This window comes from Streptomyces sp. NPDC093109 (assembly GCF_040701725.1).
In the GTDB taxonomy this organism is placed as follows: Bacteria; Actinomycetota; Actinomycetes; order Streptomycetales; family Streptomycetaceae; genus Streptomyces.
Map to the genome: position 1 here is coordinate 112,625 of NZ_JBFBEZ010000003.1, position 56,918 is coordinate 169,542.

Consider the following 56,918-nt stretch of genomic DNA (forward strand, 5'->3'; position numbering starts at 1 on the left):
GGTTCGTTCAGGCTCCACCGGCGGCTGGGCGCGGGCGGGATGGGCGTCGTCTATCTGGGCTCGGACCGGCGCGGCCAGCGGGTCGCGCTGAAGGTGATCCGGCCCGATCTCGCCGAGGACCAGGAGTTCCGGTCGCGGTTCGCCCGCGAGGTCTCGGCGGCGCGGCGGATCAGGGGCGGCTGTACGGCCCGGCTGGTGGCCGCCGATCTCGACGCCGAGCGGCCCTGGTTCGCCACCCAGTACGTGCCGGGGCCTTCGCTGCACGACAAGGTCAACGAGGAGGGGCCGCTCTCGGCCGCCGAGGTCGCCTCGGTCGGCGCGGCGCTCTCCGAGGGGCTGGTGGCCGTGCACGAGGCGGGGGTCGTCCACCGCGATCTCAAGCCGTCGAACATCCTCCTCTCCCCCAAGGGCCCGCGCATCATCGACTTCGGTATCGCCTGGGCGACCGGCGCGAGCACGCTGACGCATGTCGGCACGGCCGTGGGTTCGCCGGGATTCCTCGCCCCCGAGCAGGTACGGGGGGCGGCGGTCACGCCCGCCACCGACGTGTTCTCGCTGGGCGCCACCCTGGCGTACGCGGCGACCGCCGATTCGCCCTTCGGGCACGGCAGTTCCGAGGTCATGCTCTACCGGGTGGTGCACGAGGAGGCGCATCTGCACGGGGTGCCCGACGCGCTGGCGCCGCTGGTGCGCGCCTGCCTCGCCAAGGATCCGGAGGAACGTCCCAGCACGCTCCAGCTCTCGATGCGGCTCAAGGAGATCGCGGCGCGGGAGGTGCAGGGGCTCATCGACAGCCGGCCGCCCGCGCAGCGGAGCCGCGGCGGGCAGGAGCTGCCGACCGGCCGGCTCACCGAGCGGTACACGGAGCGCGACGCGGAGCGGACTGTGCCGGCTTCAGGGCATGGCCCCGGGCAGGGGCAGGGTCCCGGGTCCGGTGGCGGGTCCCCGGCCGGTGCCGGCTCTGCGCCGGGGAACCGTACGGCGGGCGGCTCCGCGTCCCGCTCCGGCCGCTCGCGCGGCGCCGGGGCTCCGTCCCGTACCACCGGCGCACGCCCGCAGCGCCCCCGCGACACGTCCCGCGGTACCGGCGGCGGCGCGCGGAAGCAGGGCGCGCGCACGACCTCGTCGAAGCTGCGGCCCGCGAACCCCCGGCTGCTGCGGCAGCGGCTGATCGTCTTCGTCGTGGTGACGCTCATCGTCGCGCTGGGCATCGCCGCCGCGCAGCAGCTCTGAGGAAACCTCGCCGCGCGCCGGGGCTTGGTCCGCCGGCACAGTCCGCCGTGATTCTCCGGTCCACCGGAACATTGCCGTCCGCCGGCCGCCTCCGTAGCTTCGGACGTGTACCGAGCCGAGGAGTGACCGGACGTGCGTGACAACCCCGACTACGCCCTCACCGACGAGGACGAGATCAAGCGCGTGATCACGGCCGCGCCGTGGGCGACCATGATCAGCCACACCGAGGACGGACTCGTCGCCTCGCACTACCCCTTCCTGCTCGACCCGGCGGCGGACGGGATCGTCCTGCTGAGCCATGTGGGGCGGCCCGACGAACTCCTGCACGGGCTCGGCGAGCGGGAGCTGCTCGTGGTCTTCTACGGACCGAGCGGCTATGTCTCGCCGAGCTGGTACGGGATCTCCCCGGCGGTGCCGACCTGGAACTACACGACCGTGCACGCCTACGGGGTCCCCGAGATTCTGTCGGCCGAGGACAACCTCCGCGTCCTCGAGGATCTCGTCGACCACTTCGAGGAGCCGCTGCCCCACCCGTTCCGGATGCGGCTGTCGGCCGAGAACGAGGAGTACGCGGAGCGCATCGCGCACGGGACTGCCGGCTTCCGGCTCCGGGTCACCCGGGTCGTCGCGAAGAACAAGATGAGCCAGGACAAGCCGCGCGCGGTGGTGGACCGCGTCGTCGAGCAGCTGAGCCGGCCCGGTCCTTACGCGAACGCCGAGCTGGCTTCGCGGATGCTCGCGAGCCGCCCGCGCGAGACGTAGTCCGGGCGGCGGTCCCGCGCGGGCGGGCGGTCAGCGCCGCGCCGTGATGAGCCGTACCCGGCAGGCCAGTTCGACCGCGAAGCGCACATCGGGCTCGGCCAGGTCGAGGCCGAGGGTCTGCTCGATACGCCGGATCCGGTAGTTGACGGCGTTCGGGTGCAGATTGAGCTGCTCCGCCGCGCGGGCCAGGGAGTTGCGGTGGCCGAGGTACGCGAGCAGGGTCCGCATGGCGATCGTGGCGCGCTCGGGACCCAGCGCGTCGAGCGGCGCCAGGGTGTCGTCGAGCAGCGAGCGGCTGAGCGGTGACGCGTAGAAGTCCAGCAGCACCCGGCGCAGTCCGGTGACGTCCGTGGTCTCGATGCTCCCCGCCCGGCCTCCCGCGACGGCGGCCTCGGCCGCGATCCGCGCCTCCGCGGCGGACTGCCGCAGCCCGGCCGCGCCGCTCTGCGGTGTTCCGAGGCCGACGGTGAAGGTCCACTCGTCGCCCGCGACCGAGCGCGCGTGGGCCAGCACGGACTCCATGACATCGCGCAGGCGTCGCTGGTGGTCCGGGGCGCCCGGCTCCTCGGACGAGACCATCACGATGTCGCCGTGGAACATGGCGAGGTGCCACACCTCCTCGCGCCGCTCGACGAGTTGCAGCGCGTGCAGTTCGACGGAGGACGCCAGTACGGCGGGGGGCCGCTGCCCGGTGTCGCGGCCGTGCGTGGGCGAGAGCCAGGCGACGGCGTGGGAGAGCTGCACCGGCAGGCCCGCACGGGTCGCCTCGACGCCGAGGCCGTCGATCCGTGACGACTCCGCGAAGATCAGTTCGACGATCAGGTCGGCCCGGGAGCGGACCGGTCCGAACCGGTCCTGCAACTCCCGTTGCAGGGTGCGGGAGAGCACGGCGGCGATCACCGGCAGCGCGATCGCGACGGACGCGTCGGCGCGGTCGGCCGTCAGCCGGCCGACCGGCACCTCCCCCGCACAGACCGCGTCGGGCTCGGACCAGGCCACGGCCGGGTCCCGCGTCAGCGTGAGCCGTACGCCGAGGGCCGCGCCGGCCTCGGCGATGACGGCGTCCACGGACGGGCTCTGGGTCCCCGCCGCGACGGCGGTGGCCCGCGCGATGGCGTACTCCGCGCGGGACAGGGCCTCCTCGGCCCCGCCCCGGATCGTCCGGTCCAGATGCACGGCGAGCTCCGCGGGCGTGGCCGTGCTCATCAGCACCGGCAGGCCGCCGCGGTCGGCGAGCGCGCGGGAGGTCTCGGCCAGCGGGAAGTCACCGACGAACACAAGACCGGCGCACCGTGCGGCGAGGGCGCGCCGGATGGCGATGTCGACCTGGTACGGGCGCGGTACGCCGTGGTCCGGGGTCGCCACGATCACCAGCCTGGCGGGGGCGAGGGAGGTGAGATCCGCTATCGCGGCGACCTCCACGCCGGACACCGCGGCGCCGTCCGGAGAGCCCGCCACGCGGCGGATCCCCAGCCGCTCCCCCTGTGTGACCACGTCCGTCACCGTGACTTGGTTCATCGGAACAGTCTGGCACGAATCATTGGGCCGGCAGCACATTGTTACCTTCCATTCCCGCTGCCTAATCTCGGGACATGCCCGATCAAGACCTGCATTCCGACAGAGAGAGCGTGGCCGTGCGCCTGATCGCCCGATCCGATGTCGCCGCACTCGCGGCCGGCGCCGCCGTCTTCGGCACGGGGGGTGGAGGCGCCGTGCATACCGTGCAGCTGGCCGTGGAAGCGGCGATCGACGCGTACGGACCCGTCGAGGTCGTACCGGTCGAGGAACTCACCGACGAGGACGCGGTGATCGTGATGTCGGCGATGGGCGCTCCGTCCGTCGGTATCGAGATGCTCACCGCCGCGGGTCAGCCGGAGACGATCGTCCGTGAGGTCGAACGGCTCACGGGCCGACGGGTGACGGCGGTGATGGCCGCGGAGATCGGCGGCAGCAACGGGGTCGCCCCCGTCGGCTGGGCCGCGCGGCTGGGGCTCAAGGTGCTCGACGCGGACGGGATGGGACGCGCCTTCCCCGAGGGCACGATGATCTCGATGAACGTCGCGGGGCTGCCGAGCGAGTTCGCCGTCCTGAGCGATGTCGTCGGCAATGTCTCCGTGCTGCGGACGATCAACCTCGCGTGGCTGGAGCGGCACGCCCGGGCGCTCTGCGTGGCGAGCGGGGCGATCTCGCTCGGCGCCCATTACGTACTGACCGCGAAGACCGCTCCCGGCGCGGTCGTCGAGGGGACGGTGAGCCGGGCGGTCCAGGTCGGCCGCCGGCTGCTCGGCGCGGCCGAGCCCGTCGCCGAGCTGGTGGACGAGCTGGGGGCGGCGCTCGTCGTCACCGGCAAGATCATCGATGTCGAGCGGCGTACCGAGGGCGGGTTCACGCTCGGGTCGGTGACGGTCGAAGGGGTCGGCACCGACCGCGGCCGACTGGTCCGGGTGGAGATCCAGAACGAGAACCTCGTGATCCTGGAGGACGGCGAGGTGACCGCCAGCGTGCCGGACCTGATCACCGTCGTCGACTCGGAGACCGGGGAGGCCATTTCGACCGAGCTGCTCCGCTTCGGCCAGCGTGTCGGGGTGGTGGCCTGGGCGTGCGATCCGCTGTGGCGGACGGAGCGGGGGCTGGAGCTCGCCGGTCCGCATGCGTTCGGATACGACCTGGAGTACGTCCCGTTCGGCGCCGCCGACGACACCGCCTCCGTAACCTCCGCCGCCACCACCGTGACCGCCACCGCCGTCGAAGGAGCCTCCCGATGAACTCCGTGCACGGCGATCTCGCCGTCGGGATCGATGTCGGCGGCACCAACACCGACGCCGTGGTCCTCGACCCGTCGGGCGCTGTCCTCGCCTGGACGAAGAGCCCCACCACACGGGATGTCACCGGAGGTATCCGGTCGAGTCTCGCGGCGGTGCTCGACGAACTGGGTCCTGCCAGGGCCGCGGTCTCCCGGGTGATGCTCGGTACGACGCACGCCACCAACGCGATCGTACGGCGCCGTGATCTCGGCCGGGTCGCGGTCGTCAGGCTCGGGGCCCCGGCCGCCACCGAGTACCCGCCGCTCACCGGCTGGCCCGCGGATCTCCGCGACACCATCCTCGCGGGCGCGGTGCACGCCGGCGGCGGGCATCTCGTCGACGGCTATCCCATCGCCGAGCTGGACCGGGATGCCGTCCGCCGGCTGCTCGACCGCCTCGCGGGCCGCTTCGACGCGGTCGCGGTCTGCGGCATCTTCAGCCCGTCCTTCCCGGAACAGGAGCTGGAGGTGCAGGCGCTCGTCCAGGACCACGCGGGGCTCGACGTGCCGGTCTCGCTCAGCAGCGAGATCGGAGCGCTCGGTCTCCTGGAGCGCGAGAACGCGACCGTGCTCAACGCCGCCCTCTACCGGGTCGCGCGGGACATCACCACCGCTCTCACGACCGCGGTGGTCGAGCAGGGACTTGAGGCGGCCACGTTCTTCGCGCAGAACGACGGTACGTTCATGGCCGTCGAGTACGCGGCACGGTACCCGGTGCTCACGATCGGATCCGGACCGGCCAACTCGATCCGGGGCGCCGCTTCCCTCTCCGGTGCCGGGAACGCGATCGTGATCGATGTCGGCGGCACCACCAGCGATCTCGGCGTCCTGGTCGAGCGCTTCCCCCGCGAGTCGACGATGCCCCGCGAGATCGGCGGGGTGCGGACGAACTTCCGTATGCCGGACATCCTGAGCCTGGGTATCGGCGGCGGAACCATGGTCGACATGGCGGCGGGTGTGCCGCTGGGCGACTCGGTCGGCTACCGCATCGCGGAGGAGGCGCTGCTGTTCGGGGGCTCGACCCCCACACTCACCGACGCGGCGGCCACCCGGTCCGCCGTCGTCACGGGCCGCACGCTGCCCGCGCTCGGCCGGTCGGAACGGGCGGGGCTCGCGGGCGCGCTCACCGTGGCCCACCAGCGGATCGAGTCGGCCGTCGAGCGGATGTCCCTCGGCCGTACGGGGCTGCCTCTCGTCGTCGTAGGCGGCGGCGGATTCCTCGTCCCCGACCGGGTTCTCGGTGCCAGTGAGGTCATCAGGCCCGAGCGCGGCAATGTCGCCAACGCGGTCGGCGCGGCGATCGCCCTCGCGGGAGGCCGCGCGGACCGGCTGTGCGAGTTCCCCGACCGTACGGCCGCCATCGAGGAGGCGAGCCGCGCGGCGGCCGAGAAGGCCATCCAGGCGGGGGCGGACCCCGCCCGCGTCACGATCGTCGACGTACTGGAGACACCGGTCTCCTATGCCACGCGGCCCACGCTCAAGGTGTCGGTCAAGGCGGCCGGCCCCCTCGCGCCGACCGGGCGCGTACCGGCCGCCGCCCCGAAGAGCCCGAGCCACGAAGGATCGAGCATGAGATGAAGGAACTCGGATGAAGCCAACGAGCACCACCCAGCAGTACGTGAAGGCGACGGCGGTCTCGGTCGCCGGCATCCTGGCCGCGACGGGGCTGGCCGCGTGCGGCTCCCCGTCCGGGGCCGGGAAGAAGGACGCGCGCGAGGTCTCCGGAGGGACGTTCGTCTCGACGGTCTCCGCCGACCCCGGCAGCCTCGACCCGATGACCGGCGTGTCCCTCGCGGCCCGCGCGATGGTGGCGAACGCGTATGAGTCGCTCGTCCATGTCACCCCGAAGGGGGACTTCAAGCCCTGGCTGGCCACGGAGTGGACCGTGAGCGCCACGGAGATCTCGTACACGCTGCACGAGGGCATCACCTGCTCCGACGGCACGGAGTTCACCGCGCGGACCGCGGCGAACAACATCAACTACCAGGCGACACCGGCCAACGGGACCTTCTACTACGGCTCCCAGATCAACAAGGGCATCCACGCCACGGCCGACGGCAACACCCTCACCATCACGAGCAGGACGAACGACCCGTTCCTGCTCGCCAACACGGGGACCGTCGAGATGGTGTGCCAGAAGGGCGTCGACCGCCCCGCCGGCCTCAAGGACACCACCAACGGTACGGGCCTGTTCGCGCTGACCTCCTCGACCGCGGGGTCCACGTACACCTACACCAAGCGGGACGACTACGACTGGGGCCCGAACGGCGTCACGAGCGCCACGAAGGGGCTGCCGGACAAGCTGGAGATACGGGTCGTCACCGACGAGTCGACCGCGGCCAACCTGCTGCTCTCCGGGGACATCAACGCCGCGGTCATCACCGGCTCCGACCGCAAACGGCTCGACGCCACGGGGCTCGCCACGGTCGGCGCGCGCAACCCGGTCGGCGAGATGCTGTTCAACGAGCGCTCCGACCGCCCGACGTCCGATCCGCTGGTGCGCAAGGCCCTGGTCCTGGCGCTGAACCGGGACGAGATCGGCGATGTCCTGAGCAACGGCGCGGCGCGGAAGTCGACGTCGCTCGTCGTGAAGAGCCCGTTCCTCTGTGTCGCGGGCGGACCGAAGTGGACGCTGCCGGCCACCGATCCCGGCAAGGCCGCCGCGCTGCTCGACCGGGCCGGGTGGAAGCCCGGCGCCGGCGGGAAGCGCTACAAGGACGGCAAGCCGCTGACCGTCAAGTTCATCTACGACGCCGCGATGTCGACCCAGGCCCCGGCCGCGGAGCTGGTGCAGCAGGCGTGGGACAAGCTCGGCATCACGACCAGGCTCGCGGCCAATGACGCCAACGCGTGGTCGGAGCAGCTGTTCCAGACGTTCGACTGGGACACCGGTTTCGTCCAGATCGCCCCGGCGAACCCGGTGACGGTGGCCGGCTTCTTCGCCGGCGCGACGCCGGACAGGGGAGGCAACAACTTCATGTTCGTCGACAACCCCCAGTACGAGGCCCTCAGGAAACAGGCCTCCGCCGCCCCGGACTCCGACGCGGCGTGCGCGCTCTACCAGCGGGCCGAGGCGGAACTCGTGAACCGTACGGACGTGTTCCCGCTCGCGGACAACGAACTGCCCACCTATCTCTCCGGCGCGCGGGCCGAACAGACCACCTATCTCGTGCCCACGACCATCCGGATGCTGGGCTGAGGCATGACGATCTCCTCGACCGCGCGCCCGGTACGGAGACCGGCTCCCCTGCCGCCCCGCGCGCGGTTCGTGCTCACCAGGGTCGCCCGGGCGCTGGTCTCGCTCGTCATCGTCGTCGTCGCCACGTTCCTGATCCTGCCTCTCGTGCCGGGGGATCCGGTCCGGGCGGCCCTCGGGCCCAGCGCGACACCGGAGCTCGTCGCCCGCACCCGGGCGGAGCTGGGGCTGGACAGACCTCAGCTCCAGCAGTTCACCGACTACGTGTCGGGGCTGTTCCGCGGTGAGTTCGGGGTCTCGCTCCAGTCCCACCGGCCGGTCGCCGCCACGCTCACCGAGCGCTTTCCCACGACGCTCGCCCTGGCGTGCCTCGCCTTCCTCGTCGCTCTGGTCGGGGCGGTGCCCCTCGGGGTCGCGACGGCCGTGTCGGCGTGGAGCGGGCGGCGCCGACGGCTCGGTGCCGGGGTCTCCTGGCTGCTCGGCGCGCTGATCGCCATCCCGAACTTCCTTCTCGCCGTGGGATTCATCGCCCTGTTCGCCATCACCCTGAAGCTGCTTCCCGCGGCCGGGTGGGGCAGCCCGCCCGAGGCCGTCCTGCCGGTGCTGGCCCTCGCCGTCGGGCCGCTCGCGTATCTGGCCCGGATCGTGCATGTCGAGATGCTCGCGGTCCTCGGCACCCCGTACATGACGACCGCCCGCGCCAAGCGGCTGCCCGCCCGGCTGCTCCATCTCCGGCACGCGCTGCCGAACATGATCACCGCGTCGCTCACGGCCGGGGGCCTCGTCCTGACCGGGCTGGTGGCGAGCACGGTGATCATCGAGACCGTGTTCGCGATCCCCGGGCTCGGATCGACCATCGTCTCGTCCATCACCTCCAAGGACTATCCGATGATCCAAGGGGTCGTTCTTGTGTACGCGGTCATGGTCCTCGGGCTCAATCTGCTCGTCGACCTGATCATCGCCACCGTGGACCCCCGCTCATCGATCACGAAGGGCTGACGCACCATGCGGTCCGGCATCCGCCACAAGCTGCGTACTCCGCAGGGCATCACGATCGTCGCCGTGACGCTCGTACTCGTGCTCGTCACCGTCCTCGCACCGCTGGTGTGGGGGCACACCGCCACCACGGTGTCGGTGGCCCACCGGAGTGAGGGGCCCAGCGCGGCCCACCCGTTCGGCACGGACAGCCTGGGCCGCGATCTGCTGGCCCGGGTCCTGGTCGCGACCCGGCTGTCGGTGCTGCTCGCGCTCGGGGCGACGGCGCTCTCGGTCGTGGGCGGGGCGGTCCTCGGTGTGGTGGCGACCGTACTGCCGCGCCCGCTGCGCTGGGCGCTGACCTCGCTCATCGACATCCTGCTGTCGTTCCCCTGGCTGCTGCTCACGCTGTTCTTCTCGGTGATCTGGGGCGCGGGTGCCACGGCGGCCATGCTCGCGGTGGGCTTCGCGGGCGTCCCCACCTTCGCCCGGCTGACCTACACACTGGCCTCGTCGGTGAGCGAGCGGGACTTCGTACGGGCGGCCCGGATCGTCGGAGTGGGGCCGGCGGGCATCGTGGGCCGCCATGTCCTGCCCAACATCCTGCCCCCGCTGCTCGTCAACGCGGCGGCGCTGGCGTCGGGGACGCTGGTCTCCTTCGCGGGGCTGTCGTTCCTGGGACTGGGCGTCCAGGCGCCGGCCTTCGACTGGGGAAGTCTGCTGCGCCAGGGCGTCGCGGACATCTATGTGAACCCGATGGCGGCGCTCGGCCCCGGCATCGCGATCGTCCTCACCGGCTTCGTCCTCAACTCCGTCGGGCTGCTGGCGGGCGAGGCCGCTTCCCGGACGGCCGTCGCACACCGTACGTCCCCTCCGCACCCGGCGGCGGAGAGGCCGGCGCACCAGCCGGCCGAGCAGGCCGCGATCGCCGAGATCGAGGAGCTGCGCGTGAGCTTCCCCGACCGGTCGGGCCAACTCGTCGAGCGCGTACGAGGAGTCACGCTCGCCGTCCGGCCGGGCGAGACCGTCGGTATCGTCGGGGCCTCGGGATCCGGCAAGTCCGTGACGGCCATGGCCCTCGCCGGCCTCCTCGGTACAGAGGCGCGGATCGACGCCACGGCGCTGCGGTTCGCGGGCATCGACATGACCGCGAAACCGACGGCCGCCGAGCGCCACCGGCTCGGCCTGGAGCTGGCGATGGTCTTCCAGGATCCACTCACCTCGCTCAATCCGTCCCTCACTGTCCGGCGGCAGCTCACCGAGGCGGTCGAGGCGCACGAGGGCGTCCCGCGGGCGGAGTCACGGCGCCGCGCCCGGCAGGCGCTCGCCTCCGTCGGGATCGAGGACCCGGACCGGTGTCTGCGCCAGTACCCGCATCAGCTGTCCGGCGGCATGCGGCAGCGGGCCATGATCGCGGCGGGGCTCATGGGGCAGCCGCGCCTGCTCATCGCCGACGAACCCACGACCGCCCTCGATGTGACGATCCAGCGTCAGGTGCTGCGCGTGCTCCGAGCGGCGCAGCGCGAGACGGGCAGCGCCATCCTGCTGATCTCGCACGACATCGCCCTCGTGAGCGGCTTCTGCGACCGCCTCGTGATCATGAAGGACGGGGAGATCGTCGAGGAGCTGCCGGCCGCGCGGCTCGACGAGGCGAGCCATCCGTACACCCGCGCGCTCATCGCCTGCGTACCGCACATGACGACCGACCGCTCCCGACCGCTGCCGGTCATCGGCGAAGCGGGCACCGCTGTGGAGGAAGTGGAGGAACCGGTATGACCACCCTCGAATTCGCGGACGTGTCCGTGCGCTACGGTCACGGCGCCGGCGCGCACCTCGCCGTCCGGGACATCGACCTCACCGTCGCCTCGGGCCGGGTCCACGGCCTGGTAGGGGAGTCGGGCTCGGGCAAGTCGACCCTCGCCGCCACGGCGGTGGGCCTCGTACGGCCCGCGACCGGTGCGATACGGCTGGACGGCGCCGATATCGTCGGCGGCTCCGCGGCCGCGCGCCGGGCGCGGCGGCGCGTACAGCTGGTGTTCCAGGACCCGTACGCGGCGCTGGACCCGAGAATGCCGGTCGGGGCGTCGATCGCCGAGGCCACCCGCGCCACGGGACGGCGCTGGTCACGGAGCGAGCGGAGCCGGCGGGTCGGTGAGCTGCTGGCCATGGTCCACATCGGCCCGGACCGGGCCGGGGACCTTCCCTCGGCGTTCTCGGGCGGGCAGCGTCAGCGCATCACGATCGCCCGGGCGCTCGCGGCGGAACCTGACGTCATCATCGCGGACGAGATCACCTCGGCCCTCGATGTCTCGGTGCAGGGCGTCGTGCTCAATCTGCTGCGCGAACTCCAGGCCGAACTGGCGCTGACCATCCTCTTCATCTCGCACAACCTGGCCGTGGTGCGCTATGTGTGCGACACGGTGAGCGTGATGCGCGACGGCCGGATCGTCGAGTCCGGCGCCACCGAGAGCGTGCTGTCGGCGCCGCGGGACCCCTACACCCGCGAACTGCTGGCCGCGATCCCGGTGCTCGGCGAGCCGTTCGACGGAGGTACGACGCGATGAACACGCCCCCCGCGGAGCTTCTCCTGCGCGGCGCCCTGCTCCCCGGAGCCGAAGCGCCCAGCGATGTACTCATCAGCGCCGGCCGCGTCACCGCGATCGGCCCGGCCGGCACGGTACGGCACGACGGGGCCGCCGAAGTACGGCTGGACGGGCGGTGGCTGCGGCCCGCGCTCTGGGACGAACACGTCCACTTCACCCAGTGGGTGATCCGCCGCGGCCGGCTCGACCTGTCCGCGACGGCGAGCGCGGCCGAGGTGCTCGCGCTCGTACGGTCCGGGGCAGCGCCCACCGGGAGCCGGGACACGGGCGTCACCGTCGGGTACGGGTTCCGCGACGCGCTCTGGCCCGACGCCCCCTCGCTCGCCTCCCTCGACGCGGCGGCACCCGCCCGTCCCACCGTGCTGATCAGCGGCGATCTGCACTGCGGATGGCTCAACTCGGCGGCGGCCACGCTGCTCGGGGTCACGGTGGACTCCTCGGGGCTGCTCCGGGAGGCGCCGTGGATCGAGGCCCTCGACCGGCTCGACCACGACACCGCTCCCGCCCTCGCCACCTACCGGGAAGCGGCGCGGGACGCGGCCGGCCGTGGGGTCGTCGGCATCGTCGACTTCGAGAACGCCGACAACGTACGGGACTGGCCCGCCCGGGTCGCCGCCGGTGTGACCTCGCTCCGCGTCGAGGCATCGGTCTGGCCCGGCCGCCTCTCGGCGGCGATCGAGCAGGGGTACCGCACGGGAGTGCCCCTCGACGAACAGGGACTCGTCACCGTCGGCCGGCTCAAGATCGTCGTGGACGGATCCCTCAACACCAGGACCGCCCTGTGCTGGGACCCGTACCCCGGCACGGACCCCACCGCCCCGCACCGCTGCGGAGTGCGGAGCGTCGCGCCGCACGAACTCGGCGACCTGCTGGGCACGGCGGACCGGGCGGGAATCGCCGTGGCCGTCCACGCGATCGGCGACCGCGCGAACAGCCAGGTGATCGACGCGTTCGAGCAGCTGGGAATCACCGGGGTCATCGAGCACGCGCAGTTCGTCGCGGCGCGGGACTTCGCGCGCTTCGGCCGGCTCGGCATCGTCGCCAGCGTCCAGCCCGAGCACGCGATGGACGACCGCGATGTCGCCGACCGCTACTGGCACGGCCGCACCGACCGCGCGTTCGCCTTCCGTTCGCTGTACGACGCCGGCGCGACGCTGCGCCTCGGATCGGACGCGCCCGTCGCACCGCTCGACCCGTGGCACGCGATCTCCGCCGCCGTCACCAGGTCACGCGACGACCGGCGGAGCTGGCACCCGGAACAGCGCCTGCCCCGGTCCGTCGCCCTCGCCGCGAGTGCACGCGGGCGCACGCGCGTGGCCGTCGGCGACCCGGCGGACCTCATCGTGCTCGACCAGGACCCCACCGCGATCCCCGTAGAACGCCTCCGCGACACCGTGGTCACGGGCACCCTCCTCGGCGGCCGGTGGACCTGGAACGCGCTGGAGGGATGACGGGGCGGACGCGGGTCAGCCGAGCCCGGCGGGCCGTGGGCGCGTCGCGTAGAAGGCCACGGCCGAGGCCGCCGCCACATTGAGCGAGTCGACACCGGCGTCCATCGGGATACGGACATGCTCGTCGGCGGCGGCCAGCACCCCGGGGGTGAGACCGGCCCCCTCCGTACCGAAGACCAGGGCGAGCTTCCCCTCGTCCCGCGCGGCCCGCCCGGCCAGCTCGTCCAGGGTGATCGCCCGGTCGCTCAGACAGAGCGCGGCGACCGTGAAGCCCTCGGAACGGAGGATCCCGATGTCTTCGGGCCAGGACGCGAAACGCGTCCACGGCACCTGGAACACCGCGCCCATCGAGACCTTCACGGACCGCCGGTAGAACGGATCGGCGCAGCGCGGCGAGAGAAGGACCGCGTCGACGCCCAGAGCGGCGGCGTTCCTGAAGGCGGCCCCCAGGTTCGCGTGGTCGACGATGTCCTCGAACACCGCGACACGCCGCGCACGCCGCGCACGCCGCGCCGGGCGCAGCACCTCGGCCACCGCGGGCAGCGGCTCGCGCGCCATCGAGGCGAGGGCGCCGCGGTGCACGTGGTAACCCGTGACCCGCTCCGCCAGCTCTGGGTCGACCACGAAGACCGGCGCGCTCGCCGCGTCGATGACATCCCGCAGCGGGCCGACCCACTTCGCCGAGAGCAGCATCGACCGCATCGCGTAACCCGCCTGCTCCGCCCGGCGGATGACCTTCTCCCCCTCGGCGATGAACAGCCCCTCGGCGGGTTCGCGACGGCGGCGCAGCTCGACGTCGGTCAGACCGGTGTAGTCGCGCAGGCGCGGGTCCTCGGGGTCGTCGACGGTGATGAGTTCGGCCACGGGTTGATCTGCCTCGCCGTTCGGGGGAATGTTGGGTGTGGGGGGGCTGTGGGCCTAGCGGCCGTCGCCCAGCGCTACTACCTCGCCGATCACGATGACCGCCGGCGGCCGTACCCCCTCCGCCCGTACCACCTCCGCGACCGTCGCGAGCGTCGCGTCCACCCGGCGCTGCGCCGCCGTCGTCCCCTCCTGGATCAGCGCGACCGGCGTCCCCGGCGCCTTGCCGTGCTCGACCAGCGCCCGCGCGATCGCGCCGATCTTGTCCACCCCCATCAGCACGACGAGCGTGCCGCGCAGCCGGGCGAGCGCCGCCCAGTCGACGAGCGAACGTTCGTCGTCCGGCGCGACATGGCCGCTGACCACGGTGAACTCATGCGCCACCCCCCGGTGCGTGACCGGGATCCCGACGGCACCCGGCACACTGATCGAGCTGGAGATCCCCGGCACGACCGTGCACGCGATCCCCGCCGCCGCGAGCGCGTGCGCCTCCTCCATCCCCCGCCCGAACACGAACGGGTCCCCGCCCTTGAGCCGGACCACGGCCTTGCCCGCCCTGGCGTGCTCGATCAGCGCCTCGTTGATCGCCTCCTGCGCCATGGCCCGGCCGTACGGGATCTTCGCCGCGTCGATCACCTCGACGTGCGGCGGCAGTTCGTCGAGCAGATCGCGCGGGCCGAGCCGGTCCGCGATGACCACGTCCGCCTCGGCGAGGAGCCTGCGGCCGCGGACCGTGATCAGATCCGGGTCGCCGGGGCCGCCGCCGACGAGGGCGACGACGGGGGTCTCGCCGGTACGGGTGCCTGCGCGGCGCCGCGGCGCCGCGAGCGTGCCGTCCCGCAGGCCCTCCACGACGGCGTCCCGCACCGCGGCGGAGCGGCGCGGGTCCCTGCCGGTCAGCACGGCGACGGTGACGCCGTCGCTGCGGCCCGTCGCCGGGGTCCACGCCGTGGCGGCCTCCGCGTCGTCGCTCCGTACGCACCAGACCCTGGCGCGCTCGGCCTCGGCGGAGGCGGTGCGGTTGGCGTCGGGGTCGCTGGACGCGACGAGCACGTACCACGCGCCGTCGAGGTCGCCCTCCTCGTAACGCCGCCGCTCCCAGCGGATCTCACCGGCCGTCGCCATGGCCTCGACGGAGGGCTTCGCGGACGGCGACACCAGCACGATGTCGGCACCGGCCGCGATGAGCGCGGGCAGCCTGCGCTGCGCGACCTGACCCCCGCCGACGACAACGACGCGCCGCCCGGCCAGGCGGAGCCCTACGGGGTAGGCGGGGTGCGGGTCACGCGGGGGCGCGGTCTGGACGTGCTCGGCCATGTCGGCGGGGGCTCCTCGGGGGCGGGGTGGTGTTGAGGTCACTTTACGGTGGGCTTGCGCCTCCCGACGGGGTCGCCTCCCGGCTAGGGGGCCGTGGGTCTTGGGCTGGTGCGGGGTCCGGGCCGGTTGGTCCCGTGCCGGGGGCCGGGGCACTCCGGAGGCGCATCCCCGGATGCACGATTTACGCCGCGTGCGGGCCGGTTCTTCGACCGCGGGTGCGTACAGCGGCACAAATCGCGCTTTACATCCGGGGACGTCACCTCCTGCGACCCCGGCCCCCTCCGGTCGGTGGACGGCTCGCGCACAAACCACCCGGCCCGGCCGGGGCGGGTGGGTCCGTGACGGGCCGGTGAAGGGGGCACCGCAGGGGGTATGTGTCCGGACGTAAAGCGCGATTTGTGCCGCTGAGCGAGACCCGCGGGTACGGTCCGGCCCGCACGCGGCGTAAATCGTGCAGTCCGGGCATGTGCCCCCGGAGGGGACCCCGGCAACAACCCGCAGGTGCGAACCGGGCCGAGCCCAAGACGGACCCCGGCCCCCGACCAGCACCCGCAGGTACCCACCGGGCTGAGCCCGTGACGGACCCTTGGCCCCGGCCAGCACCCGCAGGTACGAACCGGGCCGAGCCCAAGACGGGCCACGGCCCCTCGCCGGGAGGCGACCCCGCCCCCGGAGGGGCACCCGGCGACAACCCGCACGTGTGCGCCGGGCCGAGCCCAAAACGCCCAAGCCCCCGGCCAGCACCCGCACGTGTGCGCCGGGCCCCGCCCAAGACAAACCACGGCCCCCAACCGGGAGGTTCTACTTCTCCGTTACGCCCGCCGAATCGAACGTCGCCACCTCGTGCATCGCCCGTGCCGCGCTCTGGATCACCGGGAGTGCCAGCAGCGCGCCCGTGCCCTCGCCCAGGCGCAGGTCCAGGTCGACCAGGGGGCGGAGGCCGAGTTTGTTGAGGGCTGCCACGTGGCCGGGTTCGGCGCTGCGGTGGCCCGCGATGCAGGCGGCGAGGGCCTCGGGGGCGATCGCGCGGGCGACCAGCGCCGCCGCGCCCGCGCTCACGCCGTCCAGCAGGACCGGCGTACGCATGGACGCGCCGCCTAGGAGGAAGCCGACCAGCGCGGCGTGCTCCAGGCCGCCGACCGCGGCGAGGACGCCGATCGGGTCGGCCGGGTCCGGCCGGTGGAGTTCGAGGCCGCGGCGGACGACGTCGACCTTGCGTGCGTGCATCTCGTCGTTGATGCCGGTTCCGCGGCCGGTGACCTCCGCCGGGTCCTGGCCGGTGTAGACGCAGATCAGCGCGGCGGACACGGTGGTGTTGGCGATGCCCATCTCGCCGGTGAGCAGCGCCTTGTTGCCGGCGGTCACCAGATCGCGTGCGGTCTCGATGCCGACTTCGATCGCGGCGAGTACCTCTTCGCGGGTCAGGGCGGGGCCCGTCGTGAAGTCGGCGGTGCCGGCGCGGACCTTGCGCGGCAGCAGTCCGGCCGACGCCGGGAGGTCGCCCGCGACGCCCACGTCGACGACGCAGACCTCCGCGCCCACCTGGTTCGCGAACGCGTTGCACACCGCGCCGCCGCCGAGGAAGTTGGCGACCATTTGGGCGGTGACTTCCTGGGGCCACGGGGTGACGCCCTGGGCGTGTACGCCGTGGTCGCCGGCGAAGATCGCGACGGCCGCGGGCTCGGGAATGGGCGGCGGGCATGTCCGGGACAAGCCGCTGAGCTGCGCGGAGATGATCTCCAGCATGCCGAGCGCACCAGCGGGTTTCGTCATGCGCTTCTGCCGCTCCCACGCCTCCCCCAGCGCCTTGGCGTCCAGCGGGCGGATTCCGGCGACGGTCTCGTTGAGCAGGTCGTGCGGGTCCTCGCCCGGCAGGGCGCGGCGGCCGTACGTCTCCTCGTGGACGACCCAGGACAGCGGGCGGCGCTTGGACCAGCCCGCCTGCATCAGTTCGGGGTCCTCGGGGAATTCGTCGACGTAGCCGATGCACAGGTACGCCACGACGTCGAGGTGCTCGGGCAGTCCCAGCGCGCGGACCATCTCGCGCTCGTCGAAGAAGCTGACCCAGCCGACGCCGAGGCCTTCTGCGCGGGCCGCGAGCCAGAGGTTCTCGACGGCGAGTGCGGAGGAGTACGGGGCCATCTGCGGCTGGGTGTGCCGGCCGAGGGTGTGCCGGCCGCCGCGCGTCGGGTCGGCGGTCACGACGATGTTCACCGGCGTGTCGACGATGGCCTCGATCTTCAGTTCCTTGAACTGCTTGGCCCGCCCCTTGGGCAGCGACTTGGCGTACGCCTCGCGCTGCCGCTGCGCCAGTTCGTGCATGGACCGCCGGGTCTCGGCGGACCGGATGACGACGAAGTCCCAGGGCTGCGAGTGGCCCACGCTGGGGGCGGTGTGCGCGGCCTCCAGGACGCGCAGCAGCACCTCGTGCGGGATCGGGTCGGGGCGGAAGCCGTTACGGATGTCCCGGCGCTCGCGCATCACGCGGAGCACGGCCTCGCGGTCGGCGTCGTCGTAGGCGGGCGCGGCGGCCGGGCGGGGCGCGGGGGCCTCTGCCGCTGCTTCTGTTTCCGCCCCTGCCTCTGCCTCTGCCTCTGCTGCTGGTTCGGGCTCGGGCTGCGGTTCCGGGTCCGGCTCTGCCTCGGCAGTGGGCTCGGGCTGCGGGGCGGGCGCGGGTTCCGCGAGCTCCACGGCTTCCTGGGCGGGCTCGGGTTCCGGGGCGGTGGACTGCTCCGGCTCGGGCGCTGCTTCCTGCACGGGCTCAGGCTCGGGAGCGGGCTCAGGTACGGGTTCGGGCTCGGGTGCCGGTTCCGCCGCTGCTACGGGCTGCTCCGGCTCGGGCTCGGGCGCCGCTACCGGCTCGGGCTCGGGCTCGGCAGCCGCCTCCGGGGCGGGTACGGCCTCGGCCTCGGGTTCCGGGACGGGCTCGGGCTCCGGGACGGGGGCCGGCTCCGGCTCGGGCTCAGGGGCCGGCTCGGGTTCCGGCTCGGGTGCCGGGGTCTCCTGTACGGGGTCCGGCGTCGGCTCCTGCGCCTGGACGGGCTCCGCGGGCGCGGCTTCCGGCTCGGGGGCGGGTTCCGGTTCCGGCTCAGGTTCCGGCGCCGGCTCCGGCGTCAACTCGGGCTCCGGGGCAGCCGTTTCCGCCGGGGCTTCCTGTACCGGCTCGGGTACGGGTTCCGGCTCCGGCTCCGGGGGTGCCACCCGTACCGCCTGGGTCGGTGCGTCCGCCGGGCCCCGGTCGGCCAGTGAGCGCACCACGCCGCCCGTCGGGTCGGGCAGCGGCGGGCCTAGGTGCAGGGGCCTGCGGGCCGGGGCCGCGGCCTGGGGGGCCGCCTGGGCCGGCGCCGGGGGCGGGACGCGTACGCCGCTGAGGTCCACGGAACCGGTGTCCCGGCCGCCGGCCTCGTGCGCGTCCTGCTGTTCCGCGACGGGCTCGGGGGCCGCCTCGGGGGCGGGGTCGGGCACGGGCTCGGGCGCCGCCGCGGGTGCCTCGGCCTGCGCCTGGAACGCCTGCGGCGCCTCGTACATCTCCGGCGCCTGTTCCGCCGGCTGTTCTATGGGCGGTGCCTGCGGCACCGGCGCTTCCGCCACGGGCTGTTCGGGGACCGCGTACCCCTCCGGGGGCGAGTAGGCCGCCGGTGCCGCGTAGCCCTCCGGGACCGGTGCGTAGCCCTCGGGGGTGGCGTAGCCGGCGGGCGCGGCGTAGGCGGGTGCCTCGGCGGGGACGACCTGGGGGTCGTTCCAGCCGCCCTGCGCGCTCGGCATCAGCAGGATGTCCTCGTGCTCGGTCGTGGGCTCGGAGGCGTCGAGGTAGGTGTACGCGCCGGCGGCCGGGATGCCCGGCTGCTCCACCATGCCTGCGTTCTCCGGCAGTCCCTCGCCCGGGACCTGGCCGGTGTCAGTCATGCGTACCCCTCGCCCATGTGGTTGTGCTCCTTCGGCCCTTCGACCGGGGCGCCCGCTCCGCGACGCTTCCGGCGCCCGTCATCAACAACGAGCGTGGGCGCCGCGCGGCACGCATGACGGCCTGCTGTGGGCCGCGCCCCGTCGCGCGTCCCCCCGGTTTCCGCCGTACCACATCAGCGGCCAAAACGGGCCCCTTTTCCGGACATTGACGAACGAAGCGACGAACGCCCGGCTGAGGTACAACGACGGGCCAGCCTACCTCGCGCGGCCCGGCGGCGGGGTCAGGGGCCGCTCTCCGGTCGTCTGCCCGAGACCAGGAAGACCACGGAGCGCTCGCGTTCTGACCACGCGCCGGTGTCCAGCGCGACGGACTGGAGCAGGGCGCACTCCACGTCGTAACCGCCTTCCGCGAGGGCTCTGCCGACGGCCTCCGCCTCGTCCCTGGTGGCCGCGTGGGTGACGATGCGTTCGGGCCGGCGGTCGGCGCAGGCGATGACGACGTCGATGCCGCCGCCGCCGATCCGTACGACGTCGGGCTCGGGCAGCCGCTCCAGTACGTGCGGCGCCCGGCCCTGGACCACCTGGAGCTGGACCCCGGCGCGGCGGGCGGCGGCGGCGGTGCTGGCGCAGGCGCCCGGTTCTTCGTCGACGGCGATGACGGCCGCGCCGAAGCGGGCGGCCTCGGCGGCGAGGGCGCCGCTGCCGGAGCCGATGTCCCAGATCAGGTCGCCGGTCCTGGCGCCGATCCGGGCGAGCTGGGCGGCGCGCAGCCAGGTGGACTCGCCCTCGTCGAGGGCGATGCCGTACTCCTCGGTGGGCAGGGCCCAGCCGCGCGCGGCCGGCGGGTAGCCGGGGTCGCGGCCCGCGATCCAGCCGCCGGCCGGGGAGACGACGGTGCCGACGCCGCCGACGACGATGACCACGTTGGGGTCGCGCCAGACGTGGTCGGCGACCTTGTCGGAGGTGAGGACGGTGACCTTCTCGCGCTCGGTGCCGAGCTCCTGGCAGATGACGAAGGTGCGGTGGACCCCGTCGAGGAGCAGCGCGAGTTCGGCGGGTCCCGCGCCCGGGGAGGTGAGGACGGCGACCTTGGTGTGCGCGCGGCACACGTTGACGACGCGGCGGAGCGTGCGGCGGTGGGCGACGACGACCTGGGCGTCGTCCCAGGCCATGCCGGCCCGGGCGAAGGCGCTGGCCACGGCGGAGACCGCGGGGACGACTTCGACCTCCAGGCCGTGCTCGGGGGCGCGCAGGGTCCGTACGACGCCGAAGAAGCCGGGGTCGCCGTCGGCGAGGACGACGGCGCTGCCGCGGTGGCCTGCGATACGGCGGGCGGCGAGGCCGATCGAACCGAGGCGGACGCGTTCGGCGTCGGCGGGTACGCCGGCGAGGGCCAGGTGGTGCGCGGCTCCGGCCACCAGGGTGGCCCCCGCGAGCGCGGACCTGGCGGCGTCGCCGAGGGGTGAGCCGTCCCAGCCGATCACCGTGACGCGGTCGGCCATGGTTGTCGGTCTCCTGGAGTCGCGGGCGGGTCGTCGCTGGTGACAGTACCCGGCAACGGGCGAGTAAGTCCGACTCGTCCAGGCCGGCGCGGGTCAGTTCCAGTCGGTGAAGGAGGCGTAGCCGCCCGCGTCGGCCATCTGTTCGGCGACGCCTTCGAGGTCCTCGGGCAGCAGGCTCCAGACGATGAGGTCGGTGCGGATGTCGGTCCAGCCGCCGTCCTCGGTCTGGGTGCGCGCTATCCAGGCGTTGCGCAGGACGCCCTCGCTGATGCAGCCGATCTTCTGGGCGACCTGCTGGGAGGCGGTGTTGTCGGCGGCGGTGCGCACTTCGATGCGCTCGAACTTCTGGTCGCGGAAGAGCCATTGGGCGACGGCGAGCGCGGATTCGGTGGCGTAGCCCTCGCCGCGGGCCCAGGGGGCGGTGACGTAGGCGGCCTCGGTGGCGAGCGCGTGCCAGTTGGTGTTGCGCAGCCGGACGACGCCGACGAGGCGCTGGGTGAGGAACTCGGTGACGGCCCAGGCGATTCCGTGGCCGTTCAGGCGCTCGGCGGGGGCGATGGTGCTGACCCATGCCTCGGCGTCGCGCTGGGTGTACGGGTGGGGCACGGGGGTCCAGGCGGTGACCATCTCGTCGTTCATCATCTCGATGTGCGCCGGGATGTCGGCCTCTTCGAAGGGGCGCAGCACCAACCGCTCCGTACTGATGGAGATGTTGGGGAAGGTGCCAGCCATGCGCCGCTCCGTAACCTCGGGATCATTCGGGCCCTACGTGGTTCCTTCGGGCCTGCTGAACTGCCCAGCATGGCAGCAAGGCGCGAGGGGCCGCGCCACGGGGTCCGCCCAGGGTGAGGGTGCGGACCCCGTACGGTGACAAAGGCGGTCAGCCCGTGCGATCAGCCCGAAGTGACCGGCAGGACCGAGCCCTTGTACCTGTCCTGGATGAACTTCGTGACCTCGGGCGAGGCGAGGAGCTTCACGAGTTTCCCGACGCGCGGGTCGTTCTCGTCGCCCTTCTTGACGGCGAGGACGTTCGCGTAGGGGTTGTTCTTCGGGGACTCCAGGAGGATGGCGTTCTTGGCGGGGCTGAACCCGGCGTCCTGGGCGTAGTTGTTGTTGATGACCGCGGCGTCCACGTCGTCGAGGGAGCGCGGGAGCTGGGCGGGTTCCAGCTCCTTGAACGTGAGCTTCTTCGGGTTGGCCGTGATGTCCGCGGGGGACGCGGTCGTTCCCGCGCCGTCCTTGAGCGTGATGAGGCCCTTGGCGGCGAGGAGTTTGAGTGCGCGTCCCTCGTTGGTGGTCTCGTTGGGTACGGCGACGGTGGCTCCGTCGGCGAGCTCGGCGATGTCGGTGATCTTCTTGGAGTACACGCCCATGGGCGGCAGGTACGCCTGGGCCACCGGGACCAGGTCGGTGCCCTTGGAGCTGTTGAACTCGTCGAGGAAGGGCTTGTTCTGGTACAGGTTCGCGTCGAGCGAGCCCTCCTGGAGCGCGGTGTTCGGGAGGACGTAGTCCGTGAACTCCTTGATCTCCAGCTTGAGTCCCGCCTTCTCGGCGAGGTCCTTCTTGATGTACGAGAGGACCTCGCCGGCCGGCACGGCGGTGGCACCGACGGTGAGGGTGTCGCTGTCACCGCCGCCGGAGCCGGAGCCCGAACCGCAGGCGGTCAGACCGAGGCCGAGGGCCAGGGCGGCGGCTGCCGCCGGGATGACGGGCTTGCGCATGGTGGGCCTTTCTCCGGGACCGGCGGGGTGTGTCAGAAGGACGGGAGGACGGAGCCCGCGTACTTGTCCTCGATGAACTTCTTGACCTCGGGCGAGGTGAGGAGCTTCGCGAGCTTCTCGACGCGCGGGTCCTTCTCGTTGCCCTCCTTGACGGCCAGGAAGTTGCCGTAGGGGTTGTCCTTCGGGGACTCCAGGACGAGGGCGTCCTTGGCGGGCTTGAGGTCCGCGGAGATGGCGTAGTTGCCGTTGATGACCGCGGCGTCCACGTCGTCCAGGGAGCGCGGGGTCTGGGCCGCCTCCAGCTCCTTGAACTTGAGGTTCTTGTCGTTCTTCGCGATGTCCTTGATGGTCGCGTCGTTGCCCGCGCCGTCCTTGAGGGTGATGATCCCGTTGGCGGCGAGGAGCTTGAGCGCGCGCGCCTCGTTGACCGTGTCGTTCGGGACGGCGATCGTGGCGCCGCTCTTGAGCTCGTCGACCTTCTTGATCTTGCTGGAGTAGAGGCCGAGCGGCTCCAGGTGCACCGTGACGACGGGCACGATGTGGGTGCCGTTCTTCTTGTTGAAGTCGTCGAGGTACGGCTGGTTCTGGAAGTAGTTGGCGCCGACGGACCCGTCCTCGGTCGCGGTGTTCGGGAGGACGTAGTCGGTGAACTCCTTGACCTCCAGGTCGAGTCCCGCCTTCTTCGCCAGGTTCTCCTTGACGAAGTTGAGGATCTCGGCGTGCGGGGTGGGGCTCGCGGCGACGATGAGCGGCTTGCTGGTGTCGGCGGCGGAGCCGGAGTCCTTGTCCGAGCCGCAGGCGGTGAGACCGAAGGTCAGGGCCCCGGCGGCGAGGACGGCGGTGGTGATCTTGACAGTATTACGCACGAAAAGTGCCTTTCCTGAGGATGTGTCGGCCCCGCACTCGGCAGGACCCGGCGCGGCGCGCCGTCGTGGAAGGTGTGAGGGAGAGGGTGGGAGGGGGCGAGGGGTGGTGGTCAGGCCGCCTTGCCGGCGTCCGCCGTCGCGGGTTCCCCGGCCTTGACCGGCCGGAGCTTCGGCGCCGTCCCGGAGTGTCCGCCGCGCCGGCGCAGCCTGCGGGCCGTGTGGTCCCCGGCGAACTGGATGACGGAGATGACCACGGCGAGGATCGCCACGGTGATCCACATCATTCCGGTCTCGAACCGCTGGTAGCCGTAGCGGATGGCGATGTCGCCGAGCCCGCCCGCGCCGACCGTGCCCGCCATCGCCGAGTAGCCGATGAGGGCGACGACGGTGGTGGTCGCGGAGGAGATGAGCGAGGGCAGCGATTCCGGTACGAGGACCTTGCGGACGATGGTCCAGGTGCTGCCGCCCATCGACTGCACGGCCTCGACGAGCCCGCCGTCCACCTCGTGGACAGCCGTCTCGACAAGGCGCGCGAAGAACGGGATGGCACCGACGGCGAGGGGGACGATGGCGGCCTCGCGGCCGATCGTCGTCCCGGTGATCAGCCGGGTGAAGCCCATCAGCGCGACCATCAGGATGATGAACGGCATCGAGCGGGCGACGTTCACGATCTGCCCGACGACCCTGTTCGCCACCACGTTCTGGAGCAGTCCGCCGCGGTCGGTGAGGACGAGCAGGATGCCGAGCGGCAGTCCGCCGACGACCGCGATGACGGTGGACCAGCCGACCATGTAGAGCGTGTCCCAACACGCCTGCGTGAGCAGGGGCTCCATCTCGGACCAGGTCACTTGGCACCGTCCTTCACCGGTTCGGGCGACTGGCCCGGGACATCGATCTGCAGGCCCTGTTCGCGCAGGAATCCGATCGGTACGACGTTCTCCTCGAAGCGGCCGGGCAGTTCGATGCGCATCCGGCCGATCTGCTTGCCGCCGACGGTGTCCATCGCGGCGCCCAGGATCGAGATGTCGATGTTGTAGACGCGTGCGAGCTGCGAGATCACGGGCTGGGTCGCCGCGTCGCCGTGGAAGGTCACATCGACGACGGTGCGGTCGTCGCCGGTGGCCTCCCCGCTGACCGGGAAGAGCGCGGCGGCCAGCGCGGAGCCGGGCGTGGCGAGCACTTCGGCGACCGTGCCCGACTCGACGATGCGGCCCTTCTCCATGAGCGCCGCCGAGTCGCAGATGGTCTTGACGACTTCCATCTCGTGCGTGATGAGCAGCACGGTCAGGCCCAGCTGCTGGTTGAGGTCGCGCAGCAGCTGGAGGATCGAGCGGGTGGTCTCGGGGTCGAGGGCGCTGGTCGCCTCGTCGGAGAGGAGCACCTTGGGGTCGCCGGCCAGGGCGCGGGCGATACCGACGCGCTGCTTCTGGCCGCCGGAGAGCTGGGCGGGGTAGGACCCGGCCTTGTCGGCGAGGCCGACCAGGTCGAGCAGTTCGAGGGCGCGGCGGGAGCGCTCCTGGCCGGAGACGCCGAGGATCTCCAGCGGGAGTTCGATGTTGCCCTTGACCGTGCGGGAGGAGAGCAGGTTGAAGTGCTGGAAGACCATGCCGATCGTGCTGCGCGCCCGGCGCAGCTCCTTGCCGGCCCGGCGGCCCCGGCCGGCGAGGGCGGTGAGGTCCTGGCCCGCCACGGTCACGGTGCCCGAGGTGGGGCGTTCGAGGAGGTTGACGCAGCGGATGAGGGAGGATTTCCCGGCGCCGCTCTGTCCCACGACGCCGAAGACCTCGCCCTCGCGGACATGCAGGTCGACGCCGTCGAGGGCGACGACCTCACGGCCGCCCGCCTGGGCGGACCGGTAGACCTTTGTCAGGCCCGTAGTGGTGATCACAGGGTTTCCGTCACTGTCGAGTGCGCGGCGAGGGGTGTGCCGGGCACGGGGCATTCGTCAGGGCCACGTCGCACGCTGACGCGGTGGGTGACCGCGGGCAGCGGGGTGCGCGGTTCTGGCCGGTTCGCGGGGCGGCCGGGCGCGGAGCGCGGCCGGGCTCCGGCGCGTACGGGCCGACGCGACCGCTCGGGGCGGCGTCGGTCGCTCGCTTCGGGGCGCGAGGCTCAGGCGGGGGCCCTCAGTGGGCGCACATTCGACACAGACAACGAGCACCGGGCGCGGTGATCGCCTCGGTCGCGGGGGCGCGGTAGCTCGTCGTGGTCATGCCGGTAAGTAAAACAGACATCAGGACCGCCATTCGAGGGCTGTCCGTATACCGGGACGATTCGTCGCGCCATATGGACAGCCGTCGAGGCGCGCCGGCCCGGGGCGGTGCGGTCAGCGGGCCGCCCGGATCTCCACTCCCCCGGCGGTGACCTGCACCGACAGGGCGGAGAGATCGGGAACGACGAGGTCGGCGAGGAGTTCGGCGCGCTCGTGCGTTGTGGTCAAGGCCACGGTCTTCATACCGGCCGCGCGCGCGGAGGCCAGCCCCGCCGGGGCGTCCTCGAAGACCACACAGCGGGCCGGGTCCACGCCGAGCCGCGCGGCCCCGAGCAGATAGGGCTCCGGGTCGGGCTTGCCGCGGGTGATGTCGTCGGCGGTGACCAGCGTCTTGGGCCGGATACCGGCCTCGGCGAGCCGCGCGTCGGCCAGCCGCCGGCCCGCGGAGGTGACCACGGCCCAGCGCTCGGCGGGCAGGGCGGCGAGCAGCTCGGCGGTGCCGGGCAGCAGCTCGACGCCGCCGGGGACGTCGTCGACCTCCAGCTGCTCGATCCGGGCCACGGCCGCCGCGACCTCGGCGGCGGGCAGCAGGTCGGCGGCTATCTCGGCGGCGGGGCGGCCGTGCAGCCCGACCCGGGCGAAGTCCTCGGCCGTGACGCCGTACTCCCGCGCCCAGCGGGTCCAGCAGCGGGTCACCGAGGCCAGGGAGGAGACAAGGGTTCCGTCGTTGTCGAACAGCAGGGCTTCGGCGTGGATCGTCATGTGCACCGACCTTACGGGGACGGGCCGACGGGCCGGGTTCTGGGTCCGGCGGTCCGGGCCCGGCAGAAAACGCGCGGACGGGACCTAATACCCTCGGGGGCATGCTTGTCGCCCTGACGGTCGCGCTCTCCGTGGCCGCGCTCGCCCTCGCCGCCTGGTGCGGTCACGCCGCCTACCGCGACCAGGCCACCAAGGACTGGCACTTCATCGGGATGGCCGTGGTGACGCTGCTGGCGCTCGGCCAGCTGGTGGTCGGGATCGTGGCGCTGGCGCGGGGCGAACAGGCGCACGACGGCTCGGTGATCTTCGTCTCGTATCTGCTCGGCGCCCTGCTCGCGGTGCCCGCGGCGGGCTTTCTGTCGCTCTCGGAGCGGACCCGCTGGGGCTCGGTCACGGTGGCGGCGGGGGCGGTCGTCCTGGCCGTCCTCGAAGTCCGGCTCCACGACATCTGGAAGGGCTGACCCATGGCGACGGAGCTGCCCGGATCCACGGACTCCGGCCCGGCCGCGCGGTCCGCGGATGCCCGGCTGATCAAGGGGCCCGGCCTGCTGCTGGTCTGGCTGTACGGCGTGATGTCGGTCGGCGCGGTCTCCCGGTCGGCATACCAGATCGCCACCGAGTTCGACCGCGCGCCGCTGGCCTACACGCTCTCCGCGGTCGCGGCCGTCGTCTACGTGTTCATCACGTACACGGTCGTCCGGGGCGGCGAGACCGCGCGCCGGATCGCGCTGGCGTGCTGCGCCGCCGAGCTGGTGGGGGTGGTGAGCGTCGGGACCTGGACGCTGGTGGAGCCCTCGGCGTTCTCCGACGCGACCGTCTGGTCGACGTACGGGATGGACTATCTCTTCATCCCGGTGCTGCTGCCCGTCACCGGCATCCTGTGGCTGCGGCGGCGGGCCGCGCCGGCCGGGACGTGACGTGTCCGGTGGCGGAATCCCCGGCGCCGCGCCCGCTCGCCGCGTGGCGCTCCATGACGCGGGGATCCCGCCCGCACCTCAGGCGCTGGCGGCGTAGGCCCCGGCGCCGGCCTCCTTCTCCAGGGTGACGAGCCGCAGCCGCGCCCCCGTCTCCTCGGTCGCCACGGGCGCGTAACCGCGGCTGCGGTAGAGCCGGAGGTTGCCCTCGCTGCGGTGGCCGGTGAAGAGCTGGAAGCGCACCGCGGCCGGATCGCCCGCGAACTGTGCCTCTATGGCGTCGAGAAGCCGCCCGCCGAGGCCGTGCCGGCGGAGCCGGGGATGGACGATGAGTTTGGCGATCCGGGCGGTGCCGGCCGCGTCGACCGAGCCGCGCACCGAGGCCACCACCTCGTCACCGAGGCGCGCCACCAGGGCGTGCCCGCGGTCGAGTTCGGCCCGTAGGTCGTCGAGGGTCTGGGTCAGCGGCTCGATGGTGTAGTCGCCGTACAGCTCTGCCTCGTTCTGATAGCACAGGTACTGGAGCTTGAGAATCTGTTCCGCGTCCTGCGCACTCGCCGCTGAGATGGTCACGCTCATGCCCATGTGTGCATGCCTCCCGCTCACTTGTCCGCCGATTGTCTAACGCTCCTTTCCCCAGGGTTCAGGAGCCGCAACCTCGGCCGCGAGCATTCTGCGGAGGCATCCCAGACATCTGGAGCGCAACGGCCCCAAACTGCCCTGTGACATACCCAACTCGCCCGCTATCTCCCGGTAGGTGGGGTCCCTCGGGGAGAGCATCGCGGTCAGGACCAGCGGACAGCGGCCGGGGGTGCGGTCGACCGCCGCGCGCAGGGCCCGCCGCCGGTCGGTGCGGAGCGCGGCGCGTTCGGGGTCGGACTCGGGGCCGGCGGCGGGTTCGTCGCGTCGGCACAGCAGCCGCTCCCGGGTGGCGGTCCGCCGGGCGCGGCGCGCCTCGGCCCGTACGACGTCCCGTACCCAGCGCGCGGGGTCGCCCGGCGCACCCGCGGCGGCCGGGCGCTCCAGCAGCCGCAGCCAGACGCCCTGTTCGAGGTCGCCGGGCTCGATCCCGGCCGACGGGGCCTCGGCCGCCGCCTCCGCCCGTACGAGCGGAAGCAGCGCGCGCACGAGCTCGGGCACTCCGGGCGCGGCCGGTACGGTCTCCGGCTGCCGGGCCGGGTGGGACGGTCGGGGCGGGGTGGCTCGTACTGACGTCATGCCCGGCGGGACGACACGGACCGCCGGGCGGTTGCTCCCCGGCCGGACAGTCACCCGACCGGGGCACCCGCGCTCAGCGGCTGACGAAGTCCGCGCGGGCCAGCAGCGCCGTGTCCGGCTGGTCGGCGAAGATGCCGTCGATGCCCTGTTCGAAGTACGCGCGGAACGCGCCGAAGGCGTCGCCGAACGCGTTCGGGTCCGTACCGCGCCGGAAGTCGGCGGGCAGGAAGGCGTTCTCGTTGCGCAGGGTGTACGGGTGGAGGAGGAGCTTCCGCGCGTGCGCGTCCCGGACCAGCGTGGTGGGCGTGGTGAGCCGGCCTGCCGCGTCCTTCGGGATGATCAGGTCGAGCGTGGGGCCGATGCCCTGCGCGAAGGACGCGATCCACTTGAGGCCCTCGGGCGTGACGAGGTCGGCGACCGTGCGCGGGTCGCCGCCGGTGAGGAGGTCCCAGGGCCGGCTGCCGGCGCCGCCGAGCAGCACGACGCGCGGCGCGGAGACCAGCTGGGCCATCCGCCGCATGCTGGTCGGCTCGAAGGACTGGAGGAAGATCGCGGAGTCGGCGCGGTCGCGTCCGTACCGGCGCAGCAGCTTGGCGAAGGGCTCCTCAAGGCCGAGGCCGAGGGAGCGGAAGTAGGTGGGGTGCTTGGTCTCGGTGTAGAGCCAGACGCGGCGGCCCAGGCGGCGGCCCTGCTCGTCCGCCCAGCGCAGCACCTCCTCGAAGGTGGGGATGGTCCAGCGGCCGTCGTAGAGGGTGTTGTGCGGGCGGTTGCCGGGGATGCGCTCCGTGGCGCGGAGGGTCTTCAGCTCGGCGAGGGTGAAGTCCTCGGTGAACCAGCCGGTGAGGGCGGTGCCGTCGATGGTCTTGGTGGTCCTGCGGCCGGCGAACTCGGGGTGGTCCGCGACATCCGTGGTGGCGGTGATGTCGTTCTCGTGCCGGCAGACGAGGTGGCCGTCCTTGGTGGGCACGAGGTCCTGCTCGATGATGTGCGCGCCGAGGTCGAGGGCGAGCTGGTACGAGCCGAGGGTGTGCTCCGGGCGGTAGCCGCTGGCGCCGCGGTGGCCGATGACCGTCGGGACGGGCAGATCCCGGCCCACCGGGCCGCCGTTGCCGCGGCCGGCGGCGGGAGCGGCGGCGGGAACGGCCGCGGGAGCGGTCTGCGCCGCGCGCGCCGTGGCGGCCGGCAGCGCCAGTGCGGCGGCCGGGCCGAGCACCGCCGCTCCGAGAACGGTCCGCCGGCCGGGCGTGTTCCGCGCACCCTGTGTCATGAACTCTCCTTGGTCTCGTGCTCGGTTGACATCGCGTGATCCCTTGAACGGGGCCCGAGCGTAGGCGGCCCCGCCGTCCGTCCGGGGGACCTCCGACGAACGCGGCGGTAACACAGGTCAACAGCGCGTATCCACTCCGTGAACCGGATGTGCGCCGGCCCCGGGCCGCGAGTACCGTACTCACCTGCGTGGTTTTACTAGGCCATCCAACAATCGCCCCATCGCACGGAGGACCCGTTGTCCCGCTTCGCGCTCATCAAGGCAGTGCTCGGACCGGTCATGCGCCTGATGTTCCGCACCCGGGTGGAGGGCGCCGAGAACATCCCCGGGGACGGTCCGGTGATCCTCGCCGGGAACCATCTGACGTTCATCGACTCGATGATCCTGCCGCTCGTCTGCAACCGTCAGGTGTTCTTCATCGGCAAGGACGAGTACGTCACGGGCAAGGGGCTCAAGGGCCGGTTCATGGCCTGGTTCTTCACCGGTGTCGGCATGATCCCGGTGGACCGCGACGGCGGCCGGGGCGGGGTCGCGGCGCTGATGACGGGCCGCCGGGTGCTGGAGCAGGGGAACATCTTCGGGATCTACCCGGAGGGCACCCGCTCCCCCGACGGCCGGCTCTACCGCGGCCGTACGGGCATCGCGCGGCTGACGCTGATGACGGGCGCGCCGGTGGTGCCGTTCGCGATGATCGGTACGGACAAGCTCCAGCCGAGCGGTTCCGGCATGCCGCGCTTCGGCAAGGTGACGGTGCGGTTCGGCAAGCCGATGGAGTTCTCCCGCTACGAGGGCATGGACCGGGACCGGTATGTGCTGCGCGCGGTGACGGACTCGGTGATGACCGAGGTGATGGGGCTGTCGGGGCAGGAGTACGTGGACATGTACGCCACGAAGGCGAAGGCGGCGTAGCGCCCGGGGGCGCCCCCGGGCGTACTCCGGGGGCGCCAAGCCTCAGTGCGGGCCGCCCTCGCTCTCCTCCAGCCGCTGGCCGCGCAGCAGGAACCACGCCGCGACCGCCGTGGCCAGCAGGACCACCGCGCCGATGCCCGAGGCCAGCCGCAGCCCGTCGACGAACGCGCCCTGGGCCGCCGCCAGCAGTTCGGCGCCGGTCCGTCCGGGGAGTCCGGCCGCCACGTCGACCGCGCCGCCGAGGGATTCGTGCGCGGCCGAGGCCACGTCCGCCGGGACGCCGGGCGGGGTGGCGAAGTCCCGGTAGACGCCGGTGACGATCGAGCCGAGCAGCGCGATCCCGAGGGCCGCGCCGAGTTCGTACGCCGTCTCCGAGACCGCCGAGGCGGCGCCGGCCTGTTCCTTGGGGACGCTGGAGAGGATCACATCGGCGGTGACGGTGAAGGAGAACCCCGCGCCGACCCCGACGACCAGCAGCACCGCGCCCAGCAGCGGATAGCCGGTCTGCTGGCTGATCCCGGTCAGCACGGCGAGGGACACCCCGATCGCCCCGAGACCGCCGGCCACCACGGCCCGTACGGAGAACCGGCGCGCGGCCCGCCCGGCGAGCAGCCCGGTCACCACCGCGCCGACCGCGGCGGGCAGTTCGGCGAGCCCGGCCTCCAACGGTCCCCGGCCCTGGACCAGTTGGAGATACTGCGACAGGAAGAAGACCAGTCCGGACAGGCCGAGGATGGTCAGCAGGTCCGCCAGGACCGCGCCGGAGAAGCCCCGGTGGTGGAAGAGCCGCACGTCGAGCAGCGGGGACGGCAGGGTGAGCTGGCGCCGTACGAACCAGTACAGCGCGCCCGCGCCCAGCAGCCCCGTCACGGCGACGTCCCAGCGCACGCCGTGCGCGGCGGCCTCCTTGATCGCGTACACCACCCCGACGATCCCGATCAGCGAGAGCAGTACGCTGACGATGTCCCAGGGGCCGGGGGCGGGGTCCTTCGACTCGGGCAGGGTCTTGAATCCGACGATCACCAGGACCGCCATCACGGGCAGGTTGATCAGGAAGACCGAGCCCCACCAGAAGTGCTCCAGCAGGAACCCGCCGACGACCGGGCCGACCGCCGCGCCCGCCGAGGCCGTCGCGCCCCAGATCCCGATGGCGAGGCTGCGCTCCCTGGGGTCGTGGAAGAGGTTGCGGATCAGCGCGAGGGTGGCGGGCATCAGGGTCGCGCCCGCGACCCCCAGCAGCGCCCTGGCCACGATCATCATCTCGGCGCTGGTCGCGTAGGCGTTGAGCACGGAGAGCCCGCCGAACGCGACCGCGCCCGTCAGCAGCAGCTTCTTGCGGCCGATCCGGTCGCCGAGGCTGCCCATGGAGACCAGGAGTCCGGCGATGACGAAGGAGTAGATGTCGCCGATCCACAGCAGCTGGGTGCCCGACGGCTTGAGGTCCTCGCTGAGGAACGGGGTCGCCAGGCCCAGGACCGTGGCGTCCACGGCCACCAGCAGCACGGCGAGCACCAGCACGGACAGCGCGAGCCACCGCCCGGGGCGGGGGCTCTGCTCGCTCTCCGCCGCCGCCCGGTAGGTGCTGGTCATCTCTTCACACTCCGGTGTACGCCGCCGAGCAGCAACTCGACGATCATGTGCTGGAAGTCCTTGCGGGCGACCCGGCCGTCCTGGATGGACCAGGAGGCGGAGCTGATGAGCCCGTAGAGGGCGTCGGTGAGCCAGACATGGCTGAGGTCGATCCGGAAGACGCCCTCCTCCTGGCCGCGCTGGAAGAGCGCGGAGAAGCGGGCGTCGATCCGGGCCCAGCCGTCGTAGACCTCGCCCTCGAAGAGCTGGTTCTCGGTGAGCAGGAAACTGAGCAGCCCGGCGGCGGGCTCCACGCACGCGACGAGCCGCCGCAGCGCCTCGTCCGCCGTGCCCTCGTCGAGCCGGGCGGCGTCCAGCGCCGTCTCCATCTCCTGGATGCCGAGCCTCTCCAGCGCCCGGATGAGCGCGTCCCGCCCGGCGAAATGCCGGTGCAGCGTCGCCCGCCCCATCCCGGCGGCCCGCGCGACCTCGTCCATCGTCGCGGTGGGCCTGCGGGTGAGCAGCGCGGCGGCGGTGCGCAACATCTGTTCACGGTCGACTGTCATGAGTCGACCATAACCCGAATGAGACATCAATGTCTCACCCCATACGAGAACTCCTCGGGAGCCCCGGTGAAACCCCTTCTCCTCCTCGACGTCGACGGCCCGCTCAATCCGTACGGGGCCCTGTCGTCGGCGCGCCCGCCGGCCGGCTACGCGCGGCACCGGATGCGGCCTTCGGCCTGGACCGAGGACCGGCCGCTGCCCGTACTCCTCAACCCGGAGCACGGTGCCCGGCTGCGCGCGCTCGCCGGCCTGTACGACCTGGTCTGGGCCACCACCTGGGAGGCGGACGCCAACGTGTGGATCGGGCCGCGGCTCGGGCTGCCGGAGCTGCCGTACATCGCCTGGCCCCCGATACGCGAAAAGGCCCCTCGCGGGACCTTCTGGAAGACGCGGTACGTCCTGGAGTACGCGGCCGGGCGGCCGTTCGCGTGGGCCGACGACGAGATCACCGCGTACGACCGCGAGTGGGTCGCCCAACGGCATCTCGCCGCCGCCCACTTGGTGCGGGTCGATCCCGGGACCGGGCTGCTCCCGGGGGACTTCGACGCGCTCGCGCGGTGGGCGGCGGCGCTGTAGCCGGCCGGGGGTGTCCTACTTCTTGGCGTCGGCCCAGGCGTGCTGTATCACCAGGTCGGCCTTGACCTCGGAGAGCTGGACGGCGACGGCGGAGGGGGCGGTGCCGCCCCGGCCGTTGCGGGAGGCCAGGGAGCCGGGGACGTTGAGGACCGAGCGGACGTCCGGGGTGAGGTGCTCGGAGATCTTCGCGAACTGCGCGTCCGTCAGCTCGTTCAGCTCGATGCCGAGCGCCTCGCACTCCTTGACGCACTCGCCCGCGACCTCGTGCGCGACCCGGAACGGCACACCCTGCCGTACCAGCCACTCGGCGATGTCCGTGGCGAGCGAGAAGCCGGCCGGGGCCAGCGCCTCCATGCGCTCGCGGTGGACGGTGAGGGTCGCCATCATGCCGGTGAAGGCGGGCAGCAGGACCTCCAGCTGGTCGCAGGAGTCGAAGACCGGCTCCTTGTCCTCCTGGAGGTCGCGGTTGTACGCGAGCGGCAGCGCCTTCAGCGTGGCCAGCAGCCCGGTCAGATTGCCGATCAGCCGGCCGGACTTGCCGCGCGCCAGCTCCGCGATGTCCGGGTTCTTCTTCTGCGGCATGATCGACGAGCCGGTGGAGAACGCGTCGTGGAGGGTGACGAAGGAGAACTCCTTCGTGTTCCAGAGGATGATCTCCTCCGCGATCCGCGACAGGTTGACGCCGATCATCGCCGTGATGAAGGCGAACTCCGCGACGAAGTCACGCGAGGCCGTGCCGTCGATGGAGTTGCCCACCGAGCCGCGCTCGAAGCCGAGGTCCGCGGCGACCGCCTCGGGGTCCAGACCCAGCGAGGACCCGGCCAGCGCACCGGAGCCGTACGGCGAGACCGCGGTGCGCTTGTCCCACTGCCGCAACCGCTCCGCGTCCCGGGACAGCGACTGGACGTGCGCCAGCGTGTGGTGGGCGAAGAGCACGGGCTGCGCGTGCTGGAGGTGGGTGCGGCCCGGCATGGCGACGTCCCCGTGCGCCTCCGCGAGGCCGACCAGCGCGTCCTGGAGGTCGGCGATCAGGCCGCCGATGATCCGGGCGTGGTCGCGCAGGTACATCCGGAAGAGCGTGGCGACCTGGTCGTTGCGGGACCGGCCGGCCCGCAGCTTGCCGCCGAGGTCGGCGCCGAGCCGCTCCAGCAGCCCGCGCTCCAGCGCCGTGTGGACGTCCTCGTCGGCGACCGTACCCACGAAGGAGCCGTCGGCGACGTCCGCCTCCAGCTGGTCGAGCCCGGCCACCATGCGGGTCAGTTCGTCGGCGGTGAGCAGCCCCGCCTTGTGCAGCACCCGCGCGTGCGCGCGGGAGCCGGCGATGTCGTACGGCGCGAGCCGCCAGTCGAAGTGGACCGAGGCCGAGAGGGCCGCCAGCGCGTCCGACGGGCCGTCGGCGAACCGGCCGCCCCACAGCCGGACATCACCGTTGTTGCTGCTCACTGCTGCTCCTTGGAGAGGTCGGAGAGGTCGGGACAGACGTCCGCCTCCCCGCCGTGCGGGACGGGGAGGCGGACTGTCGAACGAGTGGGGATCAGCTGAGGTCACGCCGGGCGGCGATCTTCGCGGAGAGGCCGAAGATCTCGATGAATCCCTGCGCCTTGGACTGGTCGAAGGTGTCGCCCGAGTCGTAGGTGGCGAGGTTGAAGTCGTACAGCGACTGGTCGGACTTCCGGCCGGTGACGACGGCGCGGCCACCGTGCAGGGTCATCCGGATGTCACCGGTGACGTGCTGGTTGGCCTCGTTGATGAAGCCGTCCAGGGCCCGCTTGAGCGGCGAGAACCACAGGCCGTCGTAGACGATCTCGCCCCAGCGCTGCTCGACCTGCCGCTTGTAGCGGGCCAGCTCGCGCTCGACGGTGACGTTCTCCAGCTCCTGGTGCGCGGTGATCAGCGCGATGGCGCCGGGCGCCTCGTAGATCTCCCGGGACTTGATGCCGACGAGCCGGTCCTCGACCATGTCGATCCGGCCGATGCCCTGGGCGCCGGCCCGCTCGTTGAGCTGCTGGATCGCCTGGAGGACGGTGACGGGCCTGCCGTCGATGGCGACCGGGACGCCCGCCTCGAAGGAGATGACGACCTCGTCGGCCTCACGCGGGGTGGCGGGGTTGGAGGTGTACTCGTACACGTCCTCGATCGGGGCGTTCCAGATGTCCTCCAGGAAGCCCGTCTCGACAGCGCGCCCGAAGACGTTCTGGTCGATGGAGTACGGGGACTTCTTGGTGGTCGCGATCGGGAGGTTCTTCTCCTCGCAGAAGGCGATCGCCTTGTCTCGGGTCATCGCGTAGTCACGGACCGGGGCGATGCACTTCAGGTCGGGGCCGAGCGCGGTGATGCCGGCCTCGAAGCGCACCTGGTCGTTGCCCTTGCCGGTGCAGCCGTGGGCGACCGTGCCGGCGCCGTGCTTCTGCGCGGCGGCGACGAGGTGCTTGACGATCGTCGGCCGGGAGAGGGCGGAGACCAGCGGGTAACGGTCCATGTAGAGGGCGTTGGCCTTGATCGCGGGGAGGCAGTACTCCTCGGCGAACTCGTCCTTGGCGTCCGCGACCTCGGCCTCGACCGCACCGCAGGCGAGCGCGCGCTTGCGGATGACGTCCAGGTCCTCGCCGCCCTGGCCGACGTCCACGGCAACGGCGATGACCTCGGCGCCCGTCTCCTCGGCGATCCAGCCGATGGCGACGGAGGTGTCCAGGCCGCCCGAATAGGCGAGTACGACGCGCTCGGTCACGGGTTTCTCCTTACGATGCATTCGCTGATGAGCATAACTATGCACCGCTCCGTATGATTCGTCAATCCGGTACCGGATGTTGATCTTCCAAGAGATGTTTAAGAGATGTTCGTGAATCGTTGAACGCGGAGCCCGGCAGCCTCGTACCCCTCACCGAACGCAGGCGCCGCGTTGTTCGTCACCCGAGGAGCGCCGTCCGGTCACCACCGGGCGGCTCCTCTCCCACCTTCTTGATCCGAGTGAGGTTTCCGCATGTCCAGGGGTCTTGCGAAGTACAACAAGCGCCGTGTCCTCATCGCGGGCGGTGCGGCGGCGGTCGTCCTGTCCGGAGCGGTGATCGCGACCAACGCGATGGCCGGCGAGGAGTCCAACGGGACGAAGGCGACGCTCGGCACGGTGAACTGCCCCGCGGTCGCGCCGGCCCTGCCCGCGATCCCGGCCTCGGCCCAGGCCGAGATCGACCGCAACCTCGTTCTCCTGGAGACGCAGATCGCCGAGGCGAACCAGCGCCTCGCCACCTCCGTCGGGCAGGGCGGCCCCAACTTCGCCCAGAACGCGATCGTCGGCCCGCTGAAGGACAAGCGCGTCGCCACCATCAACCGCATGGCCACCGCCATCGGCCGCACCGCCGCCAAGCCCGAACTGGCCGTCGACGCCCTCGCCACCTGCACCCTGAACGCCGGAGGCACGGCCAACCAGCCGGCCGCGGGCGCCTCGACACCCGCCGCGGGCAACGCCGGCAACGGCAACGCGGGCAACACCGGGAACAGCACGAACGCGGGCGCGGCCGGTACGGTCAACTGCCCCGCCGTCGCCCCGAGCCTGCCCGCGATCCCCGCCTCCGCGCAGGCCGAGATCGACCAGAACCTCACCCTCCTCAACACCCAGATCTCCGAGGCCAACCAGCGCCTGATCAACACGGTCGGCCAGGGCGGCCCGAACTTCATCCAGAACGCGATCCTCGGCCCGCTGAAGGACAAGCGCGTCGCGACCATCAACCGCATGGCCACCGCCATCGGCCGCGCCGCCGCCAAGCCCGAGCTGCCGGTCGACTCGCTCGCCACCTGCACCCTGAACGCGGGAGGCGCGGCCGAGCAGCCCGCCTCCACCGCTCCGGCGAACGGCAACAACGGCAACGCCGGGAACAACGGAAACGCCGGCAACGCGGGTAACGGCAACGCGGGCAACAACGCCAACGCCGGCGCGGTCGGTACGGTCAACTGCCCGGCCGTCGCCCCGAGCCTGCCCGCGATCCCGGCCTCCGCGCAGGCCGAGGTCGACCAGAACCTCGCCCTCCTCAACACCCAGATCGCCGAGGCCAACCAGCGCCTGATCGACACCGTCGGCCAGGGCGGCGCCAACTTCGTGCAGAACGCGATCGTCGGCCCGCTGAAGGACAAGCGCGTCGCCGTCATCAACCGCATCGCGACCGCCATCGGCCGCGCCGCCGCCAAGCCCGAGCTGCCGGTCGACTCGCTCGCCACCTGCACCCTGAACAGCTGAGCCGGCCGAACCCGCTGATCAGCTGAGCATCTGAGACACCCACGCGAAGGGGGCCGTCTCCGGGACTTCCCGGGGCGGCCCCCTTCCCGCGCGCCCCGCCACCGCCCCGCCCGCCCGTACGGACCGATCTCGCCGCGTTCGGCGCAGCGCGCGGGCCCGCCGGGAGGCCGCCGCCGGGGCAGGCGCTTACGGTCCGGTCCATGCGCACCGCTCTCGTACTCGCCGCCGCCCTGCTCACCGCCGTCACCGGAACGGCCGCCGCACCGGCCGCAGGCGCACCCGCTCCCGTCGCCCCCGCAGTCGCCGCAGTCGCCGCCGAAGACGCCGAATACACCCAGCTGATCACCGCCGAGGCCCCCGGCACCACGTCCACCACCGGCCTGCTGACCTGGTGGGACCGGCGCGACGGCCGCTGGGAGGCGGTGGGCTCGGCGCCCGCCAGGTTCGGCGCGGGCGGGCTCGTGGACGGCTCGTCCCGTACCCAGGGCACCTCGACCACCCCGACCGGCGTGTATGACCTGCCGTACGCGTTCGGCCTCGCGCCGAGGCCCGCGGGGACGCGCTACGGCTACCGCCCGGTGACCGGCGCGTCCTGGTGGTGCCAGGACAACGCGTCGCGCGCGTACAACCGCTGGGTGGAGGGCCTCCCCCAGGACTGCCGGGCCACCGAGGCCGAGCGGCTCGCCGATTATCCGGGGCAGTACGACCTCGGTCTGGTGATCGGCTTCAACTACCGTCAGCCGGTGCGCGGCCGGGGCGCCGGGATCTTCCTTCATGTCAACGGCCGTGGCGCGACGGCCGGTTGTGTCTCCGTGTCGGAGGACGCGATGCGCGCCGTACTGGCCTGGGCGGACCCGGAACGGCACCCCCGGATCGCGATCTCGGCAGGAAACAGCCTCATGGGCTGATCTCCGCCACTCCCTCCGTTCCCGGACGAACAGCGGATATGGCCCCGCCATTTGAACCCGCGGGCACTCAAATCCGTATCGCCGGGCACGGAGGAAGAGTTGAGGTGCGGTTCCCGTGGCGATGATGCACAACGGCAGGGCGGCCAGAAGGCAGACCCTGCGCGCGATACGCCCGCAGCGGTCGGGGGCGCTCCCCCTGCTGGTGGCGTGCTGGGCAGGGGCGGCGGCCGTCATGGCGCTGTGGTGGGAGAACACCGCGGTCGTCCATATGGACCTGGCGGAGTGGCTGACCGGAGCGGGCCGGCTGACCGGCCTGCTCGCCGGGTACGGCATCGCGATCGTGATGCTGCTGATGGCCCGGGTGCCCGCGCTGGAGCGGCGGGTGGGCTCCGACCGGGTGGCGCGCTGGCACGCGATGAGCGGCCGGTACGCGATCAGCCTGATGATCGCGCACGCGCTGCTGATCACCGGGGGGTACGCGACCCAGGCGAACTCGGGTTTCCTGCCCCAGCTCGTCGATGTCGTGACGGACTTCCCCCGGATGATCGAGGCGACGATCGGCACGGTGCTCTTCCTGGTGATCGGCTTCGTCTCGGCGGGGATGGTGCGCCGGAAGCTGTCGTACGAGACCTGGTACTACCTGCATCTGCTGACGTATGTCGCGGTCTATCTGACGTTCTGGCACCAGCTGGCCACCGGCACCGAGTTCGTCGGCAACGCGGCGGCCCGCACGGCCTGGTACGTGCTGTACGGCGCGGCGGGCGCGCTGCTGGTCTGGTACCGGATGCTGACGCCGATCCGGCTGAACCTGCGCCACCGGATGCGGGTCGAGTCGACCGTGCACGAGGCGCCGGGTGTCGTCTCCGTACTGATCACGGGGCGCCGGCTGCACCGGCTGGGCGCGCAGCCCGGTCAGTTCTTCCGCTGGCGGTTCCTCACCGACGGACTGCGCTGGAGCTCCAATCCGTACTCCCTGTCGGCGCCGCCCCGGCCCGATCTGCTGCGGATCACCGTCAAGGCGAACGGCGAGCACAGCGAGGCCCTGGCCCGTCTTGAGCCCGGCACTCCGGTCTGGGCCGAGGGTCCGTACGGCGCGATGACGGCGGCCAGGCGCAGCCAGGAGAAGGTGCTGATGATCGCGGGCGGCGCCGGCATCACCCCGATGCGGGCGCTGTTCGAGACGCTGCCCGGGGAGCCGGGCGATCTGACGCTGCTCTACCGGGCCAACAAGACCGAGGACCTGGCGCTCTGGCGCGAGCTGCGCGAGATCGCGTCGGCGCGCGGGGCGCGGCTGCTGTACGCGGTCAACGGTCCGGACGGGGTACGCCCCGAGATCACCCCGGAGCGGCTGCGCGAGCTGCTCCCGGACATCGGCGACCACGACGTCTATGTCTGCGGGCCGACGGGACTGGCCCGCCAGTCGTACGAGGCGCTGCGCGAGGCGGGCGTGCCCACGCGCCATATCCACCACGAGTCCTTCGAGATGTGAGGCAGACGATGAAGAGGAAGCACCCGCTGCGGCGGATCATGATCGGTGTAGCCGCGACCGCGTCGGGCGTCGTTCTGCTGCTCGCCCTGAAGCAGCCCGGCGGCACCCCGGTGGCCGGGGCCCCGCCGCAGACCGGTACGGGGGTCGCCGCCGCGGTCGGCGGCGTGGCCGGCGCGACGGGCGGTCAGACCGTGCTGGGGAACGCCGTGGACACCCAGTACGGCCCGGTGCAGGTGCGGATCACCATGGAGAACGGGAAGATCACCAAGGCGGAGGCGGTGCAGGCGCCGAACTCCGACGCCCGCAGCCAGTCCGTCACGGCGGACGCGGTGCCCAAGCTCAACCAGGCGGCGGTGACGGCGCAGAGCGCCCAGGTCGACGCCGTCTCCGGAGCCAGCTACACCAGCAAGGGCTACCAGGAGTCGCTCCAGAGCGCCCTGGACAAGGCGGGTACGGGCGGTGGCTCGTCGACGCCGTCCGCGCCGGCCGACGGCGGGGACACGGACGGGGACACGGGCGGGGGCGTGGACACGGGCACCGACGCCGGTGGCGCGACCGGCGACGCGTCGGGCGGCGTGGCGGACGGCTCCGGCGGGGCCACCACCCCGGAGGCCCCCGCGGCGCCCCCCGCGGACACCGGCCCGCGAACGGTGCTGGGGAACGCCGTGAACACCCAGTACGGCACCGTGCAGGTGCAGATCACCGTGGAGAGCGGCCGGATCACGAAGTCGGACGCGGTCCAGGCGCCGAACTCCGACGCCCGCAGCCAGTCCGTCTCCGCCGACGCCGTACCCAAGCTCAACCAGGCGGCGGTGACGGCGCAGAGCGCCCAGGTCGACGCCGTCTCCGGAGCCAGCTACACCAGCAGGGGCTACCAGGAGTCCCTTCAGAGCGCCGTCGACAAGGCGGGCCTCTGATGGAGCCGGAGACCGGGAACCGGCTGCGCCATGTCGAGGAGTCGATGGGCACGGTCTTCTCGTTCGACATCCGCGGGATACAGGACGAGGCGCGGGTGCACGCCGGGCTCCAGGCGGCCGTGGCCTCCCTGCACCGCGCGGACGAGGTCTTCTCCACGTACCGGCCCGACAGTCAGATCATGCGGCTGGGCCGGGGGGAGCTGGCGCTGTCCGGCTGTGTGACGGAGGTGCCCGAGGTGCTGGACCTGTGCGCCGTGGCGGAGCGGGAGAGCGACGGGTGGTTCACCACCGGGTACGCGGGCGGGCTGGACCCGACGGGGCTGGTCAAGGGCTGGGCGGTGGAGCGGGCCGTCCGGATGATCACCTCGTCCGGGGCCTCCTCGGTCTGCCTGAACGGCGGCGGTGACATCCAGCTGACCGGCGGCCCCTGGCGGGTGGGCATCGCCGACCCGCTGAACCCCGGCGCCCTGGCCCTGGTCGTGGAGAGCCGGGACGGCGGCCTGGGCGTGGCCACCTCGGGCCCGGCCGAGCGCGGCTGCCACATCGTCGACCCGCACACCGGCGAGCCACCGGCCACCGCGCTGGCCTCCGTCACCGTGGTCTGCGCGGCCGGCCTGACCACGGCGGACGTCCGGGCGACGGCGGCGTACGCGATGGGCGGGCGGGCCAGGGACTGGCTGGAGTCCCTGCCGGACACCGAGGGCTTCGCCATCGCGGCGGACGGCACCACGTGGACGACGAGCGGCTTCCACCGCCACACGGCCACGACGACGGGGGCGCGCGCGTAGCGGTTCGGGCGCCGACACGTACCGTACGTACGCGGCGCCGTTGCACGCGGCGTCCCGGGCCGCAGCCGGCCGGGCGGCGGCCGACGCCGTACCGCGCGTCCGCACGCGGCCAGGCCAGTACGTACGGCCCCGAGGCCACCCGGCGGCGTACCGTGCGGGCCCGCGTGTCCGGACCGGCATCCGGCCCGGAGGGCGGTACGCCCCGCACCCGCGGCGCGCCCGGCTGCGTACCGCCCCGAGATCGCCCACCGGCGCGGCGGGCACAACGTTCGGCCCGTGGGCCGACGTTCGCACGTACGGCGCGGACCGGCGACGGGCGGCACGGCCCCGCGCCGGACCCGCCGCCCGCCGCCCGCCGCCCAAGGCGGTCAGCGGTCGTTCTGGGCCAGTTTCAGTACGTGGTCCGCGAGCGCCTGGCCGCCCGTCGGGTCGCGGCTGATCAGCATCAGGGTGTCGTCGCCCGCGATCGTGCCGAGGATGTCGCTCAGCTCGGCCTGGTCGATGGCCGAGGCGAGGAACTGGGCCGCGCCCGGCGGGGTGCGCAGGACCACGAGGTTGGCGGACGCCTCGGCGGAGATGAGGAGTTCACCGGCGAGCCGGCGCATGCGCTCCTCCTTCGCCGACTCGCCGAGCGGCGCGTGCGGGGTGCGGTAGCCGCCCTCGCTGGGGACCGCGTAGATCAGCTCGCCGCCGGTGTTGCGGATCTTGACCGCGCCCAGTTCGTCCAGGTCGCGGGAGAGCGTCGCCTGGGTGACGCTCAGCCCGTCGTCGGCGAGCAGCTTCGCCAACTGGCTCTGGGAGCGCACCGGCTGCCGGTTCAGGATGTCAACGATCCGGCGGTGGCGGGCGGTTCTCGTCTGCGGCACGGACTGCCCGCCGTGCTCGTTCCCCTGGGCCTCGGTCATCGTCGTCTCATTCTCCTGATCGTCCGTTCCCCCGCGCGTCGTCGAGGATGCCGGGCAGTGCCCGGAGCAGCGCGTCCACCTCACGGTCACCGGCGATCAGCGGAGGCATCAGCCGGATGACGTCGGAGGCGGGCGCGTTCACCAGGAACCCGGCTTCCTGAGCCGCCTGTTGCACGCGGGGTGCGAGTGGCTCGGTGAGCACGATACCCAGGAGCAGCCCCGCGCCACGGACATGGGAGACCAGCGGGTGGCCGAGGGCCTCGGCGCCGTCCCGTACCTTCTCGCCGAGCCGCTTGACCTCGTCGAGGCGGCCGTCGGCGGCGAGCACGTCGAGCACGGCGAGTCCGGCGGCGGAGGCGACGGGGTTACCGCCGAACGTCGTACCGTGCTGGCCGGGCTTGAGCAGGTCGGCGGCCGGTCCGAAGGCGAGGGTCGCGCCGAGGGGCAGTCCGCCGCCGAGGCCCTTGGCGAGGGTGACGACATCGGGCTCGACGCCCTGGTGGGCCTGGTACGCGAACCACTGCCCCGTTCTGCCGATGCCCGTCTGGACCTCGTCCAGTACGAGCAGGGTGCCGGTCGCGCGGGTGATCTCCCTGGCGGCCTCCAGATAGCCCTTGGGCGGCACGACGACGCCGTTCTCGCCCTGGATGGGCTCGATGATCACGAGGGCCGTCTCCTCGGTGACGGCGGCGCGCAGCGCCTCGGCGTCCCCGTACGGCACATGCGTCACCTCGCCGGGCAGCGGCAGGAAGGGTTCCCGCTTGCCGGGCTGGCCGGTGAGGGCGAGCGCGCCCATGGTGCGGCCGTGGAAGCCGCCCGTGGTCGCGACCATGTGCTGACGGCCCGTCAGGCGGCCGATCTTGAAGGCGGCTTCGTTGGCCTCGGCGCCCGAGTTGCAGAAGTAGACACGGCCCGGCCGGCCGGCGAGCTGGATCAGCCGCTCGGCGAGGGCGATGGGCGGCTCGGCGAGGTAGAGGTTGGAGACATGCCCGAGGGAGGCGATCTGCCGGGAGACGGCCTCGACGACGGCCGGATGGGCGTGGCCGAGCGCGTTCACCGCGATCCCGCCGACGAAGTCGGTGTACGGGGTCCCGTCGGCGTCCCAGACGGTGGTGCCCTCGCCGCGTACGAGGGAGAGCGCGGGCGTGCCGTAGTTGTCGGCCATGACGCTCCGCCAGCGCCGCGCGAGGTCCTCGTTGCCGGTCATTTCGCGCTCCTTCCGTCAGGTGTGGCGTCCTGTGCGACTTGTTCGTCAGGCCCGTCCGGCACGACCATCGTGCCGATGCCGTCGTTCGTGAAGATCTCCAGCAGGATCGAGTGCTGGACCCGGCCGTCGAGCACGCGCGCGGTGGTGACACCGTTGCGCACGGCGAACAGGCAGCCCTCCATCTTCGGCACCATGCCGCTGGAGAGTTCGGGCAGCAGTTTCTCCAGCTCGGTGGCGGTGAGCCGGCTGATGACGTCGTCGCTGTGGGGCCAGTCCTCGTAGAGGCCCTCGACGTCGGTGAGGACCATCAGGGTCTCGGCGCCGAGGGCGGCGGCGAGCGCGGCGGCGGCCGTGTCGGCGTTGACGTTGTAGACGTGCCCGTCGTCGGCGCTGCGCGCGATGGAGGAGATGACGGGGATCCGGCCGTCGGCGAGGAGCGCCTCGATGGCGCCCGTGTCGATCGCGGTGATCTCACCGACCCGGCCGATGTCGACGCGTTCGCCGTCGATGAGCGGCCGGTGCCGGACGGCGCTGATGGTGTGCGCGTCCTCGCCGGTCAGGCCGACGGCGAGCGGCCCGTGCTGGTTGAGCAGCCCGACCAGCTCGCGCTGGACCTGGCCGGCCAGCACCATCCGTACGACGTCCATCGCCTCGGGCGTGGTGACCCGCAGCCCGGCCTTGAACTCGCTGACCAGGCCGTGCCGGTCGAGCTGGGCGTTGATCTGAGGGCCGCCGCCGTGCACGACGACCGGCTTGAGGCCGGCCTGCCGCAGGAAGACGACGTCCTGGGCGAAGGCGGCCTTGAGGTCCTCGTCGATCATGGCGTTGCCGCCGAACTTGATGACGACGGTCCTGCCGTGGTGGCGGGTGAGCCAGGGCAGTGCCTCGACGAGGATCTGGGCCTTGGGCAGCGCGGTGTGCTTGCGGGCGCTCATGAGCTGTACGCGCTGTTCTCGTGGACGTAGTCGGCGGTGAGGTCGTTGGCCCAGATGACCGCCGACTCCGTACCGGCCGCGAGGTCGGCGGTGATGCGGACCTCCCGGTACCGCATGTCGACCAGGTCGCGGTCCTCGCCGACGGAGCCGTTCTTGCAGACCCAGACGTCGTTGATGGCCACGTTGAGCTGGTCGGGGTCGAAGGCGGCCGAGGTGGTGCCGATGGCGGAGAGCACCCGGCCCCAGTTGGGGTCCTCGCCGTGGATGGCGCACTTGAGGAGGTTGTTGCGGGCGATGGAGCGGCCAACCTCGACGGCGTCGTCCTCGGTCGCGGCGTTGATCACCTCGATCCGGATGTCCTTGGAGGCGCCCTCGGCGTCGCCGATCAGCTGGCGGGCCAGGTCGGCGCAGACGGTACGGACGGCCTCGGCGAACGCGTCGTGCTCCGGGACCGCGCCGGACGCGCCGGAGGCGAGCAGCAGCACGGTGTCGTTGGTCGACATGCAGCCGTCGGAGTCGACCCGGTCGAAGGTCGTACGGGTGGCGGCGCGCAGCGCGGTGTCCAGCGCGGGGGCGTCGAGGTCGGCGTCGGTGGTGAGGACGACGAGCATGGTGGCGAGGCCGGGGGCGAGCATGCCCGCGCCCTTGGCCATGCCGCCGACGGTCCAGGCCACGCCGTCGGCGGTGGTGCCGCCCGCGACGGCGGTCTTGTGGACGGTGTCGGTGGTCTTGATGGCGATCGCGGCCTTCTCGCCGCCGTGCGCGGAGAGTTCGCCGGCGGCCTTCTCGATGCCGGGGAGGAGCTTGTCCATGGGGAGGAGCAGGCCGATGAGGCCGGTGGAGGCGACGGCGATCTCGCCGGCGCTGTGTCCTGCCAGGACCTCGGCGGTCTTCTCGGCGGTGGCGTGGGTGTCCTGGAAGCCCTGGGGGCCGGTACAGGCGTTGGCGCCGCCGGAGTTGAGGACGACGGCGGTGACGGCGCCGCCCTTGAGCACCTGCTCGGACCAGAGGACGGGGGCGGCCTTGACCCGGTTGGAGGTGAAGACACCGGCGGCGGCGCGGCGCGGGCCCTCGTTGACCACGAGCGCCAGGTCGGGGCCGCCGTTCTCCTTGATTCCCGCGGCGATGCCCGCCGCCGTGAATCCCTGCGCTGCGGTGACGCTCAAGGTGCCACTCCGATCGTGGAGAGTCCGGTGTCCTCGGCGATTCCGAGGGCGATGTTCATGCTCTGCACCGCGCCGCCTGCGGTGCCCTTGGTGAGGTTGTCGATGGCGCTGATCGCGATGATCCGTCCGGCGGTCGCGTCGTACGCGACCTGGATCTGGGCGGCGTTCGAGCCGTACACGGAGGCGGTGGCGGGCCACTGCCCCTCGGGCAGGAGCCGGACGAACGGCTCGTCGTCGAAGGCCTTCTCGTACGCGGCCCGCACGTCCCTGGCCGTCGTGCCGGGGCGCGCCTTGACGGAGCAGGTGGCGAGGATGCCGCGCGCCATGGGGGCGAGGGTGGGGGTGAAGGAGACGGTGACCGGCTCCCCGGCGGCGGCGCTGAGGTTCTGGATCATCTCGGGGGTGTGCCGGTGGCCGCCGCCGACGCCGTAGGGGGTCATGGAGCCCATGACCTCCGAGCCGAGCAGATGCGGCTTGGCTGCCTTGCCCGCCCCTGAGGTGCCGGACGCGGCGGTGATGACGGCCTCCGGCTCGGCGAGACCGGCGGTGTACGCGGGGAAGAGCGCGAGGGAGACGGCGGTGGGGTAGCAGCCGGGTACCGCGATCCGCTTGCTCCCGGCCAGCGCGGCGCGCCCGCCCGGCAGCTCGGGCAGCCCGTACGGCCAGGTCCCGGCGTGCTCGGAGCCGTAGAACCGCTCCCAGTCGCCGGCGTCCTTCAGCCGGAAGTCGGCCCCCATGTCGACGACGAGCACCTCGTCCCCGAGCTGCTCGGCGACGGCGGCGGACTGCCCGTGCGGCAGCGCGAGGAACACGACGTCATGCCCGGCGAGCGCCTCGGCGGTGGTCTCCGCGAGCACCCGGTCGGCCAGCGGCGCCAGATGCGGCTGAAGCCCCCCGAGCCGCTGCCCGGCGCTGGAGTTGCCGGTGAGAACACCGACCTCGATCCCGGGATGCCCGAGCAGCAGCCGGAGAACTTCCCCGCCCGCGTATCCGCTCGCCCCGGCCACCGCGGCGCGTAGAACACGTACAGCCATCGAAAAACCCTCCTCAGCGATGGCATGACTATACGTAGCGATGCAGTTTTATGCAATGGGTATGCGGCCCGCCCCGGAGCGCCGCGCCCGGGAGGCGGGCCGGGCGGCCTCTCCGGTCAGCCCGCCGGCCGTGCGACGGCGCGGTTCTTCGTCATGAGGGTGATCAGGTCGAACACCACGGTGGCGGCGGCGAGGCAGGTGATCTCGGCGTGGTCGTAGGCCGGGGCGACCTCGACCACGTCCCCGCCGATGATGCCGAGCCCGTCGAGGGCGCGGAGCAGGCGCAGCAGCTCGCGGCTGGTGAAGCCGCCCGACTCCGGCGTTCCGGTCCCGGGGGCGAACGCCGGGTCGAGGACGTCGATATCGACCGAGATGTACACCGGTGCGTCGCCCACACGGCGCCGTACGACGTCCGCGGCTCCCTCGACCCCGATGACATCGAGGTCCCCGGCGCGGATCGCCCGGAAACCGAACGCCTTGTCATTCACCAGGTCCATCCGGTCGTAGACCGGTCCGCGGATGCCCAGATGGATGGACTTGTCCTCGGCGAGCAGACCTTCCTCGAAGGCCCGGCGGAATACCGTGCCGTGCGTGACGGGCGCGTTGAAGTAGGTGTCCCAGGTGTCGAGGTGCGCGTCGAAATGAACGAGCGCGATGGGGCCGTACCTCTCCTTGGCGGCGCGCAGCATGGGCAGTGCGATGGTGTGGTCACCGCCGATGCTCACGATGCGCCGGTCGGAACGGCCCACGAGGTCACGGGCGTAGCCCTCGATCTGGGCGACCGCCTCGTCGATGCCGTACGGCGTGCAGGGCACGTCGCCGGCGTCGACGACCTGGACCGTCTCCAGCGGCGCGGTGCCGAGTTCGACGTGGAACTTCGGGCGCAGGTGCCGCGACGCCTGGCGGACGCCCATCGGCCCGAAGCGCGCGCCGGGCCTGTACGAGGTGCCCCCGTCGAACGGCACACCGAGAACCGCGATGTCATAGTCGCCGACCGAGCCGATGTCGGGTATCCGGGCGAAGGTGCCCAGGCCGGCGAAGCGCGGGACCCTCGTGGCGTCAAGAGCGCCGATCAGGGCGGGACGGTTGTCGTCGTACTCGGATTCTTGCTTCGGTTCAGGCATGGCGTCTCGCATCAGCTGGCAGTGGTGGTCGGGGGGACGGAGGTCGCGCCGGGCCCGGCGGGGTCGCCGGTGCCCGCGGCGGTGTCGTTGAGGTCGCGGCCCCGGGTCTCGATCCCCCAGGCCAGCGTGGTGAGGAGCCCGGCGACCGAGACGACGGCGCCGACGAGGAGCGGCAGGCTCTGGCTCCGGTCCAGGGCGAAGGGCATCAGATAGGTGCCCACGGTCGCTCCGACGCGTGAGAACGCGGTCCCCACACCGACGGCGGTGGCGCGGACCTCGGTCGGGAACAGTTCGTTGGGGTAGACGACTTCCAGGAAGCTGGAGCCGCCCGAGGTGAGCGCGAAGACGCAGACCGCCACGAAGAAGGCCCAGGCGGGGAGGCCGGGCAGCAGGCCGGGGATGCCGAGGGCGACCGTGATGATCCCGAAGGACCACAGCAGCAGCGCCCGGCGGCCGATCCGTTCGACCAGCCAGAGCCCGGGGATACCACCGACGACGAACAGCAGGGCGAGGAAGATCTCCGCGCTGTTGCCGCCGATCCCCATCCCCGCGAGCAGGTCGGGCGCGAAGGAGTACAGCGCGAACAGCGGAATCACCTGGGCGGTCCAGAAGATGCCGACGAACAGCGTGCGCTTGAGATAGGGCGCGCGGAAGACCGTGCTGTAGCCGGTCTTCGTGACCGGCGGCTCGGCGGGCAGGTCGGCCACGCCGTACTGCGGGCCGAAAGCGATCTTGATCGACCGGTCGGCCTCCTCGACACGGCCCTTGCTGAGCAGCCAGCGCGGTGACTCCGGTGTGCCGAGCCGCAGGAGCAGGGTCACCACGGCGAACAGGGCGGGGCTGGCGAGCATGAAGCGCCACGCGTTCACGCCGAGTCCCTCAAGGCCGACACCGACGATGTAGGCGGCGGCCGCACCGACCGCCCAGACCACGAAGGTGGCCCCGAGCATCCGGCCGCGGAACCGTCGGGGGAGGTACTCGGCCAGCAGCGACGTGGCGATCGGGTAGTCGGCGCCAATGGCCGCACCGAGCAGGAAGCGCAGCAGCACAAGCTGCCAGACCTCGGACACGAAGGCCGACAGCACCGAGAACAGCGCGAGCGCCGCCAGGTCGGCGATGTACATGACGTGCCGGCCGATCTTGTCGGTGACGTATCCGAAGATCGCCCCACCGAAGAAGATGCCGATCAGGCTGGCCGCCGCGACCAGGCCCTTGTCACCTGTTGTCATGTCGAGGGCCGGGGTGAGTGTCGTGAAGGCGACACCGATGATCGCGATCGCGTAGCCGTCGATGAACGGCCCGCCCGAGGAGTAGGCGGTCAGCTTCTTGTGGAACCGGGTCAGTGGTGCGTCGTCGATGAAGTTCGAACGAGCGGTCATGGGGATTCCTTGGGTGCGGTGGCTGCCGTGCGGAGGTGCCACCCCCAACAAGTACGTCGGCCGCACGTGTCCCGTGCAGATTCTCCATGCTCAAAGTTCACTCGCGGTCTTGTGCGATCGCTCAACCCTCCTATGCGGACGATGCGGCGTCGTCGTACGGTGCCCCCATGCCGATCACGGTGAGCGAGCTGCTCGACATGCCGCATTTGCGCCTGAGGCTCCACTCGGGGACCGACGCCCTGGAGCGGCCCGTCACCTGGACACACACCTCCGATCTGCCCGAGCCGTGGCACTGGGTGGCCGGCGGTGAGCTGCTCATGACCAACGGCACCACGATCCCGCGCACCGCCGCGGGTCAGGAGAACCTGATCCGGCAACTGGCCGAGCACGGTGCCGCCGCGCTGGCCATCGGCGAGCGGATGTACGCCCCGCCGCTGACCAAGCGGCTCGCGCGGACAAGCGAGGAGCTGGGCTTCCCGGTGCTCTGGATCGCCTATCCGATGCCGTTCGTCGCGATCTCGCGCGCGGTCGCCGAGGCGACCCTGCTCGAACAGTCCCAGCGCCTCATCAGGACCGAGCGCATCTACCGGGCGCTCCAGCAGATCTCCTCGCAGATCTCCGGTCTGCGGATGCTCACGGCGGCACTCTCCCGCGAGGTGGGCTGCGAGACGCGCGTGTGCGACCGGGCCACCGGCGACGACTGGTACCCGGGTGGCACCCCGCTGCCGGTGGAGATCCGCGCCGCCGTGACCGCGCGGAAGGGAAACCTGCGCGCCGGTATCCTGGCGGTCCCGCTCGACAGCGACTGCCGCGTGCTCCTGGCCGACGTGCCGACGCATCCGGACGCCGTCCTGGTCGCCCTCGCCCGGTCGCCCGAGCAGCCGGACGCGCTGCTGCTCCAGCACGCCGCGACGGTGTGCGCCCTGGCGCTCTCCCAGGCCCGTCTGACCATCGAGCACGACCGCAGGACCGGCGCGGAGCTACTGCTGCGGATCCTCGACGCGCAGCTGCCGCCCTCCGTCGCCCAGCACCAGCTGGAGGAGCTGGGCCTGCGGCTCGGCGAGGTGGTGTGCGTGGCGGTGCGCGACGACGACGCGTCCGCCCTCCTCGCCGGCCTGCACCTGAGCCTGTGGCGCTCGGCCGTCAGCCATGTCACGGCTCATCGCGACGGCGTCTCGCTCACCCTGGTGCCCGACTCCGCCGTGCCGGCGCTGGCACAGGCACTGGGGCAGGGCGGGCCGGCGGGGATCAGCGACCTGGTCGTCCGCCCCGACCGTGTGGTGGACACGGTGCGGGAGGCCACCTGGGCGCTCGATGTCGCGAGGGCGCAGGGGCTCGCGCTGCTGCGGTACGCCGACGCCGACCCGCTGCTCGGTCCGCGCAGCCCGGCCGAGGCGCACATCCTCGTCGACCGCGTACTCGGCCACGTACTGGAGCTGCCGCCCGAGCAGGCGGGTGAGCTGCTGACGACCCTGCGGGTGTTCCTCGACAACGGCAGATCCTGGCAGCGGACCGCGGAGAAGCTCCACGTGCACCGGCAGACGGTGCTCTACCGGGTGCGACGGATCGAGCGGCTGACCGGGAAGCGGATCGCCGACACCGGTGATCTGGCCGCGCTCTGGCTCGCCCTGAAGGCCGTGTAGTGCCGCGACCGGCACTGTCCGCCGCGCAGGAGCGTCGTTCGCGGACCGAGCCGGGTGGACACGGAAGGACGGGTGGACACTGGAAGGAGGAGGTGTGAGCGATGCGCAAAGTAGTCGACTGCCGGGACTTCCCCAGCGAGACACAGTGCTCCCTCGCCATCACCGGCGAGGAGGACGAGGTCGTCCGGGCCGCGGGTGAACACGCCGCTTCCGTGCACGGCCACGAGAACACCCCGGAGCTGCGGAATCAGATCAGGACCATGCTCAAGGACGAGGCCCCGCAGCACGCCTGACCGGCGCCCCGCCCGGAATCCGAGAATCGCGGAAGCCCCCGGCCGCCCGGCGAGTCCCACCGGGCGGCCGGCGCGTGCTCGGACGATGGCACCGGTACGCGTGCTCAGCTCTGCCCGGTGCCCGCGGCCCGCGTCGCGTCGCCCACCTCGAAGACGGTGCCGAACGGGTCGGTGATCGTCACCATCCGGGCGTAGAACGTGTCGTGCGGCACACCCGCGGCGCCGCCCGCCGCGACGGCACGCTCCGCCGCCGCATCGGCGTCCGCCACGGCGAACAGCGTCTGCCACGCGGCGGCCGGCGCGTCCGGGTCGCCCAGGATGCCGCCGATCTCGTGGCCGTCCGGGCGGCGCAGGAAGGTGAAGTCGGCGCCGGGGAGGTCGTCGTTGCCGTCCAGGGTGTAGTCGAAGACCGCCGGGTAGAACGCGCGCGCCGGGGCCGGGTCGGGCGCGACCAGATCGTTCCGTACGAGGCTGCCCGGTTCGAACACGATCTCGTAGCCGAGCCGGGCCCGCCCCTGCCACAGCGCGAACTCGGCGCCGGAGGGGTCCAGCGCGCGGGCCGACCTGCCCCGGTCCCCGATGTCCGCCGGCGCCTGGAGCAGGGTGCCGCCCGCGCCGGTGACGCGCTTCGCGGTGGCGTCGCAGTCGTCGGTGGCGAAGTGCACCCGCCACAGCCGGGCGGAGGCACCGGAAGGTACGGGGTTGAGGGCCGCGACCGGCCGGCCGCCCAGCAGGCACAGGGTGTACGGCTCCGGGCCGGCCGGCGCGGAACGATCACCCGCGTCGGCCGTCGGCACCCCGGCCGCGTACTCCCAGCCGAAGAGCGCTCCGTAGAACTCCTTCGCCCGCTTGAGGTCGGGGACGTCCAGGTCGGTCCAGGTGGGGGTACCGGTCGGCGGATTGCTCGTCACGTAGCTCATGGAGAGGCTCCTCTGTTCGGGCCGTACGGTCGACTCTGGCTCTGTGTTCGACGCTAGAACCCCTACAGGTCAGGGCCTGTCCTAGATCCGGCATCAGCCGCCCCGGGCCCCTCCCCCGCCTCGTAGACTCGACGGATGAGCGCTCCCGATATCACCGCCGGCCCCACCGCCGATCCCGACGTCCTCGCCGACGTCCCTTCCGGGACGGCCGAGGCGGCCGAGACCGACGAGGCGCTGGCCGTCCTGCGCCGCGTCTTCGGTTACGACTCCTTCCGCGGGAGCCAGGCGGAGATCATCGCGCAGGTGGTCGACGGCGGCGACGCCCTCGTGCTCATGCCGACCGGTGGCGGGAAGTCGCTCTGCTACCAGATCCCCTCGCTGGTCCGCAAAGGCGTCGGGGTCGTCGTCTCCCCGCTCATCGCGCTCATGCAGGACCAGGTCGACGCCCTGCGGGCGCTGGGTGTGCGGGCCGGGTTCCTGAACTCCACCCAGGATTTCGACGAACGGCGGCTCGTGGAGAGCGAGTTCCTCGCCGGTGAGCTGGATCTGCTCTATCTGGCGCCGGAGCGGCTGCGTGTCGAGTCGACCGTACGGCTGCTGGAGCGCGGCACGATCGCACTGTTCGCCATCGACGAGGCGCACTGCGTGGCGCAGTGGGGCCACGACTTCCGCCCCGACTACCTCGCCCTGTCCTCGCTGCACGAGCGCTGGCCCGATGTGCCGCGGATCGCGCTGACCGCGACCGCCACCGAGGCCACGCACCAGGAGATCGCGTCCCGCCTGAAACTCCAGGACGCGCGGCACTTCGTGGCGAGCTTCGACCGGCCCAACATCCAGTACCGCATCGCGCCCAAGGACGACCCCAAGCGCCAGCTGCTCCAGCTGCTGCGCGCCGAGCACCCCGGCGACGCGGGCATCGTCTACTGCCTCTCGCGGGCCTCGGTGGAGAAGACCGCCGAGTTCCTCGTGAAGAACGGGGTCGACGCGCTGCCGTACCACGCGGGGCTCGACGCGCGCGTACGGGCGGCGAACCAGTCGCGCTTCCTGCGGGAGGACGGCATGGTGATGGTCGCGACGATCGCGTTCGGCATGGGCATCGACAAGCCGGACGTGCGCTTCGTCGCCCATCTCGACCTGCCGAAGTCGGTCGAGGGCTACTACCAGGAGACCGGCCGCGCCGGGCGGGACGGGCAGCCGTCCACCGCCTGGCTGGCGTACGGGCTCCAGGACGTCGTCCAGCAGCGCAAGATGATCGACACCTCCGAGGGCGACGAGGCGCACCGGCGGCGGCTGGGCCAGCATGTCGACGCGATGCTCGCGCTCTGCGAGACGGTCGAGTGCCGGCGCGTGCGGCTCCTCGCGTACTTCGGGCAGCAGAGCACCGCGTGCGGCAACTGCGACACGTGTCTGACGCCCGCCGAGTCGTGGGACGGCACCGTCCCGGCGCAGAAGCTGCTGTCGACGGTGGTACGGCTGAAGCGCGAGCGGAACCAGAAGTTCGGCGCCGGGCAGATCACGGACATCCTGCTGGGGAAGAAGACGGCGAAGGTCATCCAGTTCGACCATGACGGCCTCAGTGTGTTCGGTATCGGTACGGAGCTGCGCGAGTCCGAATGGCGGGGTGTGGCACGGCAGTTGCTGGCGCAGGGGCTGATCGCGGTCGAGGGCGACTACGGCACGCTGGTCCTGACGGAGGGCAGCAACGAGGTGCTGGGCGGGCGGCGGCCCGTCGTGCTGCGGCGGGAGCCGGAGAAGGCCGCGCGGGCGGCGAAGGCGCCGCGCGAGAAGACGTCGAAGGGGCGCGCGGCGCCGGTCGATCTGCCGGCCGAGGCCCTGCCGGTCTTCGAGTCGCTGCGTGCCTGGCGGGGGGCGACGGCGAAGGAGCAGGGCGTGCCCGCGTACGTCATCTTCCACGACGCGACGCTGCGGGCGATCGCGCTGCTGGGGCCGTCGACCCTGGCGGAGCTGGGCACGGTGACGGGGGTCGGCGAGAACAAGCTGGCGAAGTACGGGGAGCAGATCCTGGGGACGCTGCTGGGCGAGGACGCGGGCGCGGACCCGGTCCCGGGAGCGGACCCGGCCGCGATCCCGAATCCGCCCCCGGGTCCGCTTACGGACACTCCGCGTGCGGAGAGCCCGCGGTCGGAGAGCCCGCGTTCCCGCCCGGCACCGGACGCCCGTACGGACCCGGACTCGGCCTGGGGCGCCGACTGGGACCTGGAGCCGGACCCGGACATGGAGTGATCCGCGCCGGTACGGAGTGATCCGCCGGCCCGCGAACCCCCGGTCAGGCCGTCGTCGCGGCGGCCTCCGGCGGGGACGCGGGACCGAGTGCGGGACCGAGCGCGGGACCGGGCGCGGTCAGCCGTACGACCGTGCCGGTGACCCGCGCCTCCTCCGCCGCCCACACCACCCGGTGCGTCGCCAGGCTCTCCGCCGCGTCGGAGTGCAGCGTCGAGGCGTCACCGGTGGCGACGGCGGCGAGGAAGGCATCCATCAGCGCCTCGTCACCACCGCCGTGGCCGTCCCCGGCGGTGGGCCCTGCCCCGGGGTCGGCGTCGACGGTCCGCTCCTCGCCGGTGCGGAAGTCGACGACCCGCAGCGTGGCGCCGTCGCCGTCGATGAAGCCGTGGGTGCCCATGAGCCGGGTGCGGCGGTGCTCCATGGGCGTGAAGGCGCTCATGGTGAAGGAGCAGCTGGCGCCGGAGGGGAACTCCATGGTGACCACCTGGTGGTCGACCACGTCGTTGTCTCCGCCGTAGACGCACCGGCCGTACGGTCCGGTGCGCAGCGCGTCGAGCACGGCCTCTTCGGTGTGTTTCTCGGTGACCGCCGACAGCGGCCAGAACTCCTTCTCCGCGTCGCCGAGGCAGCCGAGGTAGAGCCGCTTCGCCGAGTACGGGCAGCTGGTCTCCAGCGGGCAGTCCAGGCAGCGGTCGGCGGCCCCGGCCGGGCGTTCCTCGGCGCGGAAGTGGGTGAGGCCGCCGAACGAGGCGACCCGGTCGGGCAGTTCGCCGAAGAGATGGATCAACCAGTCGATGTCGTGGCAGGACTTGGTGAGCAGCATGGGCGCCGAGGTGTCCTGGCGGCGCCAGTTGCCGCGTACGAACGAGTGGGCGTGGTGCCACCAGCCGACCGGTTCCAGATGCTGGACGCTGACGAGACGGCCGATGGTGCCGCTCTCCAGGAGCTGCCGCAGGGTCCGGGTGTACGGGGTGTAGCGCAGCACATGGCAGACGGCCAGCAGGATCCCGTTGCGCTCGGCGGCCTCCGTGATGGCGATCGCGTCGCGCTCGCTGGTGGCCATCGGCTTCTCCAGCAGGATGTGGTAGCCGAGGTCGGCCAGCCGTACGGCGGGTCCGATGTGCAGCTGGTCCTGGGTGGCGACGATCGCGGCGGTGGCGAGCCGCCCGTCCGCGTCCGCCAGCTCGGTCCAGTCCGCGTAGACGTGCTCGGGCGGCACGCCGAATTCGCGGGCGGCGGCGGCGCGGCGGTACGGGTCGGGTTCGGCCACCGCGGTCACGCGCCCCAGACCGGATGCCACCGCGTACCGCGCGTACGACTGCCCGCGCAGGCCGGAACCGACGAGAGCTAGAGTCACCGGGGACATGGGATCCCTTCAGAGTTCCACAGGAGTCCCTCATTATCAGCCGTAGTGCGGTCGACCTCAAGGGTGTGCCATGACCGAAATCCCCGGGGGCGGAGATCTCTCCCAGCTCCGCAGGCTCAACGCGCTGGCCGCCATCGGCGCGCTGCGCGGCGAACCGGCGCTCACGCTGACCGAGATCGCCGGGCGTACGGGGCTGTCCCGCGCGTCCACCGAGGACGTGGTGCGCGAACTGCTGGAGCGGGGCTGGGTGGAGGAGGTCGCGCCGGCGACGGGCACCGTGGGCCGGCCCGCCCGCCGCTACCGCTTCCGCGCGGACGCGGGCCGGGTGCTCGGCGTGGACATCGGCGGCCACAAGGTGCTGGCACTGGTGGGCGATCTGGACGGCGAGGTCCAGCACAGCGTCCGGGTGGCGGTCACCCCGTCGATGGGGCGCACCGAGCGGCTGGCCGCCGTGGACCGGGCCGTACGGGAGGCGCTGGCCGGCTCCGGCACGTCCGCCACCGGGGTGTGGGTGACCGGGGTGGCCACGACGGGGCTGGTCGACGGGGTGGGCCGGGTGATGCTGTCGGAGGCGCTGCCCGAGTGGACCGGGCTCGATGTGGCGGCCCATGTCGGGGGGCTGGTGGCGGGTCCCGTCCTGGTCGAGAACGACAGCAAACTGGCGGCGCTGGCCGAGTCGTGGCGGGGGGTGGCGCGGCACGCGAAGGACGTGGTGTTCCTGCTCGCCGGGCTGCGTACGGGCACCGGCCTGATCATCGACGGAAAGCTGCACCGGGGGTTCGGGAACGCCGCGGGCGAGATCGGGGCGCTGCCGGCGGCGGGCTGGACGCGCGCGCCCGGCCATCTGCGGTCCTGGCCGGGCGGCGAGGAGCGGGCGGGCGACGCCGAGGGCCGGACCGGCACCGAGGCGCGAGCCGGCGGCACCGGAGCGCCGGACGCGGGCGGGGACCCCGATACGGCCATGGAGGAGGTCTTCCGGGCGGCCCGCGCCGGGGACCGCAAGGCCCTGTCGGCGGTCCGGCGTTACGTGCGCGACCTGGCGGTCGGCACCTCGGCCCTGGTGCTCACCCTCGACCCCGAACTGGTCGTGGTCGGGGGCGGGTTCTCCCGCTCCGCCGACCTCATCGTCGAGCCGCTCCGCCGCGAGCTGGACCGGTGGTGCATCCGTACGCCCGAGGTC

48 protein-coding genes and 1 pseudogene (2 of these 49 running past the window's edge) are annotated in these 56,918 nt (G+C 72.4%); 22 read left to right on the forward strand and 27 right to left on the reverse strand.

All coding sequences use genetic code 11. From position 1 onward, the window contains the following. Both AB0389_RS04865 and AB0389_RS04870 read left to right on the forward strand, forming a co-directional pair. Window positions 1-1,233: the 3' portion of a serine/threonine-protein kinase gene (locus AB0389_RS04865; protein WP_366394080.1), read on the forward strand. It extends 48 nt beyond the left edge of the window; the window shows 1,233 of its 1,281 coding nt (coding positions 49-1,281); the start codon falls outside the window, past its left edge; it ends in the stop codon at window positions 1,231-1,233. Between the two features lie 132 nt (window positions 1,234-1,365). After that, window positions 1,366-1,995 carry an FMN-binding negative transcriptional regulator gene (locus AB0389_RS04870; protein WP_366393882.1) on the forward strand — a complete coding sequence of 210 codons (630 nt, stop codon included), beginning with the start codon at window positions 1,366-1,368 and terminating at the stop codon, window positions 1,993-1,995. Between the two features lie 30 nt (window positions 1,996-2,025). On the opposite strand, the gene AB0389_RS04875 is transcribed toward AB0389_RS04870, so the two are convergent. Beyond that, window positions 2,026-3,513, reverse strand: coding sequence for a helix-turn-helix domain-containing protein (locus tag AB0389_RS04875; protein ID WP_366393883.1), 1,488 nt, complete (start codon window positions 3,511-3,513; stop codon window positions 2,026-2,028). A 74-nt stretch (window positions 3,514-3,587) separates the two neighbouring features. Between AB0389_RS04875 and AB0389_RS04880 the strand changes: the two genes are divergently transcribed. From AB0389_RS04880 to AB0389_RS04910, 7 genes are read left to right on the forward strand one after another with little or no spacing between them, the layout of a single operon-like run. Beyond that, complete coding sequence (locus tag AB0389_RS04880) at window positions 3,588-4,760, forward strand: DUF917 domain-containing protein (protein WP_366393884.1); 1,173 nt, start codon at window positions 3,588-3,590, stop codon at window positions 4,758-4,760. Next, window positions 4,757-6,376, forward strand: coding sequence for a hydantoinase/oxoprolinase family protein (locus tag AB0389_RS04885; protein ID WP_366393885.1), 1,620 nt, complete (start codon window positions 4,757-4,759; stop codon window positions 6,374-6,376). The genes AB0389_RS04880 and AB0389_RS04885 overlap by 4 nt, the downstream gene beginning before the upstream one ends. Before the next feature lie 10 nt (window positions 6,377-6,386). Beyond that, window positions 6,387-7,997, forward strand: coding sequence for an ABC transporter substrate-binding protein (locus tag AB0389_RS04890; protein ID WP_366393886.1), 1,611 nt, complete (start codon window positions 6,387-6,389; stop codon window positions 7,995-7,997). Between the two features lie 3 nt (window positions 7,998-8,000). Continuing rightward, window positions 8,001-8,993 carry an ABC transporter permease gene (locus tag AB0389_RS04895; protein ID WP_366393887.1) on the forward strand — a complete coding sequence of 331 codons (993 nt, stop codon included), beginning with the start codon at window positions 8,001-8,003 and terminating at the stop codon, window positions 8,991-8,993. A gap of 6 nt (window positions 8,994-8,999) precedes the next feature. Then, on the forward strand, window positions 9,000-10,745 hold the full coding sequence (locus tag AB0389_RS04900) for a dipeptide/oligopeptide/nickel ABC transporter permease/ATP-binding protein (RefSeq protein ID WP_366393888.1): 1,746 nt from the start codon (window positions 9,000-9,002) through the stop codon (window positions 10,743-10,745). Beyond that, a complete protein-coding gene (locus AB0389_RS04905) occupies window positions 10,742-11,533 on the forward strand; it encodes an ATP-binding cassette domain-containing protein (protein WP_366393889.1) in 792 nt (263 codons plus the stop codon). Before AB0389_RS04900 ends, AB0389_RS04905 begins: the two co-directional genes overlap by 4 nt. Continuing rightward, a complete protein-coding gene (locus AB0389_RS04910; RefSeq protein ID WP_366393890.1) occupies window positions 11,530-13,023 on the forward strand; it encodes an amidohydrolase family protein in 1,494 nt (497 codons plus the stop codon). The genes AB0389_RS04905 and AB0389_RS04910 overlap by 4 nt, the downstream gene beginning before the upstream one ends. Window positions 13,024-13,038: 15 nt before the next feature. Here the strand turns inward: AB0389_RS04910 and AB0389_RS04915 are convergent, their stop codons facing one another. From AB0389_RS04915 to AB0389_RS04960, 10 genes are all read right to left on the reverse strand, one after another. Further along, entirely contained in the window at window positions 13,039-13,887 is an 849-nt protein-coding gene (locus AB0389_RS04915) for an RNA methyltransferase (protein WP_366393891.1), read from the reverse strand. A 54-nt stretch (window positions 13,888-13,941) separates the two neighbouring features. Beyond that, window positions 13,942-15,201, reverse strand: a complete 1,260-nt coding sequence (gene cobA, locus AB0389_RS04920) for a uroporphyrinogen-III C-methyltransferase (protein ID WP_366393892.1) — start codon at window positions 15,199-15,201, stop codon at window positions 13,942-13,944. Between the two features lie 801 nt (window positions 15,202-16,002). Continuing rightward, window positions 16,003-19,107: a nicotinate-nucleotide--dimethylbenzimidazole phosphoribosyltransferase gene (cobT, locus tag AB0389_RS04925; protein WP_366393893.1), complete on the reverse strand. Its 3,105-nt coding sequence runs from the start codon at window positions 19,105-19,107 to the stop codon at window positions 16,003-16,005. Window positions 19,108-19,388: 281 nt separating this feature from the next. After that, window positions 19,389-20,609 (reverse strand): precorrin-6y C5,15-methyltransferase (decarboxylating) subunit CbiE, encoded by a 1,221-nt coding sequence (cbiE, locus tag AB0389_RS04930; RefSeq protein WP_366393894.1) that lies wholly within the window; start codon window positions 20,607-20,609, stop codon window positions 19,389-19,391. Between the two features lie 93 nt (window positions 20,610-20,702). Beyond that, complete coding sequence (locus AB0389_RS04935) at window positions 20,703-21,341, reverse strand: GNAT family N-acetyltransferase (protein WP_366393895.1); 639 nt, start codon at window positions 21,339-21,341, stop codon at window positions 20,703-20,705. A 161-nt stretch (window positions 21,342-21,502) separates the two neighbouring features. Further along, entirely contained in the window at window positions 21,503-22,330 is an 828-nt protein-coding gene (locus AB0389_RS04940) for a MetQ/NlpA family ABC transporter substrate-binding protein (RefSeq protein WP_366393896.1), read from the reverse strand. 32 nt (window positions 22,331-22,362) lie between these two features. Then, a complete protein-coding gene (locus tag AB0389_RS04945; protein ID WP_366393897.1) occupies window positions 22,363-23,196 on the reverse strand; it encodes a MetQ/NlpA family ABC transporter substrate-binding protein in 834 nt (277 codons plus the stop codon). Between the two features lie 110 nt (window positions 23,197-23,306). Beyond that, window positions 23,307-24,044, reverse strand: a complete 738-nt coding sequence (locus AB0389_RS04950) for a methionine ABC transporter permease (protein WP_366393898.1) — start codon at window positions 24,042-24,044, stop codon at window positions 23,307-23,309. Then, complete coding sequence (locus tag AB0389_RS04955; protein ID WP_366393899.1) at window positions 24,041-25,084, reverse strand: ATP-binding cassette domain-containing protein; 1,044 nt, start codon at window positions 25,082-25,084, stop codon at window positions 24,041-24,043. The genes AB0389_RS04950 and AB0389_RS04955 overlap by 4 nt, the downstream gene beginning before the upstream one ends. 438 nt (window positions 25,085-25,522) lie before the next feature. Then, window positions 25,523-26,170 carry an HAD family hydrolase gene (locus AB0389_RS04960; RefSeq protein ID WP_366393900.1) on the reverse strand — a complete coding sequence of 216 codons (648 nt, stop codon included), beginning with the start codon at window positions 26,168-26,170 and terminating at the stop codon, window positions 25,523-25,525. 101 nt (window positions 26,171-26,271) lie between these two features. On the opposite strand from AB0389_RS04960, the gene AB0389_RS04965 reads away from it, so the two are divergent. Together AB0389_RS04965 and AB0389_RS04970 are read left to right on the forward strand one after the other, a co-directional pair. Further along, entirely contained in the window at window positions 26,272-26,631 is a 360-nt protein-coding gene (locus tag AB0389_RS04965; protein ID WP_366393901.1) for a hypothetical protein, read from the forward strand. A gap of 3 nt (window positions 26,632-26,634) precedes the next feature. After that, window positions 26,635-27,087 carry a hypothetical protein gene (locus AB0389_RS04970; protein ID WP_366393902.1) on the forward strand — a complete coding sequence of 151 codons (453 nt, stop codon included), beginning with the start codon at window positions 26,635-26,637 and terminating at the stop codon, window positions 27,085-27,087. A gap of 78 nt (window positions 27,088-27,165) precedes the next feature. On the opposite strand, the gene AB0389_RS04975 is transcribed toward AB0389_RS04970, so the two are convergent. The 3 genes from AB0389_RS04975 to AB0389_RS04985 form a co-directional block, all read right to left on the reverse strand. Beyond that, entirely contained in the window at window positions 27,166-27,669 is a 504-nt protein-coding gene (locus AB0389_RS04975) for a GNAT family N-acetyltransferase (protein ID WP_366393903.1), read from the reverse strand. A gap of 36 nt (window positions 27,670-27,705) precedes the next feature. Further along, window positions 27,706-28,302, reverse strand: coding sequence for a sigma-70 family RNA polymerase sigma factor (locus AB0389_RS04980; protein ID WP_366393904.1), 597 nt, complete (start codon window positions 28,300-28,302; stop codon window positions 27,706-27,708). 73 nt (window positions 28,303-28,375) lie between these two features. After that, window positions 28,376-29,569, reverse strand: coding sequence for a glycerophosphodiester phosphodiesterase (locus tag AB0389_RS04985; RefSeq protein ID WP_366393905.1), 1,194 nt, complete (start codon window positions 29,567-29,569; stop codon window positions 28,376-28,378). A 279-nt stretch (window positions 29,570-29,848) separates the two neighbouring features. Here AB0389_RS04985 and AB0389_RS04990 point away from each other — a divergent pair, with 279 nt between their 5' ends. After that, complete coding sequence (locus AB0389_RS04990) at window positions 29,849-30,478, forward strand: lysophospholipid acyltransferase family protein (RefSeq protein WP_366394081.1); 630 nt, start codon at window positions 29,849-29,851, stop codon at window positions 30,476-30,478. A gap of 42 nt (window positions 30,479-30,520) precedes the next feature. On the opposite strand, the gene AB0389_RS04995 is transcribed toward AB0389_RS04990, so the two are convergent. Both AB0389_RS04995 and AB0389_RS05000 read right to left on the reverse strand, forming a co-directional pair. Next, window positions 30,521-32,068 carry an MFS transporter gene (locus AB0389_RS04995; RefSeq protein ID WP_366393906.1) on the reverse strand — a complete coding sequence of 516 codons (1,548 nt, stop codon included), beginning with the start codon at window positions 32,066-32,068 and terminating at the stop codon, window positions 30,521-30,523. Next, on the reverse strand, window positions 32,065-32,613 hold the full coding sequence (locus tag AB0389_RS05000; protein ID WP_366393907.1) for a TetR/AcrR family transcriptional regulator: 549 nt from the start codon (window positions 32,611-32,613) through the stop codon (window positions 32,065-32,067). Before AB0389_RS05000 ends, AB0389_RS04995 begins: the two co-directional genes overlap by 4 nt. Before the next feature lie 66 nt (window positions 32,614-32,679). Here AB0389_RS05000 and AB0389_RS05005 point away from each other — a divergent pair, with 66 nt between their 5' ends. Beyond that, window positions 32,680-33,189 carry a hypothetical protein gene (locus AB0389_RS05005; protein ID WP_366393908.1) on the forward strand — a complete coding sequence of 170 codons (510 nt, stop codon included), beginning with the start codon at window positions 32,680-32,682 and terminating at the stop codon, window positions 33,187-33,189. 15 nt (window positions 33,190-33,204) lie between these two features. Here the strand turns inward: AB0389_RS05005 and argH are convergent, their stop codons facing one another. Both argH and AB0389_RS05015 read right to left on the reverse strand, forming a co-directional pair. Continuing rightward, window positions 33,205-34,632, reverse strand: coding sequence for an argininosuccinate lyase (gene argH / locus AB0389_RS05010; protein WP_366393909.1), 1,428 nt, complete (start codon window positions 34,630-34,632; stop codon window positions 33,205-33,207). A 91-nt stretch (window positions 34,633-34,723) separates the two neighbouring features. Next, window positions 34,724-35,917 (reverse strand): argininosuccinate synthase, encoded by a 1,194-nt coding sequence (locus AB0389_RS05015; RefSeq protein WP_366393910.1) that lies wholly within the window; start codon window positions 35,915-35,917, stop codon window positions 34,724-34,726. Between the two features lie 252 nt (window positions 35,918-36,169). Here AB0389_RS05015 and AB0389_RS05020 point away from each other — a divergent pair. From AB0389_RS05020 to AB0389_RS05040, 5 genes and pseudogenes are all read left to right on the forward strand, one after another. Continuing rightward, window positions 36,170-36,994: pseudogene (locus tag AB0389_RS05020) on the forward strand (hypothetical protein); the annotation flags it as partial. A gap of 626 nt (window positions 36,995-37,620) precedes the next feature. Then, window positions 37,621-38,328 (forward strand): L,D-transpeptidase family protein, encoded by a 708-nt coding sequence (locus AB0389_RS05025; RefSeq protein ID WP_366393911.1) that lies wholly within the window; start codon window positions 37,621-37,623, stop codon window positions 38,326-38,328. A 121-nt stretch (window positions 38,329-38,449) separates the two neighbouring features. Beyond that, window positions 38,450-39,817 carry a ferredoxin reductase family protein gene (locus tag AB0389_RS05030; protein ID WP_366394082.1) on the forward strand — a complete coding sequence of 456 codons (1,368 nt, stop codon included), beginning with the start codon at window positions 38,450-38,452 and terminating at the stop codon, window positions 39,815-39,817. Between the two features lie 8 nt (window positions 39,818-39,825). Continuing rightward, a complete protein-coding gene (locus AB0389_RS05035; RefSeq protein ID WP_366393912.1) occupies window positions 39,826-40,734 on the forward strand; it encodes an FMN-binding protein in 909 nt (302 codons plus the stop codon). Then, a complete protein-coding gene (locus AB0389_RS05040; protein WP_366393913.1) occupies window positions 40,734-41,522 on the forward strand; it encodes an FAD:protein FMN transferase in 789 nt (262 codons plus the stop codon). The genes AB0389_RS05035 and AB0389_RS05040 overlap by 1 nt, the downstream gene beginning before the upstream one ends. 368 nt (window positions 41,523-41,890) lie before the next feature. Here the strand turns inward: AB0389_RS05040 and AB0389_RS05045 are convergent, their stop codons facing one another. From AB0389_RS05045 to AB0389_RS05075, 7 genes are all read right to left on the reverse strand, one after another. Next, on the reverse strand, window positions 41,891-42,427 hold the full coding sequence (locus tag AB0389_RS05045) for an arginine repressor (RefSeq protein WP_366393914.1): 537 nt from the start codon (window positions 42,425-42,427) through the stop codon (window positions 41,891-41,893). Between the two features lie 7 nt (window positions 42,428-42,434). Then, a complete protein-coding gene (locus AB0389_RS05050; RefSeq protein WP_366393915.1) occupies window positions 42,435-43,634 on the reverse strand; it encodes an acetylornithine transaminase in 1,200 nt (399 codons plus the stop codon). Beyond that, window positions 43,631-44,569 (reverse strand): acetylglutamate kinase, encoded by a 939-nt coding sequence (gene argB / locus AB0389_RS05055; protein ID WP_366393916.1) that lies wholly within the window; start codon window positions 44,567-44,569, stop codon window positions 43,631-43,633. Before argB ends, AB0389_RS05050 begins: the two co-directional genes overlap by 4 nt. Further along, the gene (argJ, locus tag AB0389_RS05060; RefSeq protein WP_366393917.1) at window positions 44,566-45,735 is read right to left on the reverse strand and encodes a bifunctional glutamate N-acetyltransferase/amino-acid acetyltransferase ArgJ; all 1,170 of its coding nucleotides are present in this window, start codon (window positions 45,733-45,735) and stop codon (window positions 44,566-44,568) included. The genes argB and argJ overlap by 4 nt, the downstream gene beginning before the upstream one ends. Beyond that, the gene (gene argC / locus AB0389_RS05065) at window positions 45,732-46,769 is read right to left on the reverse strand and encodes an N-acetyl-gamma-glutamyl-phosphate reductase (protein WP_366393918.1); all 1,038 of its coding nucleotides are present in this window, start codon (window positions 46,767-46,769) and stop codon (window positions 45,732-45,734) included. Before argC ends, argJ begins: the two co-directional genes overlap by 4 nt. Before the next feature lie 116 nt (window positions 46,770-46,885). Then, a complete protein-coding gene (speB, locus tag AB0389_RS05070) occupies window positions 46,886-47,893 on the reverse strand; it encodes an agmatinase (protein ID WP_366393919.1) in 1,008 nt (335 codons plus the stop codon). Window positions 47,894-47,904: 11 nt separating this feature from the next. Further along, complete coding sequence (locus tag AB0389_RS05075) at window positions 47,905-49,272, reverse strand: MFS transporter (protein ID WP_366393920.1); 1,368 nt, start codon at window positions 49,270-49,272, stop codon at window positions 47,905-47,907. 167 nt (window positions 49,273-49,439) lie between these two features. Between AB0389_RS05075 and AB0389_RS05080 the strand changes: the two genes are divergently transcribed. Next, window positions 49,440-50,915: a PucR family transcriptional regulator ligand-binding domain-containing protein gene (locus AB0389_RS05080; protein ID WP_366393921.1), complete on the forward strand. Its 1,476-nt coding sequence runs from the start codon at window positions 49,440-49,442 to the stop codon at window positions 50,913-50,915. A 101-nt stretch (window positions 50,916-51,016) separates the two neighbouring features. After that, entirely contained in the window at window positions 51,017-51,208 is a 192-nt protein-coding gene (locus AB0389_RS05085; RefSeq protein ID WP_366393922.1) for a DUF1059 domain-containing protein, read from the forward strand. A 104-nt stretch (window positions 51,209-51,312) separates the two neighbouring features. Here the strand turns inward: AB0389_RS05085 and AB0389_RS05090 are convergent, their stop codons facing one another. Then, window positions 51,313-52,128: a VOC family protein gene (locus AB0389_RS05090; protein ID WP_366393923.1), complete on the reverse strand. Its 816-nt coding sequence runs from the start codon at window positions 52,126-52,128 to the stop codon at window positions 51,313-51,315. Window positions 52,129-52,263: 135 nt separating this feature from the next. Here AB0389_RS05090 and recQ point away from each other — a divergent pair, with 135 nt between their 5' ends. Beyond that, a complete protein-coding gene (recQ, locus tag AB0389_RS05095) occupies window positions 52,264-54,372 on the forward strand; it encodes a DNA helicase RecQ (RefSeq protein ID WP_366393924.1) in 2,109 nt (702 codons plus the stop codon). A 43-nt stretch (window positions 54,373-54,415) separates the two neighbouring features. On the opposite strand, the gene AB0389_RS05100 is transcribed toward recQ, so the two are convergent. After that, window positions 54,416-55,738, reverse strand: coding sequence for a Gfo/Idh/MocA family oxidoreductase (locus AB0389_RS05100; RefSeq protein WP_366393925.1), 1,323 nt, complete (start codon window positions 55,736-55,738; stop codon window positions 54,416-54,418). Between the two features lie 70 nt (window positions 55,739-55,808). Here AB0389_RS05100 and AB0389_RS05105 point away from each other — a divergent pair, with 70 nt between their 5' ends. Continuing rightward, window positions 55,809-56,918, forward strand: partial view of an ROK family transcriptional regulator gene (locus AB0389_RS05105; protein WP_366393926.1) — the 5' portion only. The gene runs 144 nt beyond the window's last position; 1,110 of the gene's 1,254 nt are visible here — the first part of the coding sequence; its start codon is at window positions 55,809-55,811; the stop codon falls past the right edge of the window.

Bases quoted from the DNA above. Each gene is read 5' to 3' on its own strand.
- AB0389_RS04980 (WP_366393904.1), bottom strand. From the start codon at position 28,302: ATGACGTCAGTACGAGCCACCCCGCCCCGACCGTCCCACCCGGCCCGG.
- AB0389_RS04880 (WP_366393884.1), top strand. From the start codon at position 3,588: ATGCCCGATCAAGACCTGCATTCCGACAGAGAGAGCGTGGCCGTGCGC.
- AB0389_RS05000 (WP_366393907.1), bottom strand. From the start codon at position 32,613: ATGACAGTCGACCGTGAACAGATGTTGCGCACCGCCGCCGCGCTGCTC.
- AB0389_RS04875 (WP_366393883.1), bottom strand. From the start codon at position 3,513: ATGAACCAAGTCACGGTGACGGACGTGGTCACACAGGGGGAGCGGCTG.
- AB0389_RS04965 (WP_366393901.1), top strand. From the start codon at position 26,272: ATGCTTGTCGCCCTGACGGTCGCGCTCTCCGTGGCCGCGCTCGCCCTC.
- AB0389_RS04885 (WP_366393885.1), top strand. From the start codon at position 4,757: ATGAACTCCGTGCACGGCGATCTCGCCGTCGGGATCGATGTCGGCGGC.
- cbiE (WP_366393894.1), bottom strand. From the start codon at position 20,609: ATGGCCGACCGCGTCACGGTGATCGGCTGGGACGGCTCACCCCTCGGC.
- AB0389_RS05100 (WP_366393925.1), bottom strand. From the start codon at position 55,738: ATGTCCCCGGTGACTCTAGCTCTCGTCGGTTCCGGCCTGCGCGGGCAG.
- AB0389_RS04935 (WP_366393895.1), bottom strand. From the start codon at position 21,341: ATGGCTGGCACCTTCCCCAACATCTCCATCAGTACGGAGCGGTTGGTG.
- AB0389_RS05035 (WP_366393912.1), top strand. From the start codon at position 39,826: ATGAAGAGGAAGCACCCGCTGCGGCGGATCATGATCGGTGTAGCCGCG.
- AB0389_RS04960 (WP_366393900.1), bottom strand. From the start codon at position 26,170: ATGACGATCCACGCCGAAGCCCTGCTGTTCGACAACGACGGAACCCTT.
- AB0389_RS04995 (WP_366393906.1), bottom strand. From the start codon at position 32,068: ATGACCAGCACCTACCGGGCGGCGGCGGAGAGCGAGCAGAGCCCCCGC.
- AB0389_RS04985 (WP_366393905.1), bottom strand. From the start codon at position 29,569: ATGACACAGGGTGCGCGGAACACGCCCGGCCGGCGGACCGTTCTCGGA.
- AB0389_RS04900 (WP_366393888.1), top strand. From the start codon at position 9,000: ATGCGGTCCGGCATCCGCCACAAGCTGCGTACTCCGCAGGGCATCACG.
- recQ (WP_366393924.1), top strand. From the start codon at position 52,264: ATGAGCGCTCCCGATATCACCGCCGGCCCCACCGCCGATCCCGACGTC.
- AB0389_RS04905 (WP_366393889.1), top strand. From the start codon at position 10,742: ATGACCACCCTCGAATTCGCGGACGTGTCCGTGCGCTACGGTCACGGC.
- AB0389_RS05050 (WP_366393915.1), bottom strand. From the start codon at position 43,634: ATGACCGGCAACGAGGACCTCGCGCGGCGCTGGCGGAGCGTCATGGCC.
- AB0389_RS04990 (WP_366394081.1), top strand. From the start codon at position 29,849: ATGCGCCTGATGTTCCGCACCCGGGTGGAGGGCGCCGAGAACATCCCC.
- speB (WP_366393919.1), bottom strand. From the start codon at position 47,893: ATGCCTGAACCGAAGCAAGAATCCGAGTACGACGACAACCGTCCCGCC.
- AB0389_RS04910 (WP_366393890.1), top strand. From the start codon at position 11,530: ATGAACACGCCCCCCGCGGAGCTTCTCCTGCGCGGCGCCCTGCTCCCC.
- AB0389_RS05080 (WP_366393921.1), top strand. From the start codon at position 49,440: ATGCCGATCACGGTGAGCGAGCTGCTCGACATGCCGCATTTGCGCCTG.
- argC (WP_366393918.1), bottom strand. From the start codon at position 46,769: ATGGCTGTACGTGTTCTACGCGCCGCGGTGGCCGGGGCGAGCGGATAC.
- AB0389_RS04940 (WP_366393896.1), bottom strand. From the start codon at position 22,330: ATGCGCAAGCCCGTCATCCCGGCGGCAGCCGCCGCCCTGGCCCTCGGC.
- AB0389_RS05075 (WP_366393920.1), bottom strand. From the start codon at position 49,272: ATGACCGCTCGTTCGAACTTCATCGACGACGCACCACTGACCCGGTTC.
- cobT (WP_366393893.1), bottom strand. From the start codon at position 19,107: ATGACTGACACCGGCCAGGTCCCGGGCGAGGGACTGCCGGAGAACGCA.
- AB0389_RS05025 (WP_366393911.1), top strand. From the start codon at position 37,621: ATGCGCACCGCTCTCGTACTCGCCGCCGCCCTGCTCACCGCCGTCACC.
- AB0389_RS04970 (WP_366393902.1), top strand. From the start codon at position 26,635: ATGGCGACGGAGCTGCCCGGATCCACGGACTCCGGCCCGGCCGCGCGG.
- AB0389_RS04895 (WP_366393887.1), top strand. From the start codon at position 8,001: ATGACGATCTCCTCGACCGCGCGCCCGGTACGGAGACCGGCTCCCCTG.
- AB0389_RS04975 (WP_366393903.1), bottom strand. From the start codon at position 27,669: ATGGGCATGAGCGTGACCATCTCAGCGGCGAGTGCGCAGGACGCGGAA.
- cobA (WP_366393892.1), bottom strand. From the start codon at position 15,201: ATGGCCGAGCACGTCCAGACCGCGCCCCCGCGTGACCCGCACCCCGCC.
- AB0389_RS04890 (WP_366393886.1), top strand. From the start codon at position 6,387: ATGAAGCCAACGAGCACCACCCAGCAGTACGTGAAGGCGACGGCGGTC.
- AB0389_RS05045 (WP_366393914.1), bottom strand. From the start codon at position 42,427: ATGACCGAGGCCCAGGGGAACGAGCACGGCGGGCAGTCCGTGCCGCAG.
- AB0389_RS05085 (WP_366393922.1), top strand. From the start codon at position 51,017: ATGCGCAAAGTAGTCGACTGCCGGGACTTCCCCAGCGAGACACAGTGC.
- AB0389_RS05030 (WP_366394082.1), top strand. From the start codon at position 38,450: ATGATGCACAACGGCAGGGCGGCCAGAAGGCAGACCCTGCGCGCGATA.
- argB (WP_366393916.1), bottom strand. From the start codon at position 44,569: ATGAGCGCCCGCAAGCACACCGCGCTGCCCAAGGCCCAGATCCTCGTC.
- AB0389_RS05090 (WP_366393923.1), bottom strand. From the start codon at position 52,128: ATGAGCTACGTGACGAGCAATCCGCCGACCGGTACCCCCACCTGGACC.
- AB0389_RS05040 (WP_366393913.1), top strand. From the start codon at position 40,734: ATGGAGCCGGAGACCGGGAACCGGCTGCGCCATGTCGAGGAGTCGATG.